The organism is Pseudomonas sp. PS01301 (assembly GCF_029960215.1).
In the GTDB taxonomy this organism is placed as follows: Bacteria; Pseudomonadota; Gammaproteobacteria; order Pseudomonadales; family Pseudomonadaceae; genus Aquipseudomonas; species Aquipseudomonas coleopterorum.
In genome coordinates this window covers 53758-109333 of record NZ_JASCPM010000003.1, presented here as the reverse complement: position 1 = coordinate 109333, position 55576 = coordinate 53758, and the positions used below count along the sequence as shown (strand labels likewise).

Sequence of the window (55576 nt, the reverse complement as noted above, 5' to 3'; positions counted from 1 at the left end):
CTGCGCCTTGGAGCGATTGAGCTTGAGCTCCTTGGCACCCGAGACCATGGCGTCGAAATGACCGAAGAGTTCGTCCTGGCTGGAGCCGGCCTTGCGAAAATACTGAAGCATGTGCGAATGGCACAGGTGATAGCCTAGCGAACCGAGACCGATGGCCAGCACCGAGACCAGAAAGATCGCCCACGACAGATAGGCCAGGTACCCTAGACAACCCAGCACCACCACGGCGCTGGTCACCAGCATGGGAAACCCGGTGAAGAAGTTCGACAAGGTGGTGGTGTCGTCGGCCAAGGCCGCCTGGATGCGCCCGCGCCCCGCCGTTTCCAACCCCCTCAGCGGTGCCGCGACCACATGCCGGGAGATGTGCAGGCGCAAGGTGGCCAGGCCTTGCTGGCTGAGGTGCGCGAACAGCGCCCGGGACAGCACCTGGCTGCCCATCACCAGGGCGATCACCAGCACGAAAGGCAGCGCGTAACCGGTGAGGTCTTGCAGCGATGCGTTCAGGGCCTGGTTGATCAGCGCCACCAGCAGCACGTTGGCCAGGCCGCAGACCAGGCTCGCGCCGATGGCCACGGCCAACCGCGTGCGCGAAGCGCGAACCAGCATACCGAACAATGACATGGGGTCTCCTTGAGAGTCGGCGGGCGCAGGCATCACGCCTGTCGCCGTCGATAGTTGGGGTTACACAGGTAAACGAAGCCGGCGGTTGATTCTTTACCGCGATAAAGTCCATATGCCTACAGGGTATTGGGAAGCAAACGCAGTTGCTATAGACTCCCATTCTCGCCAGGAGGCGATCGTTCTGCATCGGAGTCAGCCTGCAATGTCCCTTACCCGCCGTCGAGCCCTGACCGGCCTGGCGCTGCTGCCAGCCGCACTGTGCGGTTCGTCTCTGGTCGGCGCTGCCGACGCTGTCGTGCCAACCGCCGTAACCCAAGCAGCGCCGAAAGTCGATATCGTCAGCTTCGAGCCCGCCCTCACCGAAAGCCTGCTGGGCCTGGGCGTCGTGCCCCGTGCCGTGGTCAACGCCGGTTTCTATCGCGAGTTCGTCGCTCAGCCCTCCCTGCCCGACGATGTCATCGACCTGGGCCCGAGTATCGAGCCCAACCTGGAATACCTGCAACGCCTGGCACCCGCCCTGATCATCGGCACGTCCTGGCAGCTCGAGGGTACCCTGCTGCAGCGCATCGCGCCGCTGCGCACCTTCGACATCTATGCGGCGAACGCCCAACCCTATCGCAATGCCGGGCAAGTGTTGCTCGACCTCGGCACGCTGGTCGACCGTCGTGCCCAGGCGCAAGCCTTGCTGGAACAGACCGACCAGTTGCTCGAAAGCCTGCGTGCCAGGCTCACCCCGGTCAAGGACCGCCCGGTGTACATCGCACGACTGAATCCGGATGGCCGTCACCTGCTGCTGTTCGGCGCCAAGGGCATGTACCAGGCCGTGCTCGACCGGCTGGGCCTGCGCAACGCCTACCAAGGGCGTACCAACGCCTGGGGCGGTAGTCCGGCGGTGGGCATCGAGACGCTGCTGGAACACCCGGATGCCGCATTCCTGTACTACACCAACCCCCGCGAAGCGGTCGCGGCGCAGCGCCGCCTGGACAACAGCCCCATCTGGCGCGCCCTGCCGATGATCCGCGAGGGCCGCATTCGGGCGCTGCCACGCTTCTACCCCAGCGGCGGCCTGCTGACCGCGCAACGCCTGGCCCTCTCGATCACCGAGCAGTTGCTCGCCATGGAAGCCGACCATGCCTGATTCCCCTTCACGCCTGCGTCGCCAGCCCGCCTGGCTGGCCCTTGGACTGCTGCTGATCGCACTGGCGTTGAGCGTGCAGCAGGCCAGTTCACTGCTTGCACACGGGTCATGGGATCACGTATTCGGCTCGGTGATACCCGACGACTTCTCAGCCCTGCTGGTTCGTTACAGCTACCTGCCGCGCCTGGTCGTCAGCCTCGTGGTCGGCGCCGCGTTGGCGCTGGCCGGGGTGATTTTCCAGCAAGTGCTGCGCAATCCGATCGCCGAACCGACCACGCTCGGGGTTGCCTCTGGAGCCCACCTGGCCCTGGCCACCTGTGCGATCTACGCACCGAGCCTGCTCGACGGTGGTCAGGAAGGCGTCGCCCTCATCGGTGCCGGACTGGGCATGCTGGCGGTGCTGGGCCTGGCCTGGAGCCGACGCATGTCACCGGTGGCGCTGATCCTGTCCGGGCTGATCATCAACCTGTACTGCGCGACGTTGAGCACCTTGCTAGTCTTGGCCAACCATGAGGTCTTGAACAACCTGTTCATCTGGCAATCAGGCTCGCTGAACCAGAACAGCTGGCAGGATGTGTATCACCTGGCGCCTCGTCTGGCGGCCGTGGCCGTGCTCGCCGCCCTGCTCGCTCGGCCGTTGGAAGTTCTTGGCCTTAATGACGCCACGGCCGGTAGCCTCGGCCTGTCGCCTGGGCGCATGCGCCTGCTGGCCCTGAGCGTGGCCGTGGCCTTGAGCGCCAGCACCATCGCCAGCGTCGGCGTGATCGGCTTCCTTGGCCTGGCCGGCCCGGCCCTGGCCCGACTGGCCGGCGCTCGCACATTGCGCCAGCGTTTGATCTGGGCGCCGGTGTTCGGCGCCTTGCTGCTGGTGCTCGCCGACCAGTTGGTCCAGGCCTCGGCGCGCGTGCTGGGCGCCGAAATGCCCACGGGTATCTTCACCGCCTTTCTCGGCGCGCCGCTGCTGCTGGTGCTGCTGAGTCGCCTGCAGGAGACCCGCATCAATCCACCCGCCAACGCCGGCAACGTTCGCTCCCTTTCCCTCAAACGGACCCGTTGGGTACTGCTTGCGGTGCTGGTCGTGTCCGTTTACCTCGCGCTGACCTGGGGACGCGGCGCGGACGGCTGGTATTTCAGCAGCGGTGCGACCTTCGATGCGCTGCTGCCCTGGCGCGCGCCCAGGGTGGCCGCCGCGTTCGCCGCTGGGGTGCTGCTGGCCCTGGCCGGCACCCTGATGCAACGCATGACCGGCAACCCGATGGCCAGCCCGGAAATGCTCGGTGTCAGTTCCGGTGCGGCGTTGGGCGGCATTCTGGTGCTGGTCATCGTCCCCGGCTTCAACCCCTGGGTGCTGCTGGCCGCGGCCATCGCCGGCGCCCTGATCGCGTTGCTGGCCATCGTCGCGCTGAGCTGGCGCAGCGCCTTCGCGCCAGACCGCATGCTGCTCACCGGCGTCGCGCTGAGCACCCTGCTCAATGCGTTCGCCGCCTTGTTCATGGTCAGCGGCGATTCCCGGGTGCTGCTCATGCTCAGTTGGATGACCGGCTCGACCTATCGCATCGACGCCGGCCAAGCGCTGGTCGTCAGTACCCTGGCGGTGCTGTTCCTGCTGGTCACGCCGCTGTGCAACCGCTGGCTGGCGATCATGCCCCTGGGCGCCGAGCGCACGCGGGCGCTGGGGATATCCCTGGGCGGCAGCCGCCTGGCCCTGCTGTTGCTGACCGCCGTGATGACCGCAGCCGCCACGCTGGCCGTCGGCCCCTTGAGTTTCGTCGGCCTGATCGCGCCTCACATCGCACGGATGCTCGGCGCACGCCGGCCGATCGCGCAATTGCTGCTCTCGGCCATGCTCGGCGGCACGCTGCTGGTGCTGGCCGACTGGCTGGGCCGCAACCTGGTGTTCCCGTGGCAGATCCCGGCGGGGATCTTCGCGACCTTCATCGGCGGGCCGTATTTCATGTGGCTCCTGGTGCGCAAGCGCTGAGCAGAATCAGCAAGGAAGCAGGTAAAGATGGGAATCAACCTTAAATAATTACGATTCCCATTCGTTACAATTCTACCTAAGCTATGCCCTGGAACCACCCGACCGGTCAGTACCCGGTACGTTCCTGCGCGCTGGCCCACGCGAGAAGCCACTCACGGAGAAGCACCATGACCACGCCGAACTTCACCCTGCCCTTGGCCGACGGCCGCCACGTGATCGCCCAGGTGGCGGACGATGGCAACGGCAGTCTGGCAATCGAAGGGATCGAACCGGTGCACTTTTTCCGCCAGGACGGCCATGTGCGGCTGGAGAACCTGCCCGTGGCGTTCCCGGTCAGCGGCCTGCTCGCCCTGCTCGGTCAGGTCTTCTGCAATTCGTCCCGCGTCCCTGGGCTGGAAGTCAGCGCCCCGCTCGCCCTCGACCGCGCGCGCGACGCGGTGCGTGAGGGGGTGTTCGATACCCTTCTAGGCCACGACGGCCGCACCGCACGCCTGGCCTGCGCCCGCAGCAGCTTCTGGCAACACCCGCTGCCCTGGCTCACCACTCCATCGGCCGCCGGCATGCCGCTGCGCTACACGCTCAGCGGCGACAAGCGTCACCCACAGCGCCCGCCGATCCCGCACGGCGAGGTCTACCGCCGCGAACTACCGGGCCTGAAGACCACGTTCACCCTGCGCACCGTCGACATCGGTCTGGACCTGGAACGCTTCAATCGCTGGATGAACCTGGAGCAGGTCGCGTTCTTCTGGGAGCAGACCGGCAGCCCCGAAGAACACGCCGAATACCTGCAACAGATGCTCGATGACCCACGGGTGTTGCCACTGATCGGCAGCTACGACGGCGAGCCGTTCGCCTACTTCGAGATCTACTGGTGCAAGGAAGATCGCATCGCTCCCTATTACGACGTCCAGGACCACGACCGTGGCTGGCACGTGGTGGTCGGCGAGAGCAAGCACCAGAGCGCCGGCAAGCTCAAGGGCTGGTTCCGCTCGCTCATGCACTACATGTTCATCGACGAGCCGCGCACCCAGCGCATCCTCGGCGAACCGCGGATCGACCATACCCGGCAGATCGGTTTCCTCGAATCCCAGGGCTACGGCAGGCTCAAGACCATCACCCTGCCGCACAAGCAAGCCGCCCTGTTGCGCCTGGAGCGCGAGACGTTCTTCGACGAGTACTGCCCGTAACCGCCGCCAATGGGACGCCCGCTGCTTGATGGGGATCATGCAGCGGGCGACATGACTTCAACTCACCAGAAAAACAACACTTCACACTCAGGAGCCGCCATGCCCGCAAAAAAAGTCTTCGTCTACCATCCGCTGACACTGGCGCTGTTGCTCGGTGGCTTGCCACTGAGTACAGCCTACGCCGCCGACAGCGCCAGCACTGCCGCCTCGAGCGGCACCCTGGAGCTGCAGGAAACCAACATCGACGCCAGGGTCCTCGAGAACCCGACCGGGCAGATCCAGGGTCCCGTGGCCACGCGCAGCACCAGCGCGAGCAAGACCGATTCGGCGATCAAGGACATTCCGCAGTCGATTTCGGTCGTCACCCGCGACGAGATGGACAACCGCAAGACCGACACCCTGGCCGAGGCCCTGAGCTACACACCAGGCGTGATCGCCCAGCCCGGCGGGTTCAGCCGGGTCGCCGACGACTTCGTGATCCGCGGCTTCAACGTCGGCTCGGGCACGGGCGGCATTCTGCGCGATGGCATGAAACTGCAAGGCAGCGTGTATGACGGCGGCATCGAACCCTACGGCCTGGAGCGCGTGGAAGTGGTCAAGGGCGCCTCTTCGGTGCTGTACGGCCAACTGTCGCCGGGCGGTCTGATCAACACCATCACCAAACGCCCGACCGATACGCCGCTGCATGAAGTCAACGTCGAGTACGGCAGCCATGCACGCAAACAGTACAGCTTCGACCTGGGCGGCCCGATCGACGACGCCGGGCAGTTCTCCTATCGTCTCACCGGCCTGTGGCGCGACAGCGACACCCAGACCACCGACGCGGACGACGACCGCCGTTACATCGCCCCCGCCTTCACCTGGCGCCCGAACGACAGCACCTCGCTGACCCTCCTGGCCAACTACCAGGAAACCCGCACCGGCTTCGCACCGCCGCTGGATTTCGACCTGACCACCTCGTCCGGCACCCGCTACCCCAAGGTCGACCGCGACCTGTTCACCGGCGAGCGCGGCTTCGACCACTACAACAACTATTCGACCAGCATCGGCTACCTGTTCGAACACGACTTCACTCCCGACCTGAAAATCCGCCACTCCCTCCGCCACTTCGAGGCGGACCTGAGCTGGGACTACATGCAGGTCGCCGATACCGGCAGCGCCGCCCTGCGCAACCGGGGCCAGCTGGCGCGCCGACCCAGCATCCGCCGCGAACGCTCCGAAGGCTGGACCAGCGACAACAACGTGCAATGGACCCTCAACAGCGGCCGCTGGCAGCACACCCTGCTGGCGGGCGTGGACTACTACCACAAGACCTACGACTCCCATCGCTTCGCCGGCGCCAACTCCATATTCAACCCGGCCAACCCGGTGTATGGCGTGCCAACCAACGCCACATCCGCCAACACCGGCTCGGACCTGCACAGCGCCCAGGCCGGCGTCTACCTGCAAGACCAGATCAAGTTCGACGACAGGTGGATTCTGCTATTGGGCGGTCGCCAGGACTGGGCCGAAAGCCGCACCTACAACTTCGCCAGCGGCGCCCGCACACCACGCGATGACAAGAAAGCCACCGGCCGTGTCGGCCTCGTCTACCAGGCGGACAACGGCCTGGCCCCGTACATCAGCTGGAGCCAGTCGTTCCTGCCGGCGAACGTCTTCAACGCCAACGCCAACACCTCGTTCGATCCGACCGAGGGCGAGCAGTACGAGATCGGCGTGCGCTACACCCCGCCCGGTACCACGGCCCTGCTGAGCGCTGCGGTCTACGACCTCAAGCAGAAGAACTCGCTGAGCACCGACCTCACCGGCAATACCGTGCAGTTCGGCGAAACCCGCGCGCGGGGCGTGGAGCTTGAGGCCAAAGCGGACATCACCCCGAACCTCAGCGCCACCGCCTCGTACACCTACACCGATGCGAAGATCACCGACGATGCCGTGTCCGCCCGCGTGGGCACGCGCATCGACGGCGTGCCTTATCACATGGCCAACCTGTGGGCCGACTACCGCTTGACCACCCTGGGCCTGCCTCAGGTCGTGGTCGGCGGCGGCGCCCGCTACATGGGCACCAGCCGCACGTCCAGCTCGGACGCCAACGAAAAGGTCTCCGCCTACACCCTGTTCGACGCGAAAGTTACCTATGAAGTCGACAAGAACTGGACCGTGGCCATGAAGGCGCAAAACGTCGCCAATGAGAAGTACCTGTTCTGCAACGTCTCATGCCGCTACGGCGACGAGCGAGCGCTGATCGGGTCGGTCAACTACCGCTGGTAACGGCTGACCAGGCACACGGCGATCGGCCCTTCTGGCAAATACCAGATTCATCTGGACCCCAAGGGACTGATCGTCGCCAAGACCCGCCACACCTCGGCCACCTCACATGCTGGGGGTCCCCAAAATGACGACGGCGCGTGACCCTGCCACGCGCCGCGCGGTCACGCGTACTTCCTCAAGCCCCCATCGCTTCACGCAGGCTGGCCGGGCGCATGTCCGTCCAGTTGGCTTCGATCCAGGCCAGGCACTCGGCCTTGGACGCCGCTTCCCTCACCGTTGACCAACCCGCGGGCACGGCCTTGAAATCGGGCCAGATCGAGTACTGCTGCTCGTGATTCATCACTACCAGAAACATCGTGTCTTCGCGGTCGAACGCCATTGCCTTGCCTCCTGAAAATTACTCAACGTACCTGCGCGTAGCACAGGCCTACCCCTCAAAGACGTCCCACACCTACCCAAAATTAGCCTCCATTTGACGAGCGGGCTAATTCCTTCACGCAATCAAGAAAATCTATGAATAGAACAATTTCTCATTTGACAATGAGAATCAACAACTCTACTTTGAGCGCCGTCACATAAGGACATACTTTCTGTCACTGCCCGCCGCAGGTATCAACATGCAGGATTCACGTAGCACGGATAACTCACTCCACGACCTCCCCTCGCTGCTGCAGACACTCATTTCGCACCGCCAGGGCCTGATCAAAATCGCCGCGCAAATCACCGGATGCCGCAGCCACGCCGAAGATGTCGTCCAGGATGCCTATCTGCGAGTGCGCAGAATGAAAGCCGGCATGCTGCCCTTCAACGCCCAGCTCAATTACATCTTCCGCATCGTGCGCAACCTGGCCATCGACCATTACCGCAAGCAGGCCACCGAACAGCGCTACTTCGTCCAGGACGACCAGACCCTCGACACAGTCCCCCAGATGTCCAACCCGGAGTCGATCAACGTCGACCGCCAGACCCTGGGCAAGGTCGACCGCGCCCTGGCCCAACTGCCCAAGCGCGCCCGCTACGCCTTCCTGATGTATCGCGTGCACGGCAAACCACAGAAGGACATCGCCACCGAGTTGGGCGTCTCGCCTACGTTGGTCAATTTCATGATTCGCGATGCGTCGGTGCACTGCCGGAAGTTCGTGGGAGCCGGGGCGGGTTGCTAGGATTTGGAAGGTGTGATGGGCGGGTCATGTTCGTGGCGTTCGAACATCATTCGCAGGAAGCTTCAGGATCGCTTGGTAGATTGGGCTCTGTATCTGTCACCCACTGGTAACGAAGAACGCAGGTGTACGGCACAAATGCCTATTCGAACCGGGCGTTCATTTCTTCCAGGCTCAAGGTCACATCGCTGTATATGCCAGGCAGGCGCTCGATGGCCAGACGTTCAGAACGCAGATCTTCAAGCTCATCCTGCAGCGCTTGATAAGCGTCGACGCTCAGCAGCACGGCGGCTGGCTCGTGATCATCGATGATGACCAGATGCGAGACCTTGCCGCTGGTGACGACTTCCAGGTGCACGCTGAAACACCCAGCCATCGCCGTAGCGGAGACCGCGCGCTGAACTCGGGTTGATGATGCACTCATGCGTCTTGCCCCTGTACCGATGATCCCGTTCCCTTTACCTGCAAAGTCAGTCGACAGACGTGTTCAGCTCGCCCGGCGCCTATTCATAAGCCCCGCAGCCAGCAAAGCCAGGCCAGGCACCAGTAACCCTATGGACGTCCATCCAAAAGCCTCCTGACCCCAGGCACCGATCGCGGCGAAGGCGCAGCCGACTGCAATCAACGGGGCGCCGGCGAAGTAGAACGGGTTGTTGGCTTTCTTGGCCATAGTGGATCCTCCTGATCTTTATCCGATTGAAAACTGTGTGCTTTGCGGTCATCCATGACATCAGAATGAAGGTGGCGCCGAACGACGTCGAGTTGGCGACACGTGGAAAGACATCTGTTACAGGGCCGCGCCTTACGTGTGTCTATGTCCTTCATCCAGGCCAATGGCTATCAAAAGCTCCGTGATTAACCCTCTTTCAGCATGTACTTACCGATTTGAGCTCGGAAAATAAAAACCAATCACTAGCGTTACCAAAGGCAGCGCGCCCACCTTTATCAGTTCAAATATCTCCGCCCACGCCTTATTGTCAGGATTGAACGCATATCCCCCCATTACCAACAAAGAGACCACAAATAAACCGCCGAGTATCTGCTGAGCGAATTTGAGCCTATCGCCCTCTCCAAGCTTAACTGGCTTTTTGCCGTGATCATCTGACGCGAAAACATCCTCGATATTCCGGTCTCCCGAGTGCATATGCTCTTGCGTCATCAAACACCCACCACCCGACCAACGGCTTCAAGCGTGTGGTCATCTTTCTCGCGGACGATACCCAACGAGAATTTTCCGGGCTTGCTCTTCTCTTCGTCAGCAATGGCCAATAGCGCGAATGCGCGGCGCATGGCGTCAGCCTTGCTGATACCGCGACGTGCGGCGATTTCGGTAAGGCGATCGTCAATCTCGGTGCTTAGGTCTAATGTCATGCGAGGCATGGCGACTCTCCCGTTGTGTCATGAAGTACTGCAATAGTACTGCAAATTTAAGCATCCCTTCCATCAAAACGCTTCATCAGAGTCCGTTACCAGGCCGCTCATTCGCTACCGAATGTAAAACCCTCTCCAACATCACCCCCTTGATGCATAGTGTTTTCGCTCGGCGCACCATCCGGGACATGAGTCCGATTTCCACCCTCCTCCGCCGCCTAGAAGACCTGATCCGCCTCGGCGACCGTGCTCCGATCACTGACGTCAACCATCGTTTGAAAACTACTCACTAACGCTCCCCTGCCTAATCCACCGAAACGCCCACCCAACCTGTTTTCGCACGAACCACCGAGTCTTGGTAGACTTGCCCCTCATAACGTTTCGTACAGATCCGACCTGTGTAGCACTCCCCTCGTCCGCCCGTTTTCCCACGCGAATGGTGGCCATGGCGAAAGTGGTGAAGATCCTTCTCTAGGTGGTACAACTTACCGCCCACCCCACGAAAACACCCGAAAACTGGTACAAAACGCGCAGAGTAAAATGGTACAGAATGTAGCTGAAACGCCCGCCACACCTCGCCTGGAGCCGTCTCGCCGCTTCAGCGTCGCACCCATGATGGATTGGACCGACCGCCACTGTCGCTACTTCCTGCGCCTGCTCTCGCGTCACACCCTGCTCTACACCGAAATGGTCACCACCGGCGCCCTGCTCAATGGCGACCACGAGCGTTTCCTGCGCTACGACGAGGCCGAGCATCCGATTGCGCTGCAGTTGGGCGGCAGCACGCCTGCCGACTTGGCGGCATGTGCACGCATGGCGCAGGCGCATGGGTACGATGAGGTCAATCTGAATGTGGGCTGCCCCAGTGATCGTGTGCAGAACAACATGATCGGGGCCTGCCTGATGGCGCATCCGGCGCTGGTGGCCGAGTGCGTCAAGGCCATGCGCGATGCGGTGTCGATTCCGGTCACGGTCAAGCACCGCATCGGGATCAATGGCCGCGACAGTTATGAAGCGTTGTGCGATTTCGTCGGGCAGGTGCGGGAGGCCGGCTGTCGCAGTTTCACCGTGCACGCGCGCATCGCTATCCTCGAAGGGCTGTCGCCCAAGGAAAACCGCGACATTCCGCCGTTGCGCTATGACGTTGCCGAGCGCCTCAAGGCTGATTTTCCCGACCTGGAAGTGATCCTCAATGGCGGCATCAAGACCCTGGAAGACTGCACCGAGCACTTGCAGACATTCGACGGGGTGATGCTGGGACGCGAGGCCTACCACAACCCCTATCTGTTGGCGCAGGTCGACCAGCAGTTGTTCGGCAGCGACGCCCCGGTGATCAGTCGTTTCGATGCGTTACGGCAGATGCGTCCGTACATCGCCGCACATATCGCCTCGGGCGGTGCCATGCACCACGTCACGCGGCACATGCTGGGCTTGGGCACCGGGTTTCCCGGTGCGCGCAAATTTCGCCAACTGCTGTCGGTGGACATCCACAAGACCGATGATCCGCTGGCGCTGCTCGATCAGGCCGGGGCGCTGCTCGAAGGTCGCTGATCGCTGGGCGGTGCGCCAGAACCTGGCCAGGAGCGCATACTCGATCCATTGAACCGTCGCGCGACAAGACACTCAAATGTAGGTCTACCACCGCCCTTTCGCCTGCTGCACCCCGTTGGCCCTTGAGCCAGACGCAGCGCTCGGGTAACGTCATCCATTCGCAAAGGACAGAGCACGCACATGACTTCCAAGCTGGAACAACTCAAGCAAATGACCACCGTCGTCGCCGACACCGGCGACTTCGACGCCATCTCCAAACTCAAGCCGGTCGACGCCACCACCAACCCGTCGCTGCTGCTCAAGGCAGCTTCCCTGGACGGTTACAAGGACTTGCTGCAAAAGACCATCAGCGACAGCAACGGTGACGTCGGCCTGGCCTCGGACACCTTCGCGGTCGCCGTGGGCACCGGCATTCTCAAAGCCATCCCGGGCCGTATTTCCACCGAAGTGGACGCACGCCTGTCCTTTGACGAACAGGCTCTGCTGGCCAAGGCCAGCCAGATCATCGACCTGTACGAAAAGGCCGGCGTGGGTCGCGAGCGCGTCCTGATCAAGCTGGCCTCCACCTGGGAAGGCATCCGCGCCGCCGAGAAGCTGGAAAAAGCCGGCATCCAGTGCAACCTGACGCTGCTGTTCTCCTTCGCTCAGGCACAGGCCTGTGCCGATGCTGGGGTGTTCCTGATTTCGCCGTTCGTGGGTCGCATCTACGACTGGTACAAGAAATCCACCGGCCAGGAATACACCGGTGCCGAAGATCCAGGCGTGCAGTCGGTAACCCGCATCTACAACTACTACAAGGCCAACGGCTACGACACCGTGGTCATGGGCGCCAGCTTCCGCAACATCAACCAGATCGAACAACTGGCCGGTTGCGATCGCCTGACCATCAGCCCGGAGCTGCTGCACAAGCTGGCGGAAGATGAAGGCACGCTGGAGCGCAAGCTCAAGCCTGGCAATGCCAGCGAGCCGAAGCAGATCCTGACCGAGGCTCAGTTCCGTTGGGCATCGAACGAAGACGCAATGGCCACCGAAAAACTGGCCGAAGGCATTCGTCAGTTTGCGCGTGACCAGGAGAAGCTGGAAACCCTGCTCACTGCAAAAGTATCCTGATTCAGCACGGCGACACATGAAAAAAGGCGACCGCAAGGTCGCCTTTTTTATGGCCGGAAGAGCTGTCTGGAAGTCTCAGCTGCGCTCGAGGGCGTTGACCAGGTCATGGAAGGCTTCACGGTTGGACTCGTTCAGGCCCATGAGAATCTTGTGCGCCTCCAGCACTTTGGACCTTACGACATCTTCGGAAAGGTCCTGCGAGGGCAGATCGGTAAGGCAGTCGGGACACGGGATCGGACGGCCGACGATGTTGAATACCTGATCGAATCCCATGGACTGCAACAGGCGCGTGATGTCCTCGTGGGTCGTCACCACGGTCGGCAGCAATCCAACTTTTTGTCGGGACATGATCGACAGCTTGGCCAACAAGCCCAAGGTGGTGCTGTCGATGCTGCGGGTTTCGGTCAGGTCGATGACGATGGCGGAGAAATCCAGAGCGGTGAAGATCCGCTCGATCGTCGCATCCAGCGCCGAGCAAAGCGTCAGGCGCACCTCTCCCACGAATTTCAACACGAACGTGCCGCTTTGTTCCGCAAACTGGATTCTACCAGTACTCATGCAAGGTTCCTGCTCAGCACCATCAGGGCGATATCATCCGGCATCTCCCCAAGTGTGGCCAGTCCAAACGTGTGCCGCAAGCCATCCAGGCTGCCGCCCGCTGCGCTGACGATTTCAGGCAATGCAGCTTCTTTTTCCTTCAGCGTCTCACCCGGCAGCAGGTCCAGTATCCCATCGGAAAACAGGGTAAGGCTGAACTGCTCCGGCAACGCCATGACGTGATCGGTGTAGGTGGCTTCGTTGAACAGGCCGACCGGTAGACCGCGCCCTTCCAGGTAATGCGTCCGTTCAGGGGTGTACAACACGGGAAGCGGCAGATGGCCGCCTATGCTGTAGGTCAGCAACCCGGTGTGCTCGTCGATCACGCCGCCGACCATGGTGACATGCTTGCCCAGGCGGGTGTTGATCAGACCACGATTGATATGGCCCAGCACGTCCGACGGCTTGAACTCGGGCATCGAACCACCGCGCCGTGATTCGAACATGAGGCGCGTGGTCATGAATTTCAACAGCACCGTGACGAATGCCGATGAAGCGCCATGGCCCGAGACATCGGCCAGATAGAACGCCACGCGATGCTCGTCGACCCTGAAGTAATCGACGAAGTCCCCCGACAGGTACAACGACGGGATGATCTGGTGCTCGAAACTGAACCCGTCGGTGCTCCAGGGGTTCTGCGGCAGCATGTTCATCTGCACCTGGCGGCCGGCGGTCTGGTCCTCCTGCAACAGGTGCAGGCTGGCCTCCAGTTCACGGTTGGCCGTTTCCAGCTTCTCGCGATAGCGCCGGTTCTCCAGCAACAACCGGGAGCGATCCAGTGCGCGCCGAACCGAATGCTCCAGAACGGCCAGGTCTTCCAGGGGTTTGATCAGGTAGTCCGCAGCGCCCAGACGCAGTGCTTCGACGGCGTCGTTCATCACACCGGCACCGGACAACACAATGACGGGGATATCAGGCGACAGCTCGGTCACCTGGCGAATCAGGTCCAGGCCACCGACCTGCGGCATGCGCAGGTCGCAGATGACCAGATCGGGCTGCTGTTGCTCGAATACCTGAAGGCCCTGCAGGCCATTGTTCGCCTGCAGCACGCTGAAGCTGCTGTCTTCGAGGTAGGCCGCAAGGCTTGCGCGCACCACATCGTCGTCATCGATGATCAGCAGCGTTGCACTGGTTTTCTGCATGTGGGCAAACGGCGCCAGAAATTGGTTGTCGTAAGTAGGTCAGCAAAGTAAAACCTGGCGAAGACAGCAATGGATCGCCTACCTTTACTTCTAGCCTCTCGCAGAGGCGAATACAAGCGCTGGGTGCCCTGCGCATGCGGATGCAGAGGTGCCTTGTAAGGCGCAGACGGTACTCCCATCCGGCAAGCGTTTCAAGGGTGTTGCGACACGAGCCAGAGCGGCTCGCCCGGCAAATTACCCTTGGTTATAAAAACGTCAATAATAGCAACCAGATCGAAGGACAAGCCATGAGCGTCAATGATCGTGACTACAGTGAGAAACGTGATTTCATCCGCATGACCGTGGATGCCCAAGTCGACCTTCGGGTTGGCGACGTTGTAGTTCCCGCCGTATGCAAGGATCTTTCGAGCACCGGTATGCAGCTGGAAGCACGCACCCAGTTGCGGGTTGGGGACCAGGTCAGCGTCCATCTGCCCTCGAACCACCCTACCCTCACCGACCTCAACGTTCAGGCCGAAGTGATACGTGTGGAAGATTCGGGGCACGAAGGCGCGCAGACCATAGGCCTGCATACGCTCAGCATGGAGTGAATGCGAGGCATGAAAAAGGCGACCCTCGGGTCGCCTTTTTCATGCCTGGTTACAATTAAAAATCGTCTTCCACCTGGCCATCTTTGACGCGGAACTCGCGGTTCTGCAGATAGGCATTGCGCAGGAAGATGTACTTGTCGCCGTTGATGAGCTTTTCCGCCGACAGCAGGCTGGCGCGGGTATCGACCACATTTACGCCCAGTGTCGTGTTGCGGGTCGGTACATGGTCGATGTAGCGGTAAGGCGAGGTGTAGGTGTCAGGGTACTTGGCGAACGCATCGCGAACGGTGCTTGGACCCAGCAGGGGCAGAACCACGTAAGGACCGCTGCTCACACCCCAGTAGCCCAGGGTCTGGCCGAAATCTTCGTCGCTGCGCTGCAGGCCCATCTTGGTGCCCACATCGAAGAAGCCGAACAGGCCGAAGGTGGTGTTGAAGATCAAGCGCGCCGTATCGGTACCGGCCGCCGCAGGCTTGAGCTGCATGACGTTGTTGGCCAGGTTGCCAACATCGCCGATGTTGCTGAACACGTTATGGATGCCGTCTTCCAGAAACTGCGGGGTGATCCACTGGTAGCCCTGAGCCAGAGGCTTGAGTGCATAGGTGTCCAGGGTGTCGTTGACCCGGAAGATCGCACGGTTGACCGGCTCCCATGGATCTTCTTCCGCAGCCTGGGCGACCATGGGGGCCACGGCAAGTCCAAGGAGCAGACAGGCTCCAGCCACTCGGTCTATCACAGCTGAACCGGTCAGACGCATACAGGTTACTCCTTGAGATACGATTCGGCCGCAGGCGACCGTCCAAAAATTTGTGAGCCAGTATAAGGCGTCCAGACACGATTAGGCAGTGCACTTGCGATCGCAGGTGGATGCCAGGTTCTGAACGTACCCATGCCAGACTTCCGGGCTGCCCTCAAGTTCACACGCGGACGGGTTCGCAACCCTGCCAACTGCGAATCAGACAGGGTCGATACGGACCTTTGCGCACCGGGTGCGGTCCATGTAAGTGCCTATCACTCAAGGAGAACGTCATGCCAGCCCGCGAATTGCAAGAACAGCTCGATGAACTGCGCGAGCAACTGGACAAGAACCAGACGCTGTCGCTCGAGGAGCGCGAAGACATGCGCGCCTTGATGGAACAGATCAAGGCGCGCATGGAACTTGAAAACGCCACCGCCGACAATTCAGTCGCCGACAACGTGAACCTGGCCGTGGAGCGCTTCGAAGTCGATCACCCAGGCGTAGCCGGCGCGTTGCGCAACATTGTCCAGACCCTTGGCAACATCGGCATCTGAGCGCGATACCCCTACAGCCGCCGTTCCCAGCGGCTGTTGAATCGCCGCGTTACTGGCGCACAAGTCGACCGTTGGCGAAATCCAGTGCTTCGGTGCTGCGGTAGGGGTTGATGTCCAGGCCGCCGCGCCGCACATAGCGGGCGAACACGGTCAGCTTCTGCGGCTGCAGCAGGCGCTGCAGATCAGTGAAGATCCGTTCCACGCACTGCTCGTGAAAATCCGAATGCTGGCGAAAGCTGACCAGGTAGGCCAGCACGCTGGCATGGTCCAGCGCAGCACCGGTGTAGGTAATACACACACTGCCCCAGTCCGGTTGACTGGTGACCGGGCAGTTGGACCGCAGCAGATGGCTGTGCAGGGACTCCTCGACAATCCTGGCCGGATCGCAACGCAGCAGTTCCGGCTGCGGGTGATCGTAGCTGCTGACCGTGATATCCAGATCATCGATGCACACCCCCGGCAGGCTGACCACGCCTTCGGCCTCCACCTCCTCCAACCGCCGCACCTTGACGCCCACCGGCTTGCCAGCTGCGCCGGACAGGTCCTGCACCAGCACCTTCTCGAGCGCGTCCACCAAGGCGAACGGCGTCTGGTTCAGCGAGTTCAGATACAGCTTGAACGACTTGGATTCGATGATGTTCGGCGAATCCGCCGGAATGCTGAACTCACCGATGGCCACCACCGGTTTGCCCGAAGGCAGCAGCCAGGAAAGCTCGAAGCAGTTCCACACATCCACACCCGTATAGGGCAGCGTGTCGGCGCTCAGGCCCAGTTCGGCCCATTTCGCGGCGCGAGGAATGGGAAACAGCAAGGAGGGGGTGTAGGTGGAAACGTACTCGCTGGACTTGCCCAGCGGGGAATGTTCGGCTGCGGGGTGCATGACATAAACCTGACTGAATGAACGGCATCAGTCTAGCGAATTTGCCGCCGCCCTGCATGGCAACGGTGGCGCGGTCACAGGACCACGCCACCGTTGCCATGGCTCATTCGTAACGCAAGGCGTGCGCAGGCTCGATCTGCGAGGCCCGATAGGCAGGATAGAGGGTCGCGAGAAAGCTCAGCACCAGCCCAGCCCCGCAGATCAGCATGACATCGCCTGCCTGCAGCTCCGATGGCAGGTTGCTGATGAAGTACACGTCCGAGGTGAAGATGTGCTGGCCAGTGACGCGCTCCAGCCAGCCGACGATGGTGCTGACGTTGATCGCAGCGATCACGCCCAGCACGCCCCCGATCACCGTACCGGCGACGCCGATCACCGTGCCCTGGACCATGAAGATGCCCATGATCTGCCGCGGCGTGGCGCCAATGGTGCGCAGGATGGCGATATCCGCGCCCTTGTCGTTCACTACCATGATCAAGGTGGCAATGATGTTGAACGCCGCCACCGCGACGATCATCAGCAACAGCAAGCCGATCATGGTCTTTTCCATCTTCATGGCGCTGAACAGGCTGCCCTGGGTGTGGGTCCAGTCGTCGGCCTTGAAGCCCGTCCCCAAGCCCTTGACGATGGCGGCGCTGACTTCAGGGGCCGTGTACAGGTCTTTCAGCTTGAGCCGCACGCTCTGCACCTGACCCGGCTGCCAGCGCTGCATCTCGGCCGCATCCGCCGCGTTGATCAGGCCCATGGAACCGTCCAGTTCGGCACCGACCTTGAACACCCCCACCACGTTAAGGCGCTGCATGCGCGGGGTGATGCCACCGGGTGCAGTGCTGACTTCCGGCACGATGAGGGTGATCTTGTCGCCCACGTTCAGGCGGAAGCGCCTGGCCGTGATCTCGCCGATGACGACGCCGAACTCACCGGGCTTGAGGTCGTCCAGACGCCCCTGAACGATGTGATCGGCGACGATCGACACTTCGCCTTCGCGAGCCGGATCGACACCGCTGATCTGGATCGGCTGCATCATGCCCTTGTACGACAGCATGCCGTCGAGTTCGGTGAACGGCACGGCCGCCAGGACCTCGGGGTTTTTCATGGCTGCGGCAGCCACCGGCCGCCAGTCGTCCAGCGGTTTCACGCCCTGGATCATCGCATGGGGCACCATGCCCAAAATGCGTGAGCTCATTTCGCGCTGGAAGCCGTTCATCACCGACAGCACCACGATCATCGCGAGCACGCCCAGGGCGAGGCCGATCATCGACGTCATGGAGATGAACGAAATGAAGTTCTTGCGACGCTTGGCGCGGGTGTAGCGCAAGCCGACGAAGATTGACAAGGGTCTGAACATGCAGAGGTAACCCGTTAGAAAAAAGAAGCTAGATCGGCACCAGGCGGCCATCTTCCAGGCGCAGTACGCGGTCCATCTGTCGCGCCAGGCTCAGGTCGTGGGTGACCACCAGAAACGCGGTGCGTAGCGATACGCTGAGTTCGAGCATCAGGTCCTGAATGCCTTGCGCCGTGTGGTGGTCGAGGTTGCCGGTGGGCTCGTCGAGCATGACCAGGCCAGGCGTGTTCACCAGGGCACGGGCAATCGCCACGCGCTGACGTTCGCCGCCCGACAGCTCGGCAGGCTTATGCTGCAACCGATGGCCCAGGCCGACACGCTCCAGCAATGCGGTAGCACGCTGCCTGGCCTCGGGGATCGCAGTCTTGCCGATCAGCAGCGGCATGCAGACGTTTTCCAGCGCGGTGAATTCGGGCAACAGATGGTGGAACTGGTAGACGAACCCCAGAGCGCGGTTGCGCAGCAGGCCACGGGCCCGCTCGTTCAACGCCGAGAGCTCTTCCCCGGCCAGCCAGACACTGCCGCGGCTGGGCGTATCGAGCCCGCCGAGCATGTTGAGCAGGGTGCTCTTGCCCGAGCCGGAACTGCCGACGATGGCCACTCGCTCACCGGCGTGCAGCTCCAGTTGCAGGTTGTCCAGCACCACCACGGATTCCGGGCCTTCCTCGTAGGACTTGCCCAGGTTGCGACAACTCAATACTGCTTGTTCACTCATGCCCGACTCACTCATAACGTAACGCCTCCGCCGGCTGGGTACGCGCAGCGCGCCAGGCCGGATACAGGGTGGCGAGGAAACTCAGGACCAACGCCGCGCCGCAGACCATGAACACATCGTTGGCCATGAGTTGCGACGGCAGGTAATCGATGAAGTAGACATCGGCGTTGAGAAACTTGTGGCCGATGGCCTTTTCCAGCAAGGCAATGGCGGCGCTTACGTTCAAGGCCGCAAGAATGCCGACAGCGGCGCCGATCAAGGTGCCGACCACGCCGATCACCGTGCCCTGGACCATGAAGATGCGCATGATCTGCCCCGGCGTCGAGCCCAGTGTGCGCAGAATGGCGATGTCGCCCTTCTTGTCGTTGACCACCATCACCAGTGTGGAAATGATGTTGAACGCGGCCACGGCGACGATCAGCAGCAACAGCAGGCCGATCATGGCTTTCTCCATGCCGATGGCCTGATAGAGATTGCCGTGGGTGCGGGTCCAGTCGCGGGCATAGTAGGTCTGGTCGCCCAGTTGCTGGGCGATCTGCCAGGACACGCGCGGCGCCTGGAACAGGTCCTCGAACTTCAGACGCAAGCCTTGCACCTCGCCGGCTTTCCAGCGGTGCAGCTTGCCCAGGTCTTCGAGGTTGGCCAGGCCCAGGTAGCCGTCCAGCTCGCCGGCGCCGACGTGGAAGATACCGGTCACGGTGAAGCGCTTCATGCGCGGGAACATGCCGGCCGGGGTGACGGTGACTTCCGGTGCCACGAAGGTCACCTTGTCGCCGACACCGACACCCAGCTTGGTCGCAGCCTTGTCGCCGATCATCAGGCCGAATTCGCCGGGCCTGAGGTCATCGACCCTGCCCTGCTTGACGAAGGCGTCGATGATCGAGACGTTGTGCTCCTGCGCAGGGTCGATGCCATTGAGCAGAATCTTCTGGACCTGCCCGTCATGGGTCAGCAAACCCTGCATCTGAGTGAACGGCGCGACCGCCGCCACCTGCGGGTTCTGCCGGACCTGCGCGGCCAGGGCTGGCCAGTCGCCGATGGGTTGGCCGGATTCGACGGTAGCGTGGGGGACCATGCCCAGCACGCGGGTACGCATCTCGTGATCGAAGCCGTTCATGACCGACAGCACGACGATCATCACGACCACGCCCAGGGCGAGACCGATCATCGAGGTGAGGGAGATGAACGACACGAAATGATTGCGTCGCTTGGCACGGGTGTAGCGCGCGCCAATGAAAACGAAAAGAGGTCTGAACATGTCGGGGCTTGTTCGGGTGAAAGAGGAGACGTCCTGCTGGCAGGGCGTGACGAGCAGCTTTACACTCGGACCATCGCCTCTACCCCGGGTTCGTCATGACGACATCAGATGAAGAAGATCGCCGCGAATACTATCGCATCGATGACCGCATCGCACTGGAAATCACCATACTCCCGGAGGTCGAGACGGCAGGTGAAGACATGTTGCAGGATGCGTCACCACTGTTCGACCTGCTCGGTGAAATGCACCTGGCCGAGTTCGAAACCCAGCACCTGCTGCGCCAGCTAAGCGAAGCCAACCGCGCCGTGGAGGCTGTGCTCAAGGCGCAGAACCGGCGCATCGACCTGCTCGGCCAACTGGTCGCGCAGACCCTGCTGGAGCGTATCGGCGAACCTCGTCCGGTGGTGCTGTCCGAAGGTAGCCTGGCGTTCTTCCAGCAGCAGCCGATGACCGAGCGCACGCGCCTGACCCTGCGCATCGCGCTGATGCCACAGGCGCTCGGCCTGTCGCTCAAGGCAAGCGTCACCAGCTGCACTGCCGTGGGTGATGACCAGTTCGAGATCGGTACCCAGTTCATCGACATCAGCGACGCCCAGCGTCAACTGCTGGCCCGCCACATCCTGCACAGACAGCAACTGCAACGCCGCCAGGCGCGCGAGCGGCAAGCCCCGGCAATCGATTGACCCACACATTCATTCAAGGAGCGAACGTGACGCTTATCTACGGCCATCGCGGCGCCAAAGGCGAAGCCCCGGAAAACACCCTCGCCAGTTTCAAGCAGTGCCTCGAACACGGGGTGCGTCGATGCGAACTGGACCTGCATCTGTCCCGAGACGGCGAGTTGATGGTCATTCATGACCCGACCCTCAAGCGCACCACCGGGCGCGGCGGCAAGGTCGTCGAGCACGATGCCCAGGCGCTGGTCACCTATGACGCGCGCAAGGGCGGCCCGGGCTGGGTGTCGCCCTGCCCCATTCCACGCCTGGAGGAGCTGTTCCAGGCATGCCCGTTCGAGCACTGGCAGCTGGAGGTCAAGAGCGCCTCGCGCACCCGCGCGGCGACCACCGTGCTGGCCATCCGCGAACTGGCGCAGCGCATGAACCTTCTGGACCGCATCACCATCACCTCAAGCTCGCGGGAAGTGCTGCGCGCGGCCCTGGAATTGACCCCGGACGTGGCGCGCGGCCTGGTGGCCGAATATGCCTGGCTCGATCCGATCAAGGTCGCGCAGAGCTATGGCTGCGAAATGCTCGCGCTGAATTGGACGTTGTGCACCCCCGAGCGCCTGCTCAAGGCGCAGCGCCAGGGTTTGCATGTGTCGGTATGGACGGTCAACGAGCCTGCGCTGATGCGCAGACTCGCCGACTTCGGCGTGGACAGCCTGATTACAGACTTTCCCGGTTTGGCCAGCGCCACCCTCGGGAATCGCTGAAATCGGTCTCCCCGGCCGGCTCAGGCCACCGGCCGGAGCCGCTCAAAAAAGCCGGTTGAGGCCATCGTAGGCGGCCACTCGATAGGCTTCGGCCATGGTCGGGTAATTGAAGGTGGTGTTGACGAAGTACTTCAGGGTATTGAGCTCACCGGGCTGATTCATGATCGCCTGACCGATGTGCACGATCTCCGAGGCCTGGTCGCCGAAACAATGCACGCCCAGTACCTGCAGGGTCTCGCGGTGGAACAGGATCTTCAGCATGCCCACCGGTTCGCCGGAAATCTGCGCGCGAGCCATGCCCTTGAAGAACGCCTTGCCCACTTCGTAAGGCACCTTGGCCTGGGTCAGCTCATGCTCGTTCTTGCCGATCGAGCTGATCTCGGGAATGGTGTAGATCCCGGTCGGCACATCGTTGACGAAGCGCCAGCTGCCGTTGTCGACCACGCTGCCGGCCGCCGAACGGCCCTGGTCATGGGCGGCACTGGCCAGACTCGGCCAGCCGATCACGTCGCCCGCACCGTAGATCGTCGGCACCGAGGTGCGATACGCCTCGTCGACACTGATCTGGCCGCGGCCGTTGACCTTGATGCCGATGTTCTCAAGGCCCAGGCGGTCAGTGTTGCCGGTACGGCCATTGCACCAGAGCAAGGCGTCGGCCTTGATCTTCTTGCCGGACTTGAGGTGCAGCACCACGCCGTTTTCCAGGCCTTCGACCTTCTCGTATTCCTCGTTGTGCCGCACCATCACGTTGTTGTTGCTGAAGTGATAGCTCAAGCCCTGGGAAATCTCGGCATCGAGGAAACTGAGCAATTGCTCGCGGTTGTCGATCAGTTCGACCAGCACGCCCAAGCCGCTGAAGATCGATGCGTATTCACAACCGATGACTCCGGCGCCGTAGATGATCAACTTGCGCGGCGTGTGGGTGATGCTCAGTACGGTGTCGCTGTCGTAGATGCGCGAATGGCTGAAATCGATGTCGGCAGGCCGGTAGGGGCGCGAGCCGGTGGCAATGATGACGCTCTTGGCGATGAGTTTTTCCTGCGCGCCGTTGGCGCAGATCACTTCCACCGTCTGCTCGTCGGAAAAACTGCCGGTGCCGAAGAACACGTCGACACGGTTGCGCGCGTAATAGCTGGTGCGCGATGCCACCTGCTTGGCGATCACCCGCTCGGCGCTCTTGAGTACGTCCGGGAACGAGAACCAGCGCGGCTCGCCGATGGCTCGGAACATGGGGTTGGTGTTGAACTGGATGATCTGCTTGACCGAGTGGCGCAGCGCCTTGGAAGGAATCGTACCCAGGTGGGTGCAGTTGCCGCCGACCTGGCGCCGACTGTCGACCATGGCCACCTTGCGCCCGGCCTTGGCGGCGTTCATCGCCGCCCCTTCTCCGGCGGGGCCGGAACCCAGCACCACTACGTCGTAGTTGTAGACAGCCATGCGTACTCCTTCAAATCTGGCCGGGCGCCACGGCGGCGCCTGCGGCTGGCGTGCCCTCATCAGGCATCGAAAAACATGCGGTGCATTCTATAGGAAGCGCAGGCACCGCGGATGTTCACCCTTAGTCGGCGCGTAGCCTATTTTCCGTGGCCCGCAACGTCAACGATTGCCTGCGACATTTTGCCACTCGAGCCCGGTCGCAGGCCCCTTCCGGTGCATAGGATCATGCGATTGCTGCGGTGGATGCCGGGGTGCCGGAGCCGGTCGCGGTTGCCAGAGCACTTTCATCAAGCAGTTCGAGCATCGCCGCCAGGTTCGGCGAGCCGGCGCCACGGCGCCAGATCAGCCAGGTGTGCAGCCAGCGAAAATCCTCGGCCAAGGTCCATACGCTGACGTTGCTGCTGCCCGGCATGCTCTCCAGCATGCTGCGCGGCATCAGTGCCAACCCCGCTCCGGCGCTGACGCAGGCGAGCATGCCGTGATAGGACTCCATCTCGAAGATCTTGCCCGGCGCGGCGCCGTCGGCGACGAACCAGTTCTCGAAATGGCGACGGTAGGAGCAGTTGGCGCGAAAGGCATAGACGGTTTCGCCATTCACATCCTGAGGTCGTGACACCGGCGCATGGCTGCGCGCGCTGACCAGGACCATCTCTTCGTCGAACACCACCCGTCCGTCGAGCAGCGGATGACGCAGCGGTCCGTCGACGAAAGCCGCTGCCAGGCGCCCACTCAACACGCTGTCGAGCATGTCGCCCGAGGGGCCGGTGGAGAGATCCAGCTCCACCTTCGGATAGCGGTGGTGATAAGCCGCCAGCAACGGTGGAATGCGCACCGCCGCCGTACTTTCCAGCGAGCCCAGCGCGAAGGAGCCCTGGGGCTCGGTACCGGACACCGCCTGGCGCGCTTCTTCGACCAGATCAAGAATGCGCCGGGTGTAATCCAGAAAGCTCCAGCCGTTGGGCGACAGACGCAGACGCAGTTTCTCGCGGATGAACAGATCGACCCCCAGTTCGCTTTCCAGTTGCTTGATCCGCGTGGTCAGGTTCGACGGCACACGATGCACCCGTTGCGCTGCAGCGGCGATGCTGCCCTCCTCCGCCACCGCGCGAAACAGCTCCAGCTGAGTCAGGTCCATACATTCTCCAAACGAGATGGTTTTGGTTATTATTATTCAGTTTTCATGATTTAACCATCCCCGTATCGTGGCAGACATCTTCTCTCGACAGGTGAACGCCATGACCCATGCCATCTCCATGAACCCCGCCACTGGCACCGAGCTGCAACGCTACCCGTTCGACAGCGAGGCGCAACTCGAACAGACCCTGGCCGGCAGCTTCGCCGCCTTCGAACAGTGGCGCTACGTTGCGCTGAGTGAACGTTCCGCCGTCATCGCACGCATGGGCGACGTCCTGCGCCAGATGGGCGAACCACTGGCGCAGATGATCACCCAGGAAATGGGCAAACCCATCACCCAGGCCCGCGCCGAGGTCGAAAAGTGTGCCGGACTGTGCCGTTGGTACGCTGAGCACGGCCCGGCGATGCTTGCAGCCGAAGCCACCCAAGTGCCTGGGCAGAAGGCGCGCATCGAGTACCGCCCGCTGGGGCCGGTGCTGGCGGTGATGCCGTGGAATTTCCCGCTCTGGCAAGTCCTGCGCGGGGCGATTCCCGTGCTGCTGGCGGGCAATGGCTATCTGCTCAAGCACGCGCCGAACGTCATGGGCAGCGCAACCCTGCTGCGTGAAGCCTTCGATCGGGCGGGGCTGCCCCAAGGCCTGTTCGGTGTACTCAACGTGGAGCCAGCCGGTGTGTCGCGAGCCATCGCCGACCCGCGTGTGGCAGCCGTCACCGTGACCGGCAGCGTCGGCGCCGGCTCGGCCATCGCCGCTCAAGCGGGCGCAGCACTGAAGAAATGCGTACTGGAACTGGGCGGTTGCGACCCGTTCATCGTCCTGGCCGATGCCGACCTGGACGAAGCGGTCAAGGCTGCCCTGCTCGGCCGCTTCCAGAACACCGGTCAGGTCTGCGCCGCGGCCAAGCGCCTGATCGTCGAATCCAGCATTCTGCCGGCCTTCACCGAGCGCTTCCTGGCCGCCACCCGTGCGCTGAAGGTCGGCGATCCGCAGCTCGACGACACCTACATCGGCCCCATGGCGCGTTACGATCTGCGCGACGAGCTGGATGGCCAGGTCCAGGCCTCCATCGCGCAAGGTGCCGAACTGCTGCTGGGCGGGCACAAGCTCGCCGGCGCTGGCAATTTCTACGCACCGACGGTGCTAGGCAACGTGCAGCCCGGCATGACCGCCTTCGATCAGGAACTGTTCGGCCCCGTGGCGTCCATCATCGAGGCGCGCGATGCGGAGCATGCGCTGGCACTGGCCAACGACAGTGAGTTCGGGCTGGCGGCGACGCTGTGGACGGCCGATGCCGAACTGATCGAATACTTCACCGAGCGCCTGGAAACCGGTGCGATCTTCATCAACGGCTACGGTGCGTCGGATGCCCGCGTGGGCTTCGGTGGCATCAAGAAAAGCGGCTTCGGACGCGAACTGTCACACTTCGGTGTGCGCGAGTTCTGCAACGCCCAGACGGTGTGGCTCGATCGCCGCTGAGCTGTTCAGGCAGCGGGCTTGTGCGGCATAGTCATGCATTGCATCGTCTACCCACGCGCCGAGGCCCCATGACCCGCACCGTTCTCCAGCAGTTTCCCGCGCAGCGCGACGACATCGGTGACCTGATCACCCGTCGCCCGCTGCCGGGCCCTGGCATCGAGCAACTCGATCCCTTTCTTTTTCTCAACCATCACGGCCCGCAGACCTACCCACGCAACAATCAAGGGCTGCCGTTCGGCCCCCATCCCCATCGCGGCTTCGAAACCGTCACGTTTATCCTGCAAGGCGAGCTGTCGCATCTGGACAGCGGTGGCCACGAGAGCATCATCGGGGCCGGTGGTGTGCAATGGATGACCGCAGGTTCCGGACTGGTCCATGCCGAGCTCTCGCCGCAGTCGTTCAAGCGCGAGGGCGGCCCGCTGGAGATTCTCCAGTTGTGGGTAAACCTCCCCGCACGCCTGAAGATGACTGCCCCGGCCTATGTCGGCCTGCAAGGCGCGGACATCCCCACGATCACTGAACCTCTGGCCGAGGTCCGCCTGATTTCCGGTGACTATGTTTCCAGTGCACAGCGTTCTGAGCGCGGGCCGATCGACTCGTTGACGGGTTTGTGTTTGATGACCGTGCACCTGCAACCCGGCGCCCGACTTTCGCTGCCAGCGCCGGTGGGCCATAACGTCTTTCTGTATGTGGTTGACGGCCAAGCCAGCGTCGCAGGCACCGCGCTGCAGCGCCATCACTTGGTCAAACTCAGCGAGACGCACGACAACGTAACCGTCGAGGCCACTGGCTCCGCCACTCTGCTGTACGGCCATGGCGAACCGTTGGGCGAGCCAGTGGCCAGTTATGGACCCTTCGTGATGAACACCCGCGAAGAGATCCAGCAGGCGTTCGCCGATTATCAGGCTGGCAAGTTCGGTCACATCCAGGGCTGAGCTCGTAGCGGTTCACTGGAGCAAAACCCCAGGAGCGCGCCATACTCTGCATGAAGTCGACCCGATAATCACAAGAACCGGACTCATTCATGCAGAACAGCCTCAGCCCGATCGATCGGCGCATCCTGCGCCTGCTCCAACACGACGCCGACCTCTCGGCGGCGCAGGTCGCCGAACGCGTGGAGTTGTCCCAATCGCCGTGCTGGCGACGCATCCACCGCATGCAGGAGGAAGGGCTGATCGAGCGCAAGGTCGCCCTGCTCAACCCGAAAAAGCTCGGCCTGAGCATGACCATCTTCGTCAGCGTCAAGCTGTCGGGCCATGGCCGACGGCACCTGACCGAATTCGAGGAGGCCATCATCGGCTATCCGCAGGTGCTGGAGTGCTACACCATGGCCGGAGGCATGGATTTCATGCTCAAGGTGGTGGCCAAGGACATCGCCAGCTACGAGCGATTCCTGCGTGACCACCTGCTGCAGAAGCCCCACGTGCAGGAAGCCTACTCCAACATCGCCATGAGCGAAGTCAAACGCACGACCGAACTGCCGCTGGAATGAAGGCTGGAAGGAGAAAAGAAAGAAAACGCAGACAAATCATTTGACATGCAAATGATAACGATTATTATTGAGCTCAACCGGTCGAGAGATCGGTTGGATAATCCGAAGGGCCTTAGGTCGGACCTTCAGATTATCTCCTCATCAGGCTAATCACGGTTTTTGACCCGGCTTTTTGCCGGGTCTTTTTTTTTGGCTCTTCAGGCTAATGAAGAGTGTTGCACGCCGTCGGTTTCGAACATCACCGACTTGGTGGCGCCACTGCAAAGATGGCGCGAATGATATCAAAAGAACATCGGAAAACGGAAGTCCGAACTCGCCTTCTCTCTACAGATGACCAGGATTCGCGCAAAAGGAGGTGTCCCCATGACCCCACTGCTCACGCCCTCTCATGATCTGTTGGACCTCATTCACGGCCAGCCGCACCGTCAACGCCTCTATCGGCAGTTGCGTGGCCTGCCGCGTCGAACGCAACAGGTGCTGCTCTACAGCCGTCTCGACGAACTGGACTACCCGGCCATCGCCCAGCGACTGCACCTGACCCTGGGCGACGTCGAACAGCGGATGCAGAGCGCGATGCGCGCCTGCTGCAAACCGCTGCTGCCAGGCCAGAGCCTGGCCATTCACTGGTACGTCAAACTGCAAAATCCGCTCACTACGGCCAGCGAGCGCATCGACTTCCGTCGCTGGCTCGACAGCGATGCCGCGCACCTGGCTGCCTTTCACGCCACTGAGCTGCAATGGCGCCAGTTGCTCGCGCCCGCCACGCTGCTGGGGCATGACCGCTGGCACCACAAGGCTCGGCAAGGGCTGGGGCTACGGGGGTGGGCGACGGCAGGCCTGGCCATGGCACTGGCCCTGGAGCTCATCAGCCAGAGTCTTTGAGCTTACTGAAACAGACCGAGCTGGCCGCCGATCAGCGTGTTGAAGTCATCGTTGACGAACGGCAGGATCGCATCGGCAATGGGCTGCAGTTGTCGAGTCAGGTAATGGTCGTAGTCGATGGGTGACTGACGCGCTTCCAGAGGTTCGGGCCCAGCCACCGTCATGACATAGCTGATCCAGCCGCCACGTTGATACTGCAGCGGGCGCCCTGTCGATCGGTTGTGTTCATCGGCGATACGCGCCGCTCGGACGTGAGGAGGAACATTGCGCTCATAGTCGTGCAACGGCCTGCGCAGCCGCTTGCGATAGACCAACAGGCCGTCCAATTCACGTTCCAGGGTCCGTTTGACATAATCACGTACATACGCCTGGTAGCCCTGGTGCCTGAAGATTTTCGAGTAGAGCGCTTGCTGGAACTCGCGAGCCAGCGGCGACCAATCGGTGCGCACGCTCTCCAGGCCCTTGAAGACCATTTCGTCCTGGCCGTCGGCGCGCCTGACCAGACCTGCGTAGCGCTTCTTGCTGCCCTCCTCCGCACCACGAATGGTCGGCATCAGAAAGCGCCGGAAGTGGCTCTCGAACTGCAATTCCAATGCGCTGTCGAGCCCATGTTCGCGCCGCAGATGATCACGCCACCACTGATTGACCTCGGCCACCAGCTCCTTGCCGATACGAGCGGCATCAGCCTCGTCGTGAGCGCCGTTGAGCCAGACGAACGTCGAGTCGGTGTCGCCATAGATCACCGGGTACCCACGCGCCTCGATCAGCTCGCGCGTACGGCGCATGATCTCGTGGCCACGCAGGGTGATCGACGATGCCAGCCGCGTATCGAAAAAGCGGCAGCCACTGGAACCCAGTACGCCGTAGAACGCATTCATGATGATCTTCAACGCCTGCGACAGCGGCGCGTTGCCCTGCGCCTTGGCCGCTTCGCGCCCTTCCCAGACACTCGCGACGATGGCCGGGAGGCAATGAACGGTGCGTGAGAAGCGCGCGCCGCGAAAGCCGGGCACCGAGTGCTCGTCGTCGGGATTGGCCAGGCCTTCGGCCAGACCCACCGGGTCGATCAGGAAGGTGCGGATGATCGACGGATACAGGCTCTTGTAGTCCAGCACCAGCACCGATTCGTACAGACCCGGCCGCGATTCCATGACGAAGCCGCCGGGACTGGCCTCGGGCGGACGACGGCCGAGGCTGGGCGCGACGAACCCCTGGCGGTGCATCGCCGGCAGATACAGATGGGTGAAGGCAGCGATCGAACCGCCGCTGCGGTCTGCCGGCAGGCCGGTGACGCTGGCACGCTCGAGCAGGAACGTGAGCAGCTCGGTCTTGGCGAAAATCCGGGTGACCAGTGCGCAGTCCTTGATGTTGTAACGTGCAAGGGCCGGCTTGTCCTCGGCGAACATGCGGTTGATCTCATCCATGCGCTGGTACGGCGTGGAAATGTCCTTGCCTTCGCCCAGCAAGGTCTGGGAAACGTTTTCCAGACTGAACGAGGGAAAATTCCAGGTAGCCGAGCGCAAGGCCTCGACGCCGTCGATGATCAACCGCCCGGGAGCGCCGGCGAAATAGTGGTCGTTGCCGCTGCCGTGCTCGCGCCAGGTCATTTCGGCGCCCCCACGGCCCAACAGCAACGGCACGTTGAGGCGCCTGGCATGTTCGTGCAGGACCCGCAGGTCGAACTGCACGACATTCCAGCCGATGATTGCGTCCGGGTCGTGCTCGGCGAACCAGGCATTGAGGCTCTGCAGCAGTTCCACTCGACTGTCCCGGTAGTGCAGAGCGAAATCCATCTGACGGGTATCGCCATTGGGCGGACCCAGCATGAACACGTCGCGCTGCCCGCAGCCCTCGATGCCGATGCAGTACAGCTCACCCTGGGCCGTGGTCTCGATATCCAGGGATGCCAGGCGCAGTTGTGGACGGTAGCCCGGCGCCGGCTTGAGCTTGGCCTCATGATATTGGCCATCGGCCTGCACTTGACCGTCGAAGGCCACACCGGCGGTGATGAAGCGCTCCATCAGGTAGCGCTCATGGGGGCGAATGTCGGCCTCGAAGAGCTCTATTCCGGCTTGCCTGAGCATCGTTTCCACGCGCTGCAACTGGCCGTACTGCCGACAGTACAGCCCGGCCACCGGGCGCTGGTCGAAATCACGCAGGGCCAACGGTTTGATCTCGACGCCGGCTTCGTCCTCGAGCAAGCGCCGTGCCTGCTCCTGGTGCTGCACAGGGAGGAACGCCACCGAGGGCTGCGCGGGCAGGCGCACGAGACGTGGGCCGGCGTCGGTCGCCAGCCACAGCTCGATCAGCGTACCTTCGGCGGTATCGCGCCAGTGTCGCGTCAGGATGAAGCCCTGTTGTGGGGTCACGGCAGAAGGCCTTTAACGGAGAATGTGGACGCAACAACGGCACGTCCGGCTCATATGAAGCAACATCATAAACTGTACATCCATACACATAAAGCTTGCCTGTGTCGGCACGTCTGGCATGCTAGACCTCTGTACAGCTTTTCGATCAGGTTCCCATGCGGCTGTTTCTCTGCGAAAAACCGTCCCAGGCAAAGGACATCGCCAAGGTCCTCGGCGCTACGCGTCGTGGCGACGGCTGCTGGCTGGGCAACGCCGTCACGGTCACCTGGTGCATCGGCCACCTGCTGGAGACCGCACCGCCGGACGCCTACGACGCCCGCTACAAGCGCTGGGTACTGGCAGACCTGCCGATCATCCCGCAGCAGTGGAAGATGCAGGTCAAGCGCAAGACCGCCAGCCAGTTCAAGGCGGTCAAGCGCCTGTTGGGTGAAGCTGGAGAACTGGTCATCGCGACGGACGCCGACCGCGAAGGTGAAATGATCGCCCGCGAGCTCGTCGAGCATTGTCGCTACCGGGGTCCGGTGCAGCGCCTGTGGCTCTCGGCCCTGGACGACGCCTCGATCCGCAAGGCGCTGGCGGCCCTCAAGCCAGGTGCCGAGACGTTCTCCCTCTACCACAGCGCACTGGGCCGCTCGCGGGCCGACTGGCTGATCGGCATGAACATGAGCCGGCTGTTCACCCTGCTCGGGCGTCAGGCCGGCTACCAGGGTGTGTTGCCCGTGGGGCGCGTCCAGACGCCGACCCTGCGGCTGGTGGTGGACCGCGACCGCAGCATCGCCGATTTCGTCCCCGCCGCCTATTGGGCCATCGATGTGCAACTGCTCGGCGAGCAGACCGAATTCACGGCGCAATGGATACCACCGACGGACAGCTGCGACGACCAGGGACGCTGCCTGAACCAGCCGTTGGCGCAACAGGCCGCTGCAGCGATGATGCAGGCGAACCAGGCAACGCTGACCAAGCTGCGCACCGAGCGCATGAAAGAGGCCGCCCCCCTGCCCTTCGACCTGGGCACACTGCAGGAAGTCTGCTCGAAGAAGCTTGGATTGGGCGCTCAGGAAACGCTGGACGTGGCTCAGGCACTGTACGAAACCCACAAGGTCATCACCTACCCTCGCAGCGATTGCGGCTACCTGCCACTCAGCCAGCATGGGGATGCAGGCGCGATCATCGCCGCGCTGGGCCGCGCCGATCCCGGACTGACGCCCTTGCTGCCCTACCTGGATGCCCAGCGCCGCTCACGCGCCTGGAACGACGCCAAGGTCGGTGCCCACCACGGCATCATCCCGACCGCTGTCGCTGCCACGGCGGACAAGCTCCAAGGCAAATACCGCGCAGTCTGCAGTCTGATTCGCGCCCGCTACCTGGCGCAGTTCCTGCCCAATCACGAATACGACCGTACCCAGGCCGACTTCGACTGCGCGAGCCACGCGCTGCGTGCGGTAGGCAAACAGGTGGTCGAGCCCGGCTGGAAGCGCGCCATCCCACAAGCGCTTGGCGCAGCCAAGGGGCGCGAAGCACCGGCGCCACAGCCCCTGCCACGGCTGACCCAGGGCCAGACCTGCGCGGTGCGCGAAGTGAAACTCAAGGACCTGTGGACCCAACCGCCCAAGCCCTTCACTGAAGGCGACCTCATCAAGGCGATGAAGAACGTCGCCAAGCTGGTCGAAGATCCGCGCCTCAAGCAGAAACTCAAGGACACCACCGGAATCGGCACCGAGGCCACTCGTGCCGGAATCATCCAGGGCCTGATCGACCGCGGCTATCTGACCAAACAGGGCAAGGCCCTGGCCGCCGCACCTGCCGCCTTCAGCCTGATCGACGCGGTCCCTCGGGCCATCGCCGACCCGGGCACCACCGCCATCTGGGAACAGGCACTGGACATGGTGCAGAGCGGCGAGATGTCGCTGGAGACGTTCGTGGCCAAGCAATCGGCCTGGATGAGCAAGCTGGTGGAACGTTGTGCCGGGTTGCGCATGGTCATCAGCGGCCCGGCGCCGAAGGGTGCCACACCATGGAAGAACAAACGCAAACGCAAACCCTCCAAGGCGGCCTGAGCTGCAACCCGTCGCTTGAAGCGCCGATACGGTCGGCTTGCTTTGTGAAATGGCGCAACACCCGGTAGGCTGCGCCGATCATTTTCCGCCAGGCCTTGCCCTTGATCGTGCTGCATGACATCGCTGTAGCCAGCGACTTCGACCCTACCATCAGCTGTGACCGCTGCGCGGCCAAATGTTGCCGGCTGGAAGTCATGCTGATCACCGACACCGGCGTGCCGGAACGCTTCATCGAAGTGGATGAATGGGGATCGGAAACCATGTCGCGTCTCGACGATGGCTGGTGCGCGGCACTGGACCGACGCACCATGAGTTGCAGTATCTACCTGAATCGCCCGTTGATCTGTCGCGAGTTCGACATGGGCGGCCCGGATTGCCAGGAAGAGCGGCTGCGGCCGTAGGCCGCTGCGCTACGGCTCAGATCACCTTGACCGCACGACCGATGAACTGGATGGGGCCGGTCGGTCGGCCTGTCGTCGAACCCGACTTGGGCTCCAGGGTCAGCTCGAACAGCTGGTTGTTTTCCAGCGGTGGCAGCTTGTCCAAGGGCACATGCACGCTTTGTCCAGGCTCCACCAGCCCCAGGGAGACAGGGCCTTGCCAGCTGTCGGCCTTGGTCCAGAACTGCAAGGCTCGATCCGGCGGTACCGGCGTCTCGCTAAGGGGGATCAGTTGCACTTCCCTCGAATCGCTGGCCTGCACGACCCAGCCCGGTGCCTTGTCCTGGGGCGCGATGAGCACGACCACATAAGCCGGTCCTGGCACCGGCGCGCGGACGTTGAACAACAGGGCGCCGAGCACCAGGGTTGCCGCCAGCCCGGCGCCTGCCAGGCCCCGCCATACACCCAGGCGATTCCACCAGATGGGTACCGGCTGCGCCCCTGCGCTGTCCAGGCTGCGCTGAATCCGAGGCCACAAGGTCGCAGGCGTGGGTACTGGGTTGACGCGTTCGGCTAGCGGCAGCAACCGCGCTTCCCAGGCATCGACCGCGGCGCGCAGTTCACGATCCGTGGCCAATCGCCGTTCGACCTCTGCGCGTTGCCCGGCGTCGAGCGTTCCCAGCACGTATTCGCTGGCCAGTTCTTCAGTATTCATGGGTTCTACCTGCTCGCTTCGTTCACTCATCCCATGCACTCACGCAGCGCTGCCAGACTGCGTTTGATCCAGGCCTTGACCGTACCCAGCGGCGTTTGCAGCCGCTGAGCGATTTCAGCATGTGAATAGCCATCCAGGTAGGCGTGGTAAAGGCATTGGCGGCGCTGCGGATCGAGTTGTTCCAGGCATCCGTCGATTCGTGCGCTGCCCAGCACAGCCTCCGCTGGCTCCTCGGTCGCCAACCCATCCAGATCTTCATCGTTGAGGGCTCGCACCCGGGCGTGGCGACGAATATGGTTCAGCGCAAGATGCCGGGTGATGGTGAACATCCACCCCCGCGCCGAGCCTCGTTGGGCATCGAAACTGGCCGCCTGGGTCCAGATCCGCACGAACGCGTCGTGCACGATGTCCTCGGCCAGTGCCCGGTCGCCCACCAGGCGCAGGGCCACGGCCAGCAGGCGCCCGCCCTCGCGCTGATACAAACCCTGCAGTGCCTGGCGATCGCCACGAGCACACTGCTGCAGGGCGACTTCGTAATCGAATGGATTTTCCGGCAAGGACACGAAAGACCGCCATGGCAAGTGGAAGAATGAAGTTCGCTGGGCAGTGTAGACCAGACGCGCGGACTTGCCGTTCCGCGCGCCGCTGCTACGACTTCGTTACTTGGCGGACCAGAAAATGTAGTCGGCCTGGTATTTCACGGTTTCTTTCTGGCCCTTCTGCGCGGTGGTGCAGGCACTGGTGGGAGCCACGCCACCCTTGAGCGCGGTGCGCTGGATGTAGGTCACACCCTGCATGGCGCCCTTGCCTTCGGCGGGGTTGGCCTTGACCAATTGGTACGGCAGATTGCCGTCACCGGCTGGAGCAACGGCGACCTGGGTGCCGGTCACCTTGGAGCCGTCTGCCGACTGCCAGGTGGCGGGCGGGCCGTAATAGGTGCCCACCTGCTTGCCGGCACGATCATCGAGGACCGCCTTGGGTCCGACGAACGTCCATTCGGTCTGGCCGGCGGCATTGGCCTTGTCACGGCATTCATAGGTGATTTCACCCTTGCCGACGGTTTCCATCGCGACCTTGTTACCGGCCGGAACCTGGATCGGGGCAGGCAGATCCATTTGCGCCTGGGCAGTGGTTGCCAAAGCGAAGGTGGCGGCGAAGAGGACGTTGGCCAGGCAGAAACGGTGTGTGCTGTTCATCGCGTAAGCTCCAGAAGAGTGATCGAGGCGGCAGCGCCTTGTGTGGCTGCTGTAGGTACTACCCGCGAGCCGAAGCTTTGGATGCACGAAAAAAAAAGATTTTTCCTATCACGTCCATTTACATGCGGCGCAACCCCTGTCGCTTATTTGGGTCCATGCTTAAGCCTGCCGCAAATTCCCGAGAGCCCTATGCCTTCCAACACCGCCGCCAGCGACAGCTGGCCACAGCGATTTCGCGACAAACCCTGGTTATGGACCCTTACCGGCGTGCTATTGGCCGTCAGCGCCGTGGTCCTGGTGTGGAGCATCGTCAACGCCTTTCTGCATGCCGACCGTCAGCACGCCTGGTACGCCCTGCTCGGTGGCACCGGTGGTTTTGCGGCGACGGCACTGGGTGCGTTGATTGCCCTGGCGCTGCGGGAGATTTCCTCGAAGGTGCAGGACGTCATGCTTGGCTTCGCCGGAGGCATGATGCTGGCAGCCAGTACGTTCTCCCTGCTGCTTCCGGGTCTGGAGGCCGCCAATACCCATACCGACAGCCCTGCGCTGGCGGCGCTGGTGGTGATCCTGGGCCTGGGGCTGGGCGTCGGTCTGATGCTGGCGCTGGACAAGGTGATTCCCCACGAGCATGAGAACGCCGGCAGACACGGTCCCAACGCCGAGCGGATTCACCGGGTATGGCTATTCGTGCTTGCCATCACGCTGCACAACCTGCCTGAAGGCATGGCCATTGGCGTCAGCCTGTCCGATGGCAACCTGGCGGTCGGGATTCCGCTGACCAGCGCGATCCTGCTGCAGGATATTCCCGAGGGGCTGGCGGTGGCCATGTCGCTGCGGGCAACGGGCTTGAGTTCCGGCAAAGCCGCATTGGTGGCCATGGGCTCGGGCCTGATGGAGCCACTGGGGGCGATGGTCGGCCTGGGATTGTCGAGCGGCTTTGCACTGTCCTACCCGATCAGCATGGGCCTGGCGGCTGGTGCCATGATCTTCGTGGTGTCCCATGAAGTCATTCCGGAAACCCACCGCAATGGCCACCAGACCCCAGCTACGCTGGGCCTGATGCTGGGCTTCGCCGTCATGATGTTCATGGACACAGCACTAGGCTGAGGGTGGAGCGCCCTGAACGAGCCTGTGCGCGATCTGGGGCAGGACCTGCTCGCAGGGCTGTACGACCTTGACGCTGAGCAACCCATCGGCGCGGGTGCGTCCAAGGTTGATCGCGAGCAGACGCTTGCCCTGACGCGACATTTCCTGACACAGGCGGAAGCTTGAGTAGGCCATCAGCGAGGAGCCGACGATCAGCATGCCCGGTGCCGACTCCACGGCTTTCCAGGCCGCCTGAGCGTGCGCTGGTTCCACGCCCCCACCAAAAAAGACCACGTCAGGCTTGAGCATGTCGCTTCCGCAACAGGGACAGTGGGGCGTTCGGAAGGCCTCCAGAAAGCGCGCCGCCAGTTGCGCATCACCGTCGGGCGCAAGTACCGCGTGCACATCCTGCAAGTAGGGGTTTTGTTCTTCCAGCAACAACTGGACATCGTCGCGTTGCAGGCGCATTCCACAGTCCAGACAGACCACCCGATGCAGGTTGCCGTGCAGTTCGACGACATTGCGGCTACCGGCAGCATCATGCAGTCCATCGACATTCTGGGTGATCACGCCGCTGATCAGGCCTTGCGACTGCAACGCTGCCAGCGCCTGGTGGGCGGCATTCGGCGCCGCCTGGTGCACGCCGCGCCAGCCCACCATGGCCCGCGCCCAATAGCGCTTGCGCGTGGAGGCACTGGCGATGAAATCCTGATGCATGATGGGCGCATTGCCGCGCCTGACGCCTTCGGTATCGCGATAATCGGGAATGCCCGAAGCGGTACTGATACCGGCCCCGGTCAAGACCAGATAGGGCCCCTGCGCCATATGCTGGTACAGCGTATCGAGTTCGACCATGGCTGCATGCACCTCTGGTTGAGAGCTGTCGCCCGCGCGGGCGCCATCGTTCAAGTTTGCGACAGCGTGACCTGACTGAGCAATTCATCTACCGCCCTGGCGCATTGAACGCGGTAGTCGGCGTGCAGCAGGCACAGCTCGGAGCTGCCCAGCAGCCGCAGCTTGGCGGCTTCGGCGACCGCTTGCATGTCGACGCCGCGCAACGCGAACTCTTCGAGCAGCGCCTGCATTGCATGGTGACGCTGGTCTGGACTGGACGTTGAAATCGACACGGTGGCTCCTCAATGAAATCCTTGTTCGGGCTCATCCCATGACAATGACTGCCGGCGTCGAACAAATGCTTCGCCGCCGCGATGGACGGTCGTAGGCCAAAGGCCAGTTCTGCCATCGGGTTCACGCGCACGTCCCTGCAATCGCTTAGAATGACCGATGCGCATTGATCATCTATTCCGGAGCCCTACATGACCGCAGTCCCTACGAACACGCTTTGCATCTACCACGGAAACTGCGCCGACGGGTTCGGCGCAGCCTGGGTAGTGCGCAAGGCACTTGGGCCTGAGGTCGAGTTCCACGCCGCCGGCCACGGCCAGCTGCCTCCTGATGTCAGTGGTCGGCACGTGCTGATTGTGGATTTCGCCTACGATTACGAAACGCTCATGGCTATGGCCGCGCAGGCCTTGTCGATTCTGGTGCTCGATCACCACAAGACCGCCCAGGCAGACCTGCTCAAGGTGCCGGTGGCCGGGGCCTTCGGCGAACCGGTCGAGGGCGGCAACGTGCACGCCCTGTTCGACATGAACCGTTCGGGTGCGGGTCTGGCCTGGGACTACTTCTTCGCCGGCCAGCCGCGCCCTGCCCTGATCGACCATATCGAAGATCGCGACCTGTGGCGCTTCAAGCTGCCGGGTACCCGTGAAGTGCTGTCCAATCTGTTCAGCTATCCTCAGGATTTCACTGTCTGGGACACGCTGCTGGCAGCGCCGGTAGAGGATCTGCTGGCCGATGGCATCGCGATCGAAAGGCAGCGGCAGAAGACCGTGGCCGATCTGCTGCGGTCCACTGCGCGTCGCATGTCGATTGGCGGTCATGACGTTCCGGTGGCCAACATACCGTCGCTGTTCGCCAGCGATGCGGGCAACATCATGACCCAGGGCGAGCCATTTGCCGCGTGCTACTCGGACGGTCCCAAAGGCCGCTCGTTTTCACTGCGCAGCACGGATGAAGGCATGGACGTGTCCGAAATCGCCAAACAGTTCGGCGGTGGCGGTCATCGCAATGCGTCGGGCTTCCGCGTACCCTACGGCCATGAATTGACGCGTTGAGGCCAGGTGGAGTCGCCACCGTCCCCCGTTGTCTTGTTGGAGAGCGTCATATATGCCGCAGGAACGCCTGGATCTACTGAAACTGCCCAAGGATGTGCGAGGTTCGATCAACGACTTGGTACGGGCACTCAATGCCGCGAGTACGAAAGCGGATGTCGAGCGCGAAGGCGCGCTCGAAATCGCACTGATTCTGGGGCTGGAACAATCGCGCAAGCTCAAGCCTGCCGACATCGAAACGCTTTACATGATTTTCGACGATGCCAAGGAAGCGCGGCTGCGAGCCCTGCAGGATTGACCACTCGTATCGCCAGTCAAGCCGCAGCGCTGCCTTCGAAGGGTGCCTGACGCAGGCAGTTGCGTCCGGCGTCCTTGGCGGCGTACAACGCCTGGTCCGCCGCCCCGATCAAATTGTGCGCCGTGACAAAGGGCGCAAGACCCGTCGCTATTCCCACACTGATGGTTACCCGCGCCTCCACACCCAGGGCCGGATGGGGCAGCGCCAGATCCGCCACCGCCGTGCACAGGTCTTGCCCCAGCTGTCTGGCCTGTTGGCCGTCGACCCCTACCCACAACACCAGCATTTCCTCCCCGCCGAAACGGAACGGCAAGGCGTTGGCTTGCGCGGACAATTGCTTGATGGTGGCGCTGACCTGCTTCAAGCAGTTGTCCCCCTGAAGGTGCCCATAGCTGTCGTTGTAGAGCTTGAAATGATCGATATCGATGAGGATCGCCGTGACGCGAGTCGCCTGGGTCCCCGCCGCCTGCCATAGCTGGGCCATGACATCGCCCTGATGTCGGCGGTTGAACAACTGGGTCAGCGGGTCGGTACGGGCCATGTCGGTGAGCTGCACCTCCAGCAGGCGTCCGCGCAGGGCATACAGGTAGCTCAAGCGGCTACCTCGCTCCAGAAAATACGACGCCATCAACAGCAGTACGACCGTGGAGCCGTATAGAAAGGCATTGGCGCGCCACGTGACCGGGTCCATGAACCCGGCAATGTGGGTGGTGACCAGCTGGATTCCCAACATGCTGGCCATGGCGGCTGCCGCAAAGCGAAACGGTAACTGCTGGATCATCGTGCAGTAGACCATCAGCAACAACATGCCTAGCTGATAGTGCAAGCGATAGGGGCTGTCGCTGTAGATCATCACCACCAGCGGCATCAGCGAGGACAATACCGTGGCCGTGGCCGAGATGGCTTCCAGCGCAGGGCGCGAGGTGAGCCGCTGCGCCAGCAGCAGGATGGCGATGATCATCGGGGTGATCAGCAGCAGGCGCCCTACGGCCACGTAGGCAAACACGTCCTGGAGGGCAAGCCAGTCGCTGATCAGAAAGAGATTGTAGATGACCGCGCCGCAAATGCCTGTCGACGTCAGAAATTGCAGGCGCTGACGCTGCGTGTCCGTCTCGTAGCGACGCTCCAGGGCCGGCTCGAAGGTGAGTCCGCCTACCCCGCCGGCGATGGCTTGTTCGACCATTGCCATGGTGTGCGGCTCAGGGGATTGGGCCGGTTGGGCTTGAACGGCTTGCATGGGACACCGGAGATGTGATTCAGAATTTTACTAGACTGCGCAATGATATCTTAGTGCCATTAGTGCAGGGCGATTGTCGGGCACCAATGGCATGAACGGTAGTGGGAAGTTACGAGCGGTCCGGCACAGTGAATCTTCCCGTCGGCGCCGTGTCCGATTTGCTAGCCCTCCAAATGATTGCCGCCATGGAAACGATTGTCGTCGTCGAAGATGAAACGCTGGTCCTTGAACTCCTGGTGGAGATTCTCGAAGACTTCGGCTATCACGTCCGAGCATTCGCCACGGCCGACGAAGCCTGGCAGCACATCGTCAACCGCCCTTTCCCACTCAAACTGCTGATCACCGACCTGCAAATGCCGGGCGAGATCGACGGGGTGGAGTTGGTGAATCGCGTCCATACCCGCAACCCGGAAACACCAGTGATCGTCGCATCCGGTTTCCACGGGGCCGCGAACTCCCTGTGCGACAAGAAAGTGCATTGGCTGGGCAAACCTTTCTCGATGGACAAGTTGAAAGGCATCTGCGAAAAACTCGCACCTCCTACCCAGGCCTGATCGTGCCATCGCCCATGCGGCGGCAGTGACGCAGGCCCTGTGTATCCTTACCCGGAGCAGTAATGACTAAACGTAATACCCGAGTGACCGACGGCTTCACGGGCGATATCAGCAAGTCTGATCACAATATCTTCTTCGCCGCTGTCGAAACCACTCGTATGCCGATGATCATTACCGACCCCAAGATGCCGGACAATCCGATCATCTTTGCCAACAATGCATTCATCGAGATGACCGGTTATTCGTCAAACGAACTGCTGGGTCGCAACTGTCGCTTCCTGCAAGGCCCGGAAACCGATCCCGATACCATTGCCCAAGTCAGGGCCGCAGTAGAGGCGCGTCGGGAAGTGGCCGTCGAAGTCGTCAACTACAAGAAGGACGGCTCCAGTTTCTGGAATGCCCTGTTCATCTCGCCCGTGTACAACGAATCCAATGAGCTCATCTATTTCTTCGCCTCGCAGCTTGACGTCAGTCGTCGTCGCGATGCCGAAGATGGCCTGCGTCAGGCCCAGAAGATGGAAGCTCTGGGGCAGTTGACCGGTGGTATTGCCCACGACTTCAACAACCTGCTGCAGGTGATGATCGGTTACCTGGACATGATCCAGCGCTCGGTCGACAAGCCGCAGTATGAACAAGAGCGCCTGCGGCGCAACGCCAGGCACGCCCGCGATGCCGCCGAGCGCGCAACCACGCTGACGCAACAGCTGCTGGCGTTTTCTCGCAAACAGAAGCTGCAAGGCCGCGTGGTGAATTTGAACGGCCTGATCGACAACTTCAAGGAAACCGCCGAGCGCACTCTGGCCGATACGCAGATCCGCTACAGCCTGGCCGAAGACCTGTGGAACTGCCGCCTGGACCCGACCCAGACCGAAGTCGCGTTGCTCAACGTGTTCATCAATGCCCGCGACGCCATGGAAGGCCGTGCCCGCCGCACCCTGGCCGTCGATACGCAGAATGTCACGCTTGATCGACAAGTGTCCTACGACGGGCTGATGCCTGGCCGCTACGTCAGTATCGCGATCACCGACAGCGGTCGCGGCATGCCTGAATCCATCGTCAACCGGGTCATGGACCCCTTTTTCACCACCAAGGAAGAAGGCAAGGGCTCAGGACTGGGGCTCTCCATGGTGTACGGATTCGTCAAGCAATCCGGTGGCTCGGTGCGCATCTACTCCGAAGAGGGCATCGGCACCACCCTGCGCATGTATTTCCCTGCCGATGACAGCCAACCTCATGCTCTGACCCCAATCGAGGACACCCACGCCTACCCCGGTCACGAGAAAATCCTCATCGTCGAAGACCGGCCCGATGTCGCCGAACTGGCGCAGACCATTCTCGAGGAATACGGCTACAGCTGCACCATCGCCTACAACGGCAAGGATGCCCTCGAGCAGCTGGAGAACGCCGACTTCGACGTGCTGTTCACCGACCTGATCATGCCTGGCGGCATCAACGGCGTCATGCTCGCCCGCGAAGCCAAACGCATGCGCCCCAGCATCAAGATCCTGCTCACAACCGGCTACTCGGAAAACTCCCTGGAGCGCACCGACGTGGGCGGCACGGATTTCCAGGTGATTTCCAAGCCCTATATTCCCAGTGAACTGGCGAAGAAGATCCGCCGGGTGCTGGAAGGGCCCAATGGGGTGAGCTGATCAAGTTACTGCGCGGCGCCCTGCAAGGTAGGGCCAGGCGTCGAGCCTTTGCGGCGAGTCAGGCGCTTGCCCAGTTGCACGCCCGGCATCTCGACGTACTTGTAGGTCAAGGCCGAGACCAGCAGCACTGCCGCCAGTTGCAAGACGACGATGCCGTTGTCGAGCCAGACACTGTGGGTAGAAATGTACTTGACCATGTTGGGCATGTCATGGCCCTGCATGGTCTCCGTCAGGTCTGTGTGGAGCACTTTCGACAGCACGATGATGGCGCTCTTGAACACAAAGAGAATGGCCGCGTGCGTCAAATAGATCGAGAACGACAAGGCGCCCAGCCAGACGAAGAAACGGTGGTGCAGCAGTCGCGAAACCACGCCGCGCTCGAACGAGAATGCCAGAATCAAGGCACAGAACAGCAGACTGGCATACACGCCCTTGTGATCGATGTCCGATACCAGGAGGCGATAGCTGCCCAGGACCAGGGCAATTTCCAGCAGGTTGAAGTCCACGGCGTCCAGGTCCAGGTCTTTTATGCGATCGTAGAGCACGTACAGGCAGGCACCGGCGAAGAAGCATGAAACACCGCGGAAGATCTCCAGCTTCAGCCAGGACTCACCGTTCCACAAAGTGATGAAGGCCGCCAGGGACATGACTGCGAAGATCTTGATCGTGCGGGTGCGCGCCAGCACTGCAATGACGCCGAATATCAAGTACAGGTAGTACTCGATGCTGATGCTCCACGCGGGGTAATTGAACGAGCCGGTCATGGCACTGTTCAGCCAGGATTGCAGCAGAAGCAGGTTGGGCAGGAATTCGTGCATCGACGTAGCGCCACTGAATGCCGGCTCGTTGAAACTGAACCCTTTCTTCTCAGCCAATGAGCGGCCCAGCTCCAGTGCCAGGTAAACGCCCAACATTGTCAGGTGCAGGGGATAAAGGCGCGCCGTGCGACTGATGAAGAAATCCTTATAATCAGTCGCGTTGTTCAAACGCTGGCCGTAGGTGTGGAACAACACGAAACCGCTGAGGATAAAAAAGAACTCCACGAACAGAAACGCGTGCTTGAAAAACTCGAGCTCGGCAATGCTTTGAACCACGTAAGTGTGGAACAGCACGACAGCAACCGCACAGAGACCGCGGAAACTATCGAGCACGACGAATCTTTTCATGGTTGATCCCAGAGTGTTGTAACCGTTGCCATCCCGGTGTCATGCCAAGAGACATGGCCCGTTGCCATTATTGGCGCAAAGCTAAACCAATCCTTTGGCGGGCACAACCGCAATCAGGCGCGCGGTACCTCTGACGCGCAACTGACATTGTGCAGACCAACAGACCACCACCGTAGAGGTACGTGCAGTTCGGGTACGCAGGCTTTTTCGGTCGCACAAAGAAAAACCCCGCAGACGTTAATCTGCGGGGTTCTCAATGATGGAGGCCGAGGTCGGAATCGAACCGGCGTAGGCGGATTTGCAATCCGTTTTTTTCTTACGCTCTTACTGGGCAATGCTCCTTAAACCCCCGTTTTCATTGGCTATCGATGCATAGCCATGCATCGACATTAATGCCCATTTGGGACATCTGGTGTCCCACAATTGTCCCACGCCTTCACTGCCCTCCCCCGGCGTCCTGCCGACCTTCACACCTCTTCCCTGCACCACCTATCGATCCACCCTTGAGGAATCGGACGTATCTCGAATACTGTACGCACATACAGTATTGGCGAGCAGCAGTATGGAAATCGAAGACGAAGAGTTCGGATGCCTTGGCATACCCACCGAAGCCCAAATATGGAAGCAGCAGGCCGAACTGGTCCAGGCAGAGTATGAACAGGTGGCCGCCGACCTGCGCCAGGCCCGGGCTAATATCCTGAAGCTGGTCGACATCCACGCAGTCACTGCGCGCGAGCGCGACCAGGCGCTGCACCTATTGGCGTCGTACAAACGCGACCTCTCCGCCGCTCACGTCGAGCTATCAGCGCTCGGCAATCGGATGCGCGGGATGCAGATGGCCGCGCGGCAGTCCGCCGAGAATCCCTATCCTTTTCGCGAAACAGTGGCGGTGTCAGATCCCTTTCCGTCTTTGCCTATGCAAGGTCCCGGCGAAGCACCACAAAGCAGACTATGCTCGGATGGGGAAGCGGGAGAAGCAGATGGAACCACTGGACTGGCTGAAACGACACCCTGACCACGATGATTTGAATACGTGGTTGGGGATATGGGAAGTGTACGATGAGCCTGTGCAACATCTCCGATGCAGGAGTTGTGGTGCGCATCAACTATTCCAAAATGCCTTGAGGCCTTTTCCGCATAGGGATGACTGTGCTACTCCAAGCGACTCACGCCACTATCCTTGGCAGGATCTAAGATGGATAGTTGACCATATGCACAAGCGTCGCTAGTCACAGCCTAGCTTTCGTCGCCGCGGGTACCTGGATCAGTTGTCCCTCTCATCGTCAAGGCCTTGTGCAAATCGGTGCTGCTTGTGAATGCGACTGGCGTACTGAGCGGCCTCCGATCCGGTTTCAAAAACAGTGACCGCCCCATCATAGCTTGTCACTTGGTAAGCAGTAGACAGGCCCTTCTCTCTCATTGATTCCGGGACATCAGCACCTAACAGTGTTACCAATTTCACTTCCATTGAACATTCTCCTAGGGTCGGATGGAAAGCTTATAGCCTATCTCATAGGGTTTCACTGAATCTGAATGTTGCTTATCCCCTGGGGCCTCCGATGCATCCCCGCATGCCCTCGTCAATTGGCCTAAATACAGACCGTTCGTCGCACAGCGAGAACTGTCGGTCCCCCCTATTCCTCAACCGGTTACGTCATGCTGAGGAGCGCGATAATGACAGCGTCTAAGTTGTTAGATTGGCACCATGCATGGAAATTGAATGGCGACTCACTATGCTGTCGCAAATGTGGCTCAGCGCAGATGGAGGAGGATGGGGATGAAGACTTGCATCATTCCGATGCCTGCCCCTCCCGTGAGCTAAGCAAAACCCCCTGGAATGAACTCAAAATCTTGATTTCCAGGGGCACTAAGCACTAGCACACCCCTAGGTGCAAGATTTGAACGTCCGACCCGGGACTTTCCCTATTGGCGTTCTGTGCAAATGGCTTCGGGGTATTCCAATGGATGCAGAGGAGGTCGTCAAAAGAGATCTCAAGGTTCTTAGATTTAGATGGGCTGTCCATGTCATGGCCTGGATACTGTACAGATGAACAGCATTCTGGCACCAATCAGCTCGACTTTGCAATCCTACTGCCCGGAACGCCGCTGACAGCTATCATTGAGATACGACAGTAGAGGTGTACGTGGATACGTTTGAATCGCTAAGCCCTACACCTAAGCTCAGTGACGTCGATACCTGGTCGGAGATCTGGTCCGTGCACGACGATCCCTTCCCTCATATCCGTTGCAGGAAATGCGAACAGGGACAGTCGCTACAGGATTCGGCAAAGCCGTTTGTGCATGGCCCAACTTGCAAGCTGATTCAAATTCAAGGCGTATTTCCCTGGTGGGATCTGATGTGGATCATCGGCAACGCACAGGGCGCTCAGTGATCCAGCTACCGGGCAGACTGGGCGCCGCTGACCAGATCATAGGCCCGCTCGCAGGCCTGCCCCGCTATTCGGGCTCGGTCATAAGCCTTTGCCAGGTCTCCCGCTCGCGCATCAGCGCGCTCGAGCAGTTGGGAGAGCACCAGGGCGGCGCGGGCGGCTGACGCGCCTCGATCGGCAGCGCCGGTATCACTGGAGCAGCCGCCGACGCCGGCGGCAAGCTTTCCGGCCTGGACGTGCAGCCGGTCGCCAGCAGCGTCAAGGCCGCGGCCATCAGCATCGGCAGCAGCGTTCTTTTCTCTCGCATCGGTTCCTACCTGGTTGGCCTCGCGCTGGAGGCGTTGTTCTTCGGTGCGGGCGGCCTGCACCGCCTGCGCAAGTTCGGTTTTCTGGGTGGCCACGGCCTGCGACCATTCGGCGTCCCGCGCGGCATTGGTCACCGTCACGCCGTGGCTGTAGGCGGCGTACAGCGCAGCGCCACACAGGCCAATGAGCGCCAGCACCGCGGCCAGATAGGCCAGCACTTTGCCCCACGTCACGCGACACCCAGAAACATGGCCCGCTCAGCGGCACGGCGCTTGACCAGGCCCGGCAGCACCTTGCCGCTTGCATGGACCCAACGGGAGAACTGCTCGGCGGCGCCAGCGGTATCACCGGCATTCAGCTTGCGCAGCAGCGTCGACTTGGTGAAATTGCCCTCCCCGACGTTGTAGGTGAACGACACCAGCGCATCGAACTGGCCCTGGTTGACCGGAACCTGCACCAGGCGCTCCACGATACGCTCGAACCGCACCAGATCTTCCGCGAGCATCTGCTCGGCCTGGGTTTCGGTGATGACCATGTTCCGGGTGACGCCCGACGTGCTGCCGTAACCGATCGTCCAAGGCAACCCGCCGGTGCCGGGATCGGGGTAGGCCTTGAGCCGCAGCCCTTCGGCGGATTTGATCAGGGCTATGCCCTTCGGTGAGGTCTTCATGCTTTTTCTCCAGGCGAAAAAAAGCCCGCAGTGGCGGGCGTGAACTGTCAGAAAATTACGAACGGATACGGTGGTAGCCGAGGAAATTTTGACTGCGGGTGATTGCAAAGTGGGAGATAGCGCCTGATGATCTACGCCACCGTATTCTTGAGATAACTGTCATGGCGCAGCGTTACATCTTGGTAAAGGACTCCCGTGTAACATTGTCCTTCTTGATCGGGTTTGTGATTTTTTCGGTCATCATCGACAAGCTCGCATGGATATCATGGGGCATTCTTATTTATCTTTTAGTCCGCTTTCCTGGGATAAGCATCCTATTCCTGGCTATTGGCGGTATAGGCTACATCGGGTCTAAGATCTTCGACTGATTAATTCAGCTTGTTCTAATTTAAACTTTATATCTTCATGGAGTATCTGCAGCGCCTCCCTCAGATTCAATTTTAATCAAGCCCTCAATGGTCAATGTAGCAGTGGCCAACTCACGCTGAAGTGCCAATACCTGATCATTGGCGGAGTCCAGCTGGCTCTGAGCCTGCGCCAGCTGCTCCAGTTGCTGCGCTGCGATGGCGTTAAGGTCGGCTAGGCTGGCCTGCAACTGGCCGTTCAGCACGATGGTTTCTGCGTTGACCTCGCCGAGCACTGTGGAGAGCAGTTCGCCTTCCTCGCCCGCGATCAGCACGAGTTGCTCAGGCGTATTGATGTTCGTGGCGATCGGCACTCCATCCTTGGTGGTCTGGGTGATGGTGGTTCGCGATGCGCCGGTCAGCAGACCTTTGTTCGGCCCGGTGTCGCCGAAGCGCAGGAGGATTTCGTAGTTGAAGGTGTCTTCGTTGTATACGGGCATTGGGTCAGCTCACAGGAGTGTTGGTATTCAGGATCAGCCAGTTGGTGCCGTTCGAGCGGCAGCGCTTGGGGCCGGCGGGCGAGACTGTCGCATTGGTCACGTCTATTTCGTGGCCGTTGTAGGCTGAGGCAGATGGCAAAGTGGTCAGGGTGTACTGTGCAACCCGGGAAGGACCATTCATCACAAGTCCGCTGAGCGTCGTTACCCCACTGGCCCGATCAATACTGAGCGGTATGCGAACGTAGGCTCCCGTATCGCTACGCGAGGCAATCACGAAATTACTGCCCGTATTTGATCCAGATTCAGCAGCCTCATTGCAAATCAGATCCCATCGACCCTGCGTGCCAACGCCGAAACGAAAGGTCTTTGCCTGACCTGCATCACCCATTAGCGAAAATAGGAGAGGCGTCGCTTGACCATTGCGCTGGAAAACCGCGTCGCCCAAAAAGGTTGGGTTGTCGGTAAACGACAACTGTCTCCAATCCTTGTATACCGCATTCTCTTTACGACGATACCAAACGCCCTCAGCTGTCACGCCGGTGGCTAACTGCGAGCCGTTGCTTGCGTCACGCGGCATGCCAAGCACGTTGACCCAGCCGTTTCCGGCGCCTGCAGGTTTGTTTAGGGTGGAGCTGATGCCGGTTTTCAACTCAAACTGTATAGAGCCGGCGTTATTGAAGTCAGAGCCGCTAGGCTGACTAAGCGACTGAACCAGAAACCCAGCGCTAATCAGCACCGCTGTATTGGCTTTCGCGTCTACAGCTTCCATGTAGGCCTGTTCGCGCCAGTTCGCCCACGCATCTGCACTCGTAGGCAATCGCGTAAAAGTACGATCCCCGGTAGTGAATATTTGCTGCACCCCACCCCCGCCGGTGGCGTCGGTCCAATGGCCATGCGTGGTGAGGATGCCGTAGTTGCGCGCACCGATTAGCTGTGGGATTTCCAAACCAAGTTGGTTTGCATTAGGACCAGGCCCCCCAGCGATGAAGCCCATAGTCGTGCCGGTACCGAAGAAGAACGACGGCGGTGTGTTACCAGAGAACGTCGAGCTCCGGAGATCCAAGAGTTTGCCCAGTCCGAAAGCCCCGACGGGCATCAATACACCGATCGTGCGATCCAGTTGCGACGTCTGTATCGGGGGGTTTGCCTGCGCTCCACTGGCTATGCCCGATAGCTTATTCTTTTCGCTGGTAGAGTAATCTTCGGTCGACAGACCCTTCCCGCCGACCTTGTCCACCTTCCCCGACGTGAGCGATTTGATATCTGCTGCGATCGTTTGGGCAAGCGCGGTAACCCGCGCGACCAGGCTCACCGCTTAGGCCTTCGCGGCGACATAGTCCGCCGCAAAATCATGCTCGGTATCACCGACATCTGCCGTACCAACTGCACCGATGTTGGTACGAGCTTGGGCCTTCTCAGCGGTGCTGAATGTTTGAGCCGCGTCGACGCGCACTCGGTTACCCAGGCCGGTCGCAATGGTGGCAGCAAAGTTTGGGTCGTTGCCCAGGGCAGCAGCGAGCTCAGCAAAAGTGTCCAGCGCCGCAGCAGCACCAGCCGTCAATTCCGAGCGCAGGGAAGACACCGCGCTGGCAACGAAGCGTGTGCTTTTGTCTGCTGACCAAGTGACAGAGGTGGCGCCGGCGCCGGCCGTGTCGTCGATCTTGGCGCCCGCCCCTCCCAGCAACGCATACAGTTCGGAGATGGAGGCGACGATGTTGTTTTTGGCATTCGTCGGAAGTGCACTCAGATCGCCAACATTGGCCTTGAGCAGTTTCACATCGGCACCTACGGCTTGGGCCAGAGCGATGATCTTGGTTTCCAGGGACATGGTTCTATCCTTTTGCAAGTATGTAGTAGGCCAGCGGGTCAGGAATCAGGTCGTCAGAGACGTACAGCTTCAGGTCTCGGCCGAAGGTCAGGCGGTTGTTGGGGTCGGTGCTCAGTTCCGCTGCCCCCAGGCCGGGAGGGCCCTGCTCGCCTGTGGTAACGATCTGTTGTTCGCTAGGCTCACAGCAGGTTGATTTGCCTACCGTGCCAGTGAAGTAACGGGTGATGGTCGGGCCGTTGGCATAGATGACGTCGAGCGTGTAGGTCAGGTCGTCGCCTGTGAGCAGTTCCGTTTGTGAAGAGGTGAGCACACGCTCGATCGTGCCTGGAGCAGCGACCCGTAGGCCGGTGCCAATGCCGAGCACAAGCACCAGGTCGTCGGCCCGGTGAATTTCCATGGACACAAGCGCGCCAGACAGATCAACCGGCTTGCGATAGATGATCTGTCCACCCTTGGGCCGCAGATCCACCGCCGACAAGGCGTTGATCTCGATAGTGTCGTCACCGATGCGCTTTGCTGCGTGCGGCCTTTGGCGCTGAGGTTCCCGGTTCAGGTCCGGCATCCCTACAACGCCGCGCACCCACACAGGCCAGTCCGAGGCCAGGCCGTGATCGGGCACCTGCAGCACCACGGGTGCGCCGCCGATGCCTGTGATATCCCGGTACACGAACACCGGCTGCATGATTCGAATCGTGTCGCGGTAGGTAGCGCCCGGAACGACGGGCAGGTCTTGGCGGGCCGGCTGCATGGCTGGCTGCTCCTGTTTCGAAAGGGGGGGTTAGATCCAGTTGACGGGCTTGGACGAACCAAGCATCAGTTGGCCGGTGATAGGGTTGTAACTGCCATAGTGGCTGTAGAAATCACTGGGATGCTCCCCCACCGGATCAATAAACCCATCGGGGGTGATCGCCCCGTAGAACTTGTGCTTGGGATACTCGGTAACCGTCGCCAGCGCCAGGCAGTTGTTGCTGTATAGATAGAAGTAGGTCACGTCGCCGGCCAGAGCCATGCTGACGCCCACCGACGGCCTATACTGGCCAACGTCCGCCCATAATTCGCCAAACGCTATGAGGCCGAATCCTGATCGGCCGGTACCAATATCCGGAAGTTGCTGGCCGTCGAAATAGGCGGTGGTGTAGACGAGGTCGTTCAGGATGCTCTGAGACGAGAAAGGGTAAGCCCTGTTCCATCTGTAATCACCATGCGCGATGGTGATTGTCAGCGCGCCTTCGGCAGCGGTTCTTCCTTCAAAATGGTACTTACCGTCATTTTCAAAGTCGCTACGACCGTCTTCATATATCAGCTGTATAACCTGTTCGTCAGTTACCACATTGACGACTGGCATGGGCCGCTCCGCCTGATACACACAACTGAATGTGCACGGGACCGGAATTTCTCCATCGAACGAAATGAAAGGAATCCAGCGCTGACGTCTGTTGACAGAAACTGGACCGGGAAAAAGGTTATCCCCCTTCATAACTTTTAGTGTCGTAGTAGGTTCATAGCTGTAAAAATAACGTGTTCCTGAATTTGGCCCTCCATCGCCAAACGGTTCCCGATTGGTCTCTATCCAGTTCCGACTAGGATCTACCGCAAACCCGTACTCTTCGTCTATCACTACGCCTGGGTCATCCCTGCGCACCTGAGTTTTGTCATACAGCATTTCGTAAGTTGCTGCGATATCCTTTCCGCTACCGACGATCGAAACTTTCAAGTAGGTATAAGGCCGCGCGTGGGGATCAATGCCAGTGCCCACGTTTGAAATGCACCATGAGATAATTGCGGTGCGACCGGTGTCGCTAACACTGTGCAGACGTATGACGTGCGTCTGATCGTTACCAAAATCGGCAAAATATAGCCTTCGCTCCTCCGCAGAAAGAAACCCCACTGGAAATTGTTGCGTGAGGTTGATCGCCTCTGCCGGCAAAGTGAACTCGCCGAAGCGCTTCAAGGTAATCCGTAGCGTAGATGTCGTTGGCTGGATATTGCGAATAGGCATTGTTACTGCCCAGCGAGTGCCATCCAGGGCCTGGTAGATCCAGCTGACATCTTTCTCGTAGAGCCGCCCAGCGGTGATAAGCGCTTTGCCGGACCAGTACTGCCCACCTGGTGGCGCCTGTGCTGCTTCAGCCTCGGAGATAGGCGGCGTACCCGCCACCACTATCTTATGGTTGTCCCCAGGCCCGGAGAAGCTGCTGGGCTCGACCGGCAGGAAAGGCGTAGGCCTGGTAGTGCCATTGGGCAGGGTCAATGTTTCGCCAGTAATCATCCCATGCCAAGGCCAAACCAATGTGCGCACCATTGGACCCCCTTAAACATCTTGCACTTTGGCAACAGACCATCTGTCACGACATAAAGTCAGCGTGTAACGCTTTCCAGAGTTGGGCTGAACAACTATCTGATCAACGTCTTTAAGCGGATAACCAACATCCGTATCCACAGTCATTGTTATGAGGCCTCCTGAGTAGTTGAGAATCAACAACTCGATATCCTCAATAGGATCCATCCTCATGCTGTTTCCTATTGCCGTGAGAATCAGGTCCAGTTGGCGTGGACTGGTAAATTCCAATGCCCATTTCCGCGCACTACCGGAAATGCGTAAGCTCGAAGGGTTTGAAAGCTTCACATAATCTGACCCAAAGGCCATGTATGAGCGCTGCACTACTGACCAAAAGTTAGAACCACCAACGGCAACGAGCGGGACCCAGCAGTGTATTTTGTAGGTGGTGGCCGAGCTCACAGCGACACCGAGCGAAGGATCCATCCGCTCCAAATTGGCCTGATTGAACCCCGCAACAACATCCACGGTAACAGGCACTCCCGATGAGTTCTCGAGGACGAGCAGCATCTCGTAGAACCCTGGCTCGGTGATCTCCGGCAGCACAACTATCGGGTTGAAATCCCCCGGCTTTACGCGCCAAACGGTAATGGGCTGCTTTGGATTAAGGACGAGTTCGTTGACAGTGTCGGGGATAGCCAGCGCGTGTCCGGGTAGTGGGCCACCCCAGTCCTCCACCCGGGCTGTGCCGTGGGCCACCCAGGTCTGACCAGTGACTGTATTGATGTAGTGGGCACCGATGCTCGGAGGTGCGAGCTGTGGATCGGTGGTGCCGCTATCTGTGTGCTGAACGTTTGCCATTGGAATGTCCGTTTTATCAAGGCGACGGGGATCAGGCCGCCGGTACGAGAGTGTTCTGTGCCTGGTCGGTAAGAGCTTGGCCGGCAGAGTCAGTGAGCGCGCCATCGGAGGGCTCCGGCTCCGGATCAACGCCGCCCCCTCCTTCGAGCGCCGTGACCCGCGCGACGAGCGATGCAATCGTTTGTGCGAACTGGTTAAGAGTGCCGGCTGTAACGCCGCAATAAATCAATGTGCCGGTTGGCCAGGCCCGTGCAGTGGTTTCTTCCCGAGCACGGGTCACCGTCGCAACGCCATTGGCGACAGTGACTTCAATGACTTCCCACTGGGTCTGGTCCAGCGCACTCGCAGAGTTGACCAGCGTGAGCAGGTACGTGCCGGCCGCCAGGCGCGAGAGCGCTGCGGCTGGCACAGGCAGCGTGGTTGCCGCGGCCGCCATGGGCTGAGTCAGCTGGGTGATCCAGTTATTGATGAAGCGCATCTATGGCACCTTCGCCGGCGTGACCGGCTTCGCGAAATTGACGGTGACACTTGCGCCATCGTTGTCGGTCATCACCAAGGTTTTCAGCGCCGGCATGTTGAACAGGCCATCGCTGCTGAGAATTCCGTCTGGCCAGTATTCGCGCTTGGTGTAGTCGGCCTCAGTAAGTGGGCTGGCTATACCACCCCCGGTGCCGACGTTAGGAGCGGCCCAGACTCCGGATCCGGTCTGCCCACCGATCCCACCGCGGCGCTCGATCCGGGACAGGGTCGTGCTTCTGCGTTGCACTCCCCCCAGCCGCTGTATGTCGTCGGCAATCTGGGCCCCTGAGCCGCGGCGCTCTGCTTCCATTGCCGGGCCAATTGCGCGCCGGGATGATTCCATGGCGGCACCACTCGCCCGCCGGTTCGTCTCCAGTGCAACGCCTAAGGCGCGCCGCTCGGTCTCTGACATGGCTTACAACTCCAGAAGGTCGTTGGGGATGACGACCCGGTAGGTCGCCGCGATATCGACGGTTTTTTCGTCGGTGTCTTCTTCGGGTATGTCGATCGACGTCACTTGGAAGCGTCGAGGGAACACCTCGAGCGTCGGATCGGCGTTGTCGTAGTTGCCAGAGAAACCGTCCAGCTCTTCCTTGTAGGCCGGCGCTCCTTTCTTGCCGCCCAGCTGAGTCGGAAGGCTCCGCCCGATGGGGTCCGGACCTTCAGGTTCAGGTTGCGGCTCGGAGGATGCTGCAGGCGGCTCAAGCGGATCTTCTGCCGCGCCGCCCCCGCGCATCACGGTGATCGTCAGCGTGGTGATGGCGCTACCAGCCGCCAGGTCAAACGTGTCATAAACATGGCTGCACCGCGCCGCGGCGTTGATGCCCTGGTCGCTGATTGCGAGGGTGTGCACCAAGTCGACATCCATCACCATGCTGGTCGGTGACTCCCAACTGACCCGAGTCCCGCTGTGCGCCTGGATGATCGATGTCTTCGCCTGATGCAGCAGGCATTTGAAGGCGCCAAGCCGCTGCGCCTCGTCCCGCTGATCCTTGTGCCCAGTCTCGCCGCCGTCCTGCGCAGGGGCTCCGCCTATACCGCCGGTGCCGTTGCCGCCCACACCATTGCCCGTCGTGGTGCTCACCTGCCTCGGCGCGTCGATGCCGAAGGCCGTGCTTTCCCATGAGTCTGCGAGGTCGTTGGTGTACTCGATCGACAGAGACTCGCGTGCAATGACTTCCCCGGCCTGGGCAATGCTGTTCTCGGCCACCACCTTGAGGGTGTATTTCTCGGTGATCGGCTGGCTCCAGCGTCGGCCGCCGGTGAGTGAAGCCCCCAGCAGCAGGTCGGCATAGTTGTTCACCCAAGGCTGGCCAGTGCCGCAAGGATCCGGCGCGCTGAGTGGCACCCGGTTGTAGCTCGGGCTGCGCACCAGGCTCAGGCCGCTACCGGTGACGGCATCGCGAACCATGGCTACGTCGGGCAGCTCGGTACTGTCAGGGCGCCATTGGCAAAACCCGCTGAGCCCGCCCATCCCGTTGGTGTCCGGATGCACCCAGGTGAAGTTCTCGTTGAGCTGGCGAAGCCGCGGGAAACGATAGTTCGCCTCAATCTCCACCGTGTTGGTGAGGCTGGTGAGATCTGCATAGGACAGCGCCACCGAGTCGTAGACCGTGGTGCCGCTGCCGAACGTGAAATCGATATTGCCCGCGTACCAGGTGGTCAGTCGCAGTTCGCCGGTCGCCGAAGAGTCCAGGCTGCCCTGTACCGAAGTCAGGCGCTCCTGGGCATAGTCCCAGCGACTGCGCCCGTCGACGGCTTCGAACACCTCGTCCGACCAGTAGGACGGGATCAGCGCTTCCACCGCCTGGGTGCTCATGGCCTCGACGCGTTGCTGCAGTTGATCACCGCAGTGGCAAACCAGCAGCCTGGCCAGCGAGCCCCATTCGGTGGTGACGATGCGCCCGGTGTAGCGGCGTTTCTCGGTGGTAATGCCTGACGCAGCGCTGATGTAGTCGATCGCGACTTCGCGGCCCACCCACTCCATGGGCACCACCGGCCCAACGTCCATCTGCAGCGTGAAGTCCGCCAGACCGGCAGCGCCGCGCTCGCGGTCGACGTGGACCTGGCCCGTCAGCCGGGTAGTCACATCGATGCCGCCTACCGTTACGCGCAGGCGCCAGCGGAACGCCCGGCCTGGCACAATCGGTAGTGGCTCGGTTGCACTGGAATCACCCTGCAGGCCACCCAGCGCCGCAGCATTGAGCGGCAATCCGTTGATCAGCATCAGACCTCTTCCCAGGCGATGGTCCAACCGAAGCTGCCTTGGCCCGAGCTCTGCGTCTTGGGGGGCTTACTGGCGAACACGTTGTAGACCGGCATCCACTGCGCCATGTACCGGGTGGCACCTACGATCTGGTCAACCGTGACTATCAGCCCGTCGACAGCGCACTCGGCTTCAATCCAGCGGAGACCAACCAGAGCAAAGGCCCAAGGCGCCCAGTCATCGCGGGGCGTACTGGTCAGCGCCAGCACACGGTTGTTGCTCACCATGCTCTCCTGCGCGGTGAGGCGCAGCTCAAGCGGCTGGCTGTAGTCCAGGCCATCCAGCCCCGGCGGCATCCAACCCTGACCGCTGATGGTGCCGGCGGCCTTGCCCCAGTGGGTCATCTTGACGCCTTCGCCGCCGGACAGCCGGATGACAGATTCGCCCAGCAGCGGGTTGTCGGACTGATCCGGTGCGCCGGCATCCAGAACAATGGGGATGCCCCCCAGCATGATCAGCGGCAGGCTCATCAGTTACTCCAGAAATGAAAACCCGCCCAGGCGGGTTGAGTTGGTGACACCTCAGCTGCGGCCGAACTTGATTCGCTGATTCCTGATCAGCCGCTGAAAGTCTTGCTCCGGTGCCTGAAGCTGATACGTCTCCCCACCCATATTGAGCGTGAAGCTTCCGAGCGACTTTTGTTGTTGTGGTAAGGCCAGATCCAGTAG

The 55576-nt window shown here is 61.3% G+C and carries 60 protein-coding genes (2 of these 60 running past the window's edge); 23 read left to right on the top strand and 37 right to left on the bottom strand.

The genetic code is table 11. From position 1 onward, the window contains the following. Positions 1 to 621 carry the 5' portion of a cyclic peptide export ABC transporter gene (locus QMX89_RS02540; protein WP_282346566.1) on the bottom strand. It extends 1026 nt beyond the left edge of the window, so only the first 621 of its 1647 coding nucleotides appear in the window; the start codon lies at positions 619 to 621; its stop codon lies beyond the left edge, outside the window. Positions 622 to 823: 202 nt separating this feature from the next. Here QMX89_RS02540 and QMX89_RS02535 point away from each other — a divergent pair, with 202 nt between their 5' ends. From QMX89_RS02535 to QMX89_RS02520, 4 genes are all read left to right on the top strand, one after another. Then, the gene (locus tag QMX89_RS02535; RefSeq protein WP_282346565.1) at positions 824 to 1759 is read left to right on the top strand and encodes an ABC transporter substrate-binding protein; all 936 of its coding nucleotides are present in this window, start codon (positions 824 to 826) and stop codon (positions 1757 to 1759) included. Next, positions 1752 to 3740: a Fe(3+)-hydroxamate ABC transporter permease FhuB gene (fhuB, locus tag QMX89_RS02530; protein ID WP_282346564.1), complete on the top strand. Its 1989-nt coding sequence runs from the start codon at positions 1752 to 1754 to the stop codon at positions 3738 to 3740. Before QMX89_RS02535 ends, fhuB begins: the two co-directional genes overlap by 8 nt. A 167-nt stretch (positions 3741 to 3907) precedes the next feature. Next, positions 3908 to 4927 carry a GNAT family N-acetyltransferase gene (locus QMX89_RS02525; RefSeq protein WP_282346563.1) on the top strand — a complete coding sequence of 340 codons (1020 nt, stop codon included), beginning with the start codon at positions 3908 to 3910 and terminating at the stop codon, positions 4925 to 4927. Positions 4928 to 5026: 99 nt separating this feature from the next. Continuing rightward, positions 5027 to 7198 (top strand): TonB-dependent siderophore receptor, encoded by a 2172-nt coding sequence (locus QMX89_RS02520; RefSeq protein WP_282346562.1) that lies wholly within the window; start codon positions 5027 to 5029, stop codon positions 7196 to 7198. Positions 7199 to 7373: 175 nt separating this feature from the next. On the opposite strand, the gene QMX89_RS02515 is transcribed toward QMX89_RS02520, so the two are convergent. Continuing rightward, the gene (locus QMX89_RS02515) at positions 7374 to 7577 is read right to left on the bottom strand and encodes an MbtH family NRPS accessory protein (protein ID WP_049859981.1); all 204 of its coding nucleotides are present in this window, start codon (positions 7575 to 7577) and stop codon (positions 7374 to 7376) included. Positions 7578 to 7815: 238 nt separating this feature from the next. Here QMX89_RS02515 and QMX89_RS02510 point away from each other — a divergent pair, with 238 nt between their 5' ends. Further along, complete coding sequence (locus QMX89_RS02510) at positions 7816 to 8361, top strand: RNA polymerase factor sigma-70 (protein ID WP_282346560.1); 546 nt, start codon at positions 7816 to 7818, stop codon at positions 8359 to 8361. A gap of 139 nt (positions 8362 to 8500) precedes the next feature. Here QMX89_RS02510 and QMX89_RS02505 read toward each other — a convergent pair whose 3' ends face one another. From QMX89_RS02505 to QMX89_RS02490, 4 genes are all read right to left on the bottom strand, one after another. Continuing rightward, positions 8501 to 8782 carry a type II toxin-antitoxin system Phd/YefM family antitoxin gene (locus tag QMX89_RS02505; protein WP_282346558.1) on the bottom strand — a complete coding sequence of 94 codons (282 nt, stop codon included), beginning with the start codon at positions 8780 to 8782 and terminating at the stop codon, positions 8501 to 8503. Positions 8783 to 8845: 63 nt separating this feature from the next. Further along, a complete protein-coding gene (locus QMX89_RS02500) occupies positions 8846 to 9028 on the bottom strand; it encodes a hypothetical protein (protein WP_282346556.1) in 183 nt (60 codons plus the stop codon). Between the two features lie 207 nt (positions 9029 to 9235). Then, positions 9236 to 9517, bottom strand: a complete 282-nt coding sequence (locus QMX89_RS02495; protein WP_090358758.1) for a hypothetical protein — start codon at positions 9515 to 9517, stop codon at positions 9236 to 9238. After that, the gene (locus tag QMX89_RS02490; protein WP_049859977.1) at positions 9517 to 9738 is read right to left on the bottom strand and encodes a CopG family transcriptional regulator; all 222 of its coding nucleotides are present in this window, start codon (positions 9736 to 9738) and stop codon (positions 9517 to 9519) included. Before QMX89_RS02490 ends, QMX89_RS02495 begins: the two co-directional genes overlap by 1 nt. 531 nt (positions 9739 to 10269) lie before the next feature. Between QMX89_RS02490 and dusA the strand changes: the two genes are divergently transcribed. Beyond that, the gene (dusA, locus tag QMX89_RS02485; protein WP_282346551.1) at positions 10270 to 11280 is read left to right on the top strand and encodes a tRNA dihydrouridine(20/20a) synthase DusA; all 1011 of its coding nucleotides are present in this window, start codon (positions 10270 to 10272) and stop codon (positions 11278 to 11280) included. A 180-nt stretch (positions 11281 to 11460) separates the two neighbouring features. Then, positions 11461 to 12390, top strand: coding sequence for a transaldolase (gene tal, locus QMX89_RS02480; protein ID WP_049859975.1), 930 nt, complete (start codon positions 11461 to 11463; stop codon positions 12388 to 12390). A gap of 75 nt (positions 12391 to 12465) precedes the next feature. Here tal and rssC read toward each other — a convergent pair whose 3' ends face one another. Next, positions 12466 to 12948, bottom strand: coding sequence for an anti-sigma factor antagonist RssC (gene rssC / locus QMX89_RS02475; RefSeq protein WP_043190372.1), 483 nt, complete (start codon positions 12946 to 12948; stop codon positions 12466 to 12468). Then, on the bottom strand, positions 12945 to 14129 hold the full coding sequence (rssB, locus tag QMX89_RS02470; RefSeq protein WP_282346544.1) for a two-component system response regulator RssB: 1185 nt from the start codon (positions 14127 to 14129) through the stop codon (positions 12945 to 12947). The genes rssC and rssB overlap by 4 nt, the downstream gene beginning before the upstream one ends. A 287-nt stretch (positions 14130 to 14416) precedes the next feature. Here rssB and QMX89_RS02465 point away from each other — a divergent pair, with 287 nt between their 5' ends. Continuing rightward, the gene (locus tag QMX89_RS02465; RefSeq protein WP_082223604.1) at positions 14417 to 14719 is read left to right on the top strand and encodes a PilZ domain-containing protein; all 303 of its coding nucleotides are present in this window, start codon (positions 14417 to 14419) and stop codon (positions 14717 to 14719) included. Between the two features lie 55 nt (positions 14720 to 14774). On the opposite strand, the gene QMX89_RS02460 is transcribed toward QMX89_RS02465, so the two are convergent. After that, positions 14775 to 15476 (bottom strand): VacJ family lipoprotein, encoded by a 702-nt coding sequence (locus tag QMX89_RS02460; protein ID WP_049859972.1) that lies wholly within the window; start codon positions 15474 to 15476, stop codon positions 14775 to 14777. A 272-nt stretch (positions 15477 to 15748) separates the two neighbouring features. Here QMX89_RS02460 and QMX89_RS02455 point away from each other — a divergent pair, with 272 nt between their 5' ends. Next, a complete protein-coding gene (locus tag QMX89_RS02455; RefSeq protein ID WP_049859971.1) occupies positions 15749 to 16012 on the top strand; it encodes a DUF4404 family protein in 264 nt (87 codons plus the stop codon). Positions 16013 to 16061: 49 nt separating this feature from the next. On the opposite strand, the gene queF is transcribed toward QMX89_RS02455, so the two are convergent. The 4 genes from queF to QMX89_RS02435 all read right to left on the bottom strand — a co-directional run bounded on the left by queF (position 16062) and on the right by QMX89_RS02435 (position 20210). Beyond that, positions 16062 to 16892, bottom strand: coding sequence for an NADPH-dependent 7-cyano-7-deazaguanine reductase QueF (gene queF / locus QMX89_RS02450; protein WP_282346538.1), 831 nt, complete (start codon positions 16890 to 16892; stop codon positions 16062 to 16064). Between the two features lie 103 nt (positions 16893 to 16995). Continuing rightward, the gene (locus tag QMX89_RS02445; protein ID WP_282346537.1) at positions 16996 to 18240 is read right to left on the bottom strand and encodes a lipoprotein-releasing ABC transporter permease subunit; all 1245 of its coding nucleotides are present in this window, start codon (positions 18238 to 18240) and stop codon (positions 16996 to 16998) included. Positions 18241 to 18268: 28 nt separating this feature from the next. Then, positions 18269 to 18952, bottom strand: coding sequence for a lipoprotein-releasing ABC transporter ATP-binding protein LolD (lolD, locus tag QMX89_RS02440; RefSeq protein WP_177331277.1), 684 nt, complete (start codon positions 18950 to 18952; stop codon positions 18269 to 18271). A 7-nt stretch (positions 18953 to 18959) separates the two neighbouring features. Further along, complete coding sequence (locus QMX89_RS02435) at positions 18960 to 20210, bottom strand: lipoprotein-releasing ABC transporter permease subunit (RefSeq protein WP_049859967.1); 1251 nt, start codon at positions 20208 to 20210, stop codon at positions 18960 to 18962. 95 nt (positions 20211 to 20305) lie between these two features. Here QMX89_RS02435 and QMX89_RS02430 point away from each other — a divergent pair, with 95 nt between their 5' ends. Together QMX89_RS02430 and QMX89_RS02425 are read left to right on the top strand one after the other, a co-directional pair. Further along, positions 20306 to 20893, top strand: a complete 588-nt coding sequence (locus QMX89_RS02430) for a PilZ domain-containing protein (RefSeq protein ID WP_282346533.1) — start codon at positions 20306 to 20308, stop codon at positions 20891 to 20893. 26 nt (positions 20894 to 20919) lie between these two features. Further along, the gene (locus QMX89_RS02425; RefSeq protein ID WP_049859965.1) at positions 20920 to 21642 is read left to right on the top strand and encodes a glycerophosphodiester phosphodiesterase; all 723 of its coding nucleotides are present in this window, start codon (positions 20920 to 20922) and stop codon (positions 21640 to 21642) included. A 42-nt stretch (positions 21643 to 21684) separates the two neighbouring features. Here the strand turns inward: QMX89_RS02425 and sthA are convergent, their stop codons facing one another. Continuing rightward, positions 21685 to 23079 (bottom strand): Si-specific NAD(P)(+) transhydrogenase, encoded by a 1395-nt coding sequence (sthA, locus tag QMX89_RS02420; protein ID WP_049859964.1) that lies wholly within the window; start codon positions 23077 to 23079, stop codon positions 21685 to 21687. Between the two features lie 223 nt (positions 23080 to 23302). Then, on the bottom strand, positions 23303 to 24214 hold the full coding sequence (locus tag QMX89_RS02415) for a LysR family transcriptional regulator (protein ID WP_282346529.1): 912 nt from the start codon (positions 24212 to 24214) through the stop codon (positions 23303 to 23305). Between the two features lie 100 nt (positions 24215 to 24314). Between QMX89_RS02415 and QMX89_RS02410 the strand changes: the two genes are divergently transcribed. The 4 genes from QMX89_RS02410 (at position 24315) to QMX89_RS02395 (ending at position 28062) form a co-directional block, all read left to right on the top strand. Further along, the gene (locus tag QMX89_RS02410; protein ID WP_282346527.1) at positions 24315 to 25688 is read left to right on the top strand and encodes an aldehyde dehydrogenase family protein; all 1374 of its coding nucleotides are present in this window, start codon (positions 24315 to 24317) and stop codon (positions 25686 to 25688) included. A gap of 68 nt (positions 25689 to 25756) precedes the next feature. Next, on the top strand, positions 25757 to 26623 hold the full coding sequence (locus QMX89_RS02405) for a pirin family protein (protein ID WP_282346525.1): 867 nt from the start codon (positions 25757 to 25759) through the stop codon (positions 26621 to 26623). 89 nt (positions 26624 to 26712) lie between these two features. Then, positions 26713 to 27180, top strand: coding sequence for an Lrp/AsnC family transcriptional regulator (locus tag QMX89_RS02400; RefSeq protein WP_049859960.1), 468 nt, complete (start codon positions 26713 to 26715; stop codon positions 27178 to 27180). A 363-nt stretch (positions 27181 to 27543) separates the two neighbouring features. After that, on the top strand, positions 27544 to 28062 hold the full coding sequence (locus tag QMX89_RS02395) for a sigma factor-like helix-turn-helix DNA-binding protein (protein ID WP_282346523.1): 519 nt from the start codon (positions 27544 to 27546) through the stop codon (positions 28060 to 28062). Between the two features lie 2 nt (positions 28063 to 28064). Here QMX89_RS02395 and QMX89_RS02390 read toward each other — a convergent pair whose 3' ends face one another. Continuing rightward, a complete protein-coding gene (locus QMX89_RS02390; protein ID WP_282346520.1) occupies positions 28065 to 30431 on the bottom strand; it encodes a DNA polymerase II in 2367 nt (788 codons plus the stop codon). A 155-nt stretch (positions 30432 to 30586) separates the two neighbouring features. Here QMX89_RS02390 and QMX89_RS02385 point away from each other — a divergent pair, with 155 nt between their 5' ends. After that, positions 30587 to 32488 carry a DNA topoisomerase III gene (locus QMX89_RS02385; RefSeq protein ID WP_282346518.1) on the top strand — a complete coding sequence of 634 codons (1902 nt, stop codon included), beginning with the start codon at positions 30587 to 30589 and terminating at the stop codon, positions 32486 to 32488. A gap of 110 nt (positions 32489 to 32598) precedes the next feature. Next, entirely contained in the window at positions 32599 to 32889 is a 291-nt protein-coding gene (locus QMX89_RS02380) for a YkgJ family cysteine cluster protein (RefSeq protein WP_122743434.1), read from the top strand. Between the two features lie 16 nt (positions 32890 to 32905). Here QMX89_RS02380 and QMX89_RS02375 read toward each other — a convergent pair whose 3' ends face one another. From QMX89_RS02375 to QMX89_RS02365, 3 genes are all read right to left on the bottom strand, one after another. Then, positions 32906 to 33583 (bottom strand): anti-sigma factor, encoded by a 678-nt coding sequence (locus QMX89_RS02375; protein ID WP_282346516.1) that lies wholly within the window; start codon positions 33581 to 33583, stop codon positions 32906 to 32908. A gap of 26 nt (positions 33584 to 33609) precedes the next feature. After that, entirely contained in the window at positions 33610 to 34146 is a 537-nt protein-coding gene (locus QMX89_RS02370) for a sigma-70 family RNA polymerase sigma factor (protein WP_056842296.1), read from the bottom strand. A 96-nt stretch (positions 34147 to 34242) separates the two neighbouring features. Continuing rightward, on the bottom strand, positions 34243 to 34779 hold the full coding sequence (locus tag QMX89_RS02365; RefSeq protein ID WP_192000495.1) for a DUF3455 domain-containing protein: 537 nt from the start codon (positions 34777 to 34779) through the stop codon (positions 34243 to 34245). Positions 34780 to 34968: 189 nt separating this feature from the next. Here QMX89_RS02365 and QMX89_RS02360 point away from each other — a divergent pair, with 189 nt between their 5' ends. Further along, complete coding sequence (locus QMX89_RS02360; protein ID WP_282346511.1) at positions 34969 to 35886, top strand: ZIP family metal transporter; 918 nt, start codon at positions 34969 to 34971, stop codon at positions 35884 to 35886. On the opposite strand, the gene QMX89_RS02355 is transcribed toward QMX89_RS02360, so the two are convergent. After that, complete coding sequence (locus QMX89_RS02355) at positions 35878 to 36732, bottom strand: NAD-dependent protein deacetylase (protein WP_269082570.1); 855 nt, start codon at positions 36730 to 36732, stop codon at positions 35878 to 35880. The two genes, QMX89_RS02360 and QMX89_RS02355, sit on opposite strands and share 9 nt — an antisense overlap. A 38-nt stretch (positions 36733 to 36770) precedes the next feature. Continuing rightward, positions 36771 to 36992 (bottom strand): hypothetical protein, encoded by a 222-nt coding sequence (locus QMX89_RS02350; RefSeq protein WP_152965719.1) that lies wholly within the window; start codon positions 36990 to 36992, stop codon positions 36771 to 36773. A 189-nt stretch (positions 36993 to 37181) separates the two neighbouring features. On the opposite strand from QMX89_RS02350, the gene QMX89_RS02345 reads away from it, so the two are divergent. Both QMX89_RS02345 and QMX89_RS02340 read left to right on the top strand, forming a co-directional pair. Then, positions 37182 to 38042: a DHHA1 domain-containing protein gene (locus QMX89_RS02345; RefSeq protein ID WP_282346502.1), complete on the top strand. Its 861-nt coding sequence runs from the start codon at positions 37182 to 37184 to the stop codon at positions 38040 to 38042. 52 nt (positions 38043 to 38094) lie between these two features. Then, a complete protein-coding gene (locus QMX89_RS02340) occupies positions 38095 to 38337 on the top strand; it encodes a hypothetical protein (RefSeq protein WP_049859949.1) in 243 nt (80 codons plus the stop codon). A 16-nt stretch (positions 38338 to 38353) separates the two neighbouring features. Here QMX89_RS02340 and QMX89_RS02335 read toward each other — a convergent pair whose 3' ends face one another. After that, on the bottom strand, positions 38354 to 39574 hold the full coding sequence (locus QMX89_RS02335) for a GGDEF domain-containing protein (protein WP_282346497.1): 1221 nt from the start codon (positions 39572 to 39574) through the stop codon (positions 38354 to 38356). Positions 39575 to 39759: 185 nt separating this feature from the next. On the opposite strand from QMX89_RS02335, the gene QMX89_RS02330 reads away from it, so the two are divergent. After that, entirely contained in the window at positions 39760 to 40128 is a 369-nt protein-coding gene (locus QMX89_RS02330; RefSeq protein ID WP_056842291.1) for a response regulator, read from the top strand. A gap of 62 nt (positions 40129 to 40190) precedes the next feature. Next, positions 40191 to 41780: a histidine kinase famiy protein gene (locus tag QMX89_RS02325; RefSeq protein WP_282346492.1), complete on the top strand. Its 1590-nt coding sequence runs from the start codon at positions 40191 to 40193 to the stop codon at positions 41778 to 41780. Positions 41781 to 41785: 5 nt separating this feature from the next. Here the strand turns inward: QMX89_RS02325 and QMX89_RS02320 are convergent, their stop codons facing one another. After that, on the bottom strand, positions 41786 to 42946 hold the full coding sequence (locus QMX89_RS02320; protein WP_282346490.1) for an acyltransferase: 1161 nt from the start codon (positions 42944 to 42946) through the stop codon (positions 41786 to 41788). Between the two features lie 562 nt (positions 42947 to 43508). Between QMX89_RS02320 and QMX89_RS02315 the strand changes: the two genes are divergently transcribed. Beyond that, entirely contained in the window at positions 43509 to 43961 is a 453-nt protein-coding gene (locus QMX89_RS02315) for a hypothetical protein (protein ID WP_134721270.1), read from the top strand. 249 nt (positions 43962 to 44210) lie between these two features. Here the strand turns inward: QMX89_RS02315 and QMX89_RS02310 are convergent, their stop codons facing one another. The 14 genes from QMX89_RS02310 to QMX89_RS02245 all read right to left on the bottom strand — a co-directional run. Next, on the bottom strand, positions 44211 to 44414 hold the full coding sequence (locus QMX89_RS02310; protein ID WP_134721272.1) for a hypothetical protein: 204 nt from the start codon (positions 44412 to 44414) through the stop codon (positions 44211 to 44213). A gap of 930 nt (positions 44415 to 45344) precedes the next feature. Continuing rightward, the gene (locus tag QMX89_RS02305; protein ID WP_282346482.1) at positions 45345 to 45875 is read right to left on the bottom strand and encodes a DUF2514 domain-containing protein; all 531 of its coding nucleotides are present in this window, start codon (positions 45873 to 45875) and stop codon (positions 45345 to 45347) included. Further along, positions 45872 to 46312: a lysozyme gene (locus QMX89_RS02300; protein ID WP_282346480.1), complete on the bottom strand. Its 441-nt coding sequence runs from the start codon at positions 46310 to 46312 to the stop codon at positions 45872 to 45874. Before QMX89_RS02300 ends, QMX89_RS02305 begins: the two co-directional genes overlap by 4 nt. A 403-nt stretch (positions 46313 to 46715) precedes the next feature. Beyond that, complete coding sequence (locus QMX89_RS02295) at positions 46716 to 47156, bottom strand: hypothetical protein (RefSeq protein ID WP_282346477.1); 441 nt, start codon at positions 47154 to 47156, stop codon at positions 46716 to 46718. 4 nt (positions 47157 to 47160) lie between these two features. After that, a complete protein-coding gene (locus tag QMX89_RS02290; protein ID WP_282346475.1) occupies positions 47161 to 48468 on the bottom strand; it encodes a hypothetical protein in 1308 nt (435 codons plus the stop codon). A gap of 3 nt (positions 48469 to 48471) precedes the next feature. After that, a complete protein-coding gene (locus QMX89_RS02285) occupies positions 48472 to 48984 on the bottom strand; it encodes a hypothetical protein (protein ID WP_282346474.1) in 513 nt (170 codons plus the stop codon). Positions 48985 to 48988: 4 nt separating this feature from the next. Continuing rightward, on the bottom strand, positions 48989 to 49732 hold the full coding sequence (locus tag QMX89_RS02280) for a hypothetical protein (protein ID WP_282346472.1): 744 nt from the start codon (positions 49730 to 49732) through the stop codon (positions 48989 to 48991). A gap of 30 nt (positions 49733 to 49762) precedes the next feature. After that, positions 49763 to 51286, bottom strand: coding sequence for a hypothetical protein (locus tag QMX89_RS02275; RefSeq protein WP_282346470.1), 1524 nt, complete (start codon positions 51284 to 51286; stop codon positions 49763 to 49765). 9 nt (positions 51287 to 51295) lie between these two features. Continuing rightward, positions 51296 to 52123: a hypothetical protein gene (locus QMX89_RS02270; RefSeq protein WP_282346468.1), complete on the bottom strand. Its 828-nt coding sequence runs from the start codon at positions 52121 to 52123 to the stop codon at positions 51296 to 51298. A 31-nt stretch (positions 52124 to 52154) separates the two neighbouring features. Next, positions 52155 to 52601 (bottom strand): hypothetical protein, encoded by a 447-nt coding sequence (locus QMX89_RS02265; RefSeq protein WP_282346466.1) that lies wholly within the window; start codon positions 52599 to 52601, stop codon positions 52155 to 52157. Continuing rightward, positions 52602 to 53054 (bottom strand): hypothetical protein, encoded by a 453-nt coding sequence (locus tag QMX89_RS02260; RefSeq protein ID WP_282346464.1) that lies wholly within the window; start codon positions 53052 to 53054, stop codon positions 52602 to 52604. It abuts the gene before it with no gap. 3 nt (positions 53055 to 53057) lie between these two features. After that, on the bottom strand, positions 53058 to 54869 hold the full coding sequence (locus tag QMX89_RS02255; protein WP_282346461.1) for a hypothetical protein: 1812 nt from the start codon (positions 54867 to 54869) through the stop codon (positions 53058 to 53060). After that, positions 54869 to 55378, bottom strand: coding sequence for a hypothetical protein (locus QMX89_RS02250; protein ID WP_282346459.1), 510 nt, complete (start codon positions 55376 to 55378; stop codon positions 54869 to 54871). Before QMX89_RS02250 ends, QMX89_RS02255 begins: the two co-directional genes overlap by 1 nt. Positions 55379 to 55429: 51 nt before the next feature. Next, positions 55430 to 55576, bottom strand: partial view of a phage tail tape measure protein gene (locus QMX89_RS02245; protein WP_282346458.1) — the 3' portion only. 3480 nt of this gene lie beyond the right edge of the window; 147 of the gene's 3627 nt are visible here — the last part of the coding sequence; its start codon lies off the right edge, out of view; it ends in the stop codon at positions 55430 to 55432.

Bases quoted from the DNA above. Each gene is read 5' to 3' on its own strand.
- QMX89_RS02275 (WP_282346470.1), bottom strand. From the start codon at position 51,286: ATGGTGCGCACATTGGTTTGGCCTTGGCATGGGATGATTACTGGCGAA.
- dusA (WP_282346551.1), top strand. From the start codon at position 10,270: ATGGTACAGAATGTAGCTGAAACGCCCGCCACACCTCGCCTGGAGCCG.
- QMX89_RS02345 (WP_282346502.1), top strand. From the start codon at position 37,182: ATGACCGCAGTCCCTACGAACACGCTTTGCATCTACCACGGAAACTGC.
- QMX89_RS02260 (WP_282346464.1), bottom strand. From the start codon at position 53,054: ATGTCAGAGACCGAGCGGCGCGCCTTAGGCGTTGCACTGGAGACGAAC.
- QMX89_RS02270 (WP_282346468.1), bottom strand. From the start codon at position 52,123: ATGGCAAACGTTCAGCACACAGATAGCGGCACCACCGATCCACAGCTC.
- QMX89_RS02455 (WP_049859971.1), top strand. From the start codon at position 15,749: ATGCCAGCCCGCGAATTGCAAGAACAGCTCGATGAACTGCGCGAGCAA.
- QMX89_RS02365 (WP_192000495.1), bottom strand. From the start codon at position 34,779: ATGAACAGCACACACCGTTTCTGCCTGGCCAACGTCCTCTTCGCCGCC.
- QMX89_RS02360 (WP_282346511.1), top strand. From the start codon at position 34,969: ATGCCTTCCAACACCGCCGCCAGCGACAGCTGGCCACAGCGATTTCGC.
- QMX89_RS02490 (WP_049859977.1), bottom strand. From the start codon at position 9,738: ATGCCTCGCATGACATTAGACCTAAGCACCGAGATTGACGATCGCCTT.
- QMX89_RS02325 (WP_282346492.1), top strand. From the start codon at position 40,191: ATGACTAAACGTAATACCCGAGTGACCGACGGCTTCACGGGCGATATC.
- QMX89_RS02505 (WP_282346558.1), bottom strand. From the start codon at position 8,782: ATGAGTGCATCATCAACCCGAGTTCAGCGCGCGGTCTCCGCTACGGCG.
- QMX89_RS02250 (WP_282346459.1), bottom strand. From the start codon at position 55,378: ATGAGCCTGCCGCTGATCATGCTGGGGGGCATCCCCATTGTTCTGGAT.
- rssC (WP_043190372.1), bottom strand. From the start codon at position 12,948: ATGAGTACTGGTAGAATCCAGTTTGCGGAACAAAGCGGCACGTTCGTG.
- QMX89_RS02520 (WP_282346562.1), top strand. From the start codon at position 5,027: ATGCCCGCAAAAAAAGTCTTCGTCTACCATCCGCTGACACTGGCGCTG.
- QMX89_RS02430 (WP_282346533.1), top strand. From the start codon at position 20,306: ATGACGACATCAGATGAAGAAGATCGCCGCGAATACTATCGCATCGAT.
- QMX89_RS02285 (WP_282346474.1), bottom strand. From the start codon at position 48,984: ATGTCCCTGGAAACCAAGATCATCGCTCTGGCCCAAGCCGTAGGTGCC.
- QMX89_RS02495 (WP_090358758.1), bottom strand. From the start codon at position 9,517: ATGACGCAAGAGCATATGCACTCGGGAGACCGGAATATCGAGGATGTT.
- QMX89_RS02500 (WP_282346556.1), bottom strand. From the start codon at position 9,028: ATGGCCAAGAAAGCCAACAACCCGTTCTACTTCGCCGGCGCCCCGTTG.
- QMX89_RS02400 (WP_049859960.1), top strand. From the start codon at position 26,713: ATGCAGAACAGCCTCAGCCCGATCGATCGGCGCATCCTGCGCCTGCTC.
- QMX89_RS02460 (WP_049859972.1), bottom strand. From the start codon at position 15,476: ATGCGTCTGACCGGTTCAGCTGTGATAGACCGAGTGGCTGGAGCCTGT.
- QMX89_RS02320 (WP_282346490.1), bottom strand. From the start codon at position 42,946: ATGAAAAGATTCGTCGTGCTCGATAGTTTCCGCGGTCTCTGTGCGGTT.
- QMX89_RS02410 (WP_282346527.1), top strand. From the start codon at position 24,315: ATGACCCATGCCATCTCCATGAACCCCGCCACTGGCACCGAGCTGCAA.
- sthA (WP_049859964.1), bottom strand. From the start codon at position 23,079: ATGGCTGTCTACAACTACGACGTAGTGGTGCTGGGTTCCGGCCCCGCC.
- QMX89_RS02340 (WP_049859949.1), top strand. From the start codon at position 38,095: ATGCCGCAGGAACGCCTGGATCTACTGAAACTGCCCAAGGATGTGCGA.
- QMX89_RS02535 (WP_282346565.1), top strand. From the start codon at position 824: ATGTCCCTTACCCGCCGTCGAGCCCTGACCGGCCTGGCGCTGCTGCCA.
- QMX89_RS02300 (WP_282346480.1), bottom strand. From the start codon at position 46,312: ATGAAGACCTCACCGAAGGGCATAGCCCTGATCAAATCCGCCGAAGGG.
- QMX89_RS02405 (WP_282346525.1), top strand. From the start codon at position 25,757: ATGACCCGCACCGTTCTCCAGCAGTTTCCCGCGCAGCGCGACGACATC.
- tal (WP_049859975.1), top strand. From the start codon at position 11,461: ATGACTTCCAAGCTGGAACAACTCAAGCAAATGACCACCGTCGTCGCC.
- QMX89_RS02525 (WP_282346563.1), top strand. From the start codon at position 3,908: ATGACCACGCCGAACTTCACCCTGCCCTTGGCCGACGGCCGCCACGTG.
- QMX89_RS02445 (WP_282346537.1), bottom strand. From the start codon at position 18,240: ATGTTCAGACCCTTGTCAATCTTCGTCGGCTTGCGCTACACCCGCGCC.
- QMX89_RS02330 (WP_056842291.1), top strand. From the start codon at position 39,760: ATGGAAACGATTGTCGTCGTCGAAGATGAAACGCTGGTCCTTGAACTC.
- QMX89_RS02510 (WP_282346560.1), top strand. From the start codon at position 7,816: ATGCAGGATTCACGTAGCACGGATAACTCACTCCACGACCTCCCCTCG.
- QMX89_RS02265 (WP_282346466.1), bottom strand. From the start codon at position 52,601: ATGCGCTTCATCAATAACTGGATCACCCAGCTGACTCAGCCCATGGCG.
- QMX89_RS02315 (WP_134721270.1), top strand. From the start codon at position 43,509: ATGGAAATCGAAGACGAAGAGTTCGGATGCCTTGGCATACCCACCGAA.
- QMX89_RS02385 (WP_282346518.1), top strand. From the start codon at position 30,587: ATGCGGCTGTTTCTCTGCGAAAAACCGTCCCAGGCAAAGGACATCGCC.
- QMX89_RS02515 (WP_049859981.1), bottom strand. From the start codon at position 7,577: ATGGCGTTCGACCGCGAAGACACGATGTTTCTGGTAGTGATGAATCAC.
- QMX89_RS02465 (WP_082223604.1), top strand. From the start codon at position 14,417: ATGAGCGTCAATGATCGTGACTACAGTGAGAAACGTGATTTCATCCGC.
- QMX89_RS02310 (WP_134721272.1), bottom strand. From the start codon at position 44,414: ATGGAAGTGAAATTGGTAACACTGTTAGGTGCTGATGTCCCGGAATCA.
- fhuB (WP_282346564.1), top strand. From the start codon at position 1,752: ATGCCTGATTCCCCTTCACGCCTGCGTCGCCAGCCCGCCTGGCTGGCC.
- QMX89_RS02335 (WP_282346497.1), bottom strand. From the start codon at position 39,574: ATGCAAGCCGTTCAAGCCCAACCGGCCCAATCCCCTGAGCCGCACACC.
- QMX89_RS02435 (WP_049859967.1), bottom strand. From the start codon at position 20,210: ATGTTCAGACCTCTTTTCGTTTTCATTGGCGCGCGCTACACCCGTGCC.
- QMX89_RS02395 (WP_282346523.1), top strand. From the start codon at position 27,544: ATGACCCCACTGCTCACGCCCTCTCATGATCTGTTGGACCTCATTCAC.
- lolD (WP_177331277.1), bottom strand. From the start codon at position 18,952: ATGAGTGAACAAGCAGTATTGAGTTGTCGCAACCTGGGCAAGTCCTAC.
- QMX89_RS02280 (WP_282346472.1), bottom strand. From the start codon at position 49,732: ATGCAGCCGGCCCGCCAAGACCTGCCCGTCGTTCCGGGCGCTACCTAC.
- QMX89_RS02415 (WP_282346529.1), bottom strand. From the start codon at position 24,214: ATGGACCTGACTCAGCTGGAGCTGTTTCGCGCGGTGGCGGAGGAGGGC.
- queF (WP_282346538.1), bottom strand. From the start codon at position 16,892: ATGCACCCCGCAGCCGAACATTCCCCGCTGGGCAAGTCCAGCGAGTAC.
- QMX89_RS02295 (WP_282346477.1), bottom strand. From the start codon at position 47,156: ATGCCCGTATACAACGAAGACACCTTCAACTACGAAATCCTCCTGCGC.
- QMX89_RS02255 (WP_282346461.1), bottom strand. From the start codon at position 54,869: ATGCTGATCAACGGATTGCCGCTCAATGCTGCGGCGCTGGGTGGCCTG.
- QMX89_RS02375 (WP_282346516.1), bottom strand. From the start codon at position 33,583: ATGAATACTGAAGAACTGGCCAGCGAATACGTGCTGGGAACGCTCGAC.
- rssB (WP_282346544.1), bottom strand. From the start codon at position 14,129: ATGCAGAAAACCAGTGCAACGCTGCTGATCATCGATGACGACGATGTG.